We start from the raw sequence: 56,071 nt of genomic DNA on the forward strand, positions 1-56,071 counted from the left end.
GGCGGGTAGTCGTGATGGGGATGGGCAAATCCGGCCATATCGGGCGCAAGATCGCAGCCACGCTGGCCAGCACTGGCACGCCGGCATTTTTCGTTCACCCGGCCGAAGCCAGTCATGGCGACATGGGCATGATCACGCCCGACGATATCGTGCTGGCCCTGTCCAACTCGGGCACCACGGCAGAAATCCTCACCTTGTTGCCGTTGATCAAGCGGCTGGGCATTCGGCTGATCAGCCTCACGGGCAATCCGGAATCCACCCTGGCCCAGGCGGCCGAAGCGAGCCTGGACGCCAGGGTAGAACATGAAGCCTGCCCACTGAACCTGGCCCCCACCTCCTCCACCACCGCGGCGCTGGTGCTGGGGGATGCCCTGGCGGTCGCCCTGCTCGAAGCGCGAGGCTTCACGGCCGAGGATTTCGCGTTCTCCCACCCGGGAGGCGCGCTCGGGCGTCGCTTGTTGCTCAAGGTGGAACAACTGATGCACACCGGTGCGGCGCTGCCTACCGTGACGCGTGGCACTCCGCTGCGGGAAGCGCTGATGGAAATGACCCGAAAAGGCCTTGGCATGACGGTGGTGCTGGAGGAGGACGGCCGGCTTGCCGGCGTGTTCACCGACGGTGACCTGCGTCGCACCCTCGACCGCAACCTGGACGTACACGCTACGCCGATCGAGCAGATCATGACTGCCCATGGCAAGACGGTGACCGCCGACATGCTCGCCGCCCAGGCGCTGAAAATCATGGAGGACCACAAGATCGGCGCATTGGTGGTGGTAGATCACACTGATCGCCCTGTGGGCGCGGTCAACATGCATGACTTCCTCCGTGCGGGGGTCGTGTAATGGACCGCACACTGCTTGAGCGAGCTGGCCGGATCAAACTCGCCATTTTCGACGTAGATGGCGTGCTCACGGATGGCCGCCTCTACTTTCTTGAAGACGGCAGCGAAATGAAGGCGTTCAATACGCTGGACGGCCAGGGCATCAAAATGCTGATGGCCTCGGGCGTTACCACAGCCATCATCAGCGGCCGCACCAGCGCGGCCACCGAGCGCCGCGCCCGCAACCTGGGCATCCCCCATCTCTTTCAGGGCCGCGAGGACAAGCTCGTGGTGCTCGACGGCTTGCTGGAACAGCTGGGCTTGTCATACGAGCAGGTCGCGCACCTTGGCGACGACCTTCCCGACCTCCCGGTGATGCGCCGGGTAGGCCTGGGCATGGCGGTGGCAAACGCGGCCGATTTCGTTCGCCGGCATGCCCATGGGGTCACCCAGGCCCGGGGCGGCGAAGGCGCTGCCCGCGAATATTGCGAACTCATCCTGCGCGCCCAGGGAAACCTGGACGCCGCGCTGAACAAATACCTGTAGGTGCCCATGCAAAACCGAAAGTTGCTTGCGCTTGCCGTTGCGGTACCGGTGGTGGCGCTGCTCATCGCCATCGGCTACTGGAACGTCAGCCCCGAGCGGTTCCTCGACAACCCCCGGGCGAGCGTGGACGCCAGTACCATCGACTACTATGCGATCAACGCCCGCACCGTGCAGTACCTGCCCGACGGCAAGATGCAGTATGAAATGACCGCCGACAGGGTCGAACACCTCAAGGCCAGTGAAGTCACCCACGTGACCAAGCCGGTCATGGACGTCTACCGAGGCACCACCTTCCCCTGGCATGTGGTGAGCGAGCGTGCCGAGGTGAACCCGGACGGCACCCAGGTCGAACTCATCGACGCCGTGCGGCTCAACCGCACAGACCAGAAGAACCGCACAACCGTAATCACCACCTCGCGCGCCACGGTCTTCCCGCAGAAGCAATATGCGGAAACCGACCAAGACGTTAGAATCGACGGCGCCGGTGGCGTTACGACTGCCAAGGGAATGAAAGCGTATTTGAACGACAGCAAGATCCACTTGCTGTCCACTGTAAGAGGACAGTATGAGGCTCGTTAAAACCCTCCCCTTCCTGCTTGGCCTGGGCGCGGCACTGGGAAGCGTGAACGCCTTGGCGCTGCCGACCGACAGGGACCAACCGATCCACATCCAGTCCGACGACGCACAACTCGACGACAAGCAGGGTGTAGCGGTCTATACCGGCAGCGTGGTCATCACCCAGGGCTCCATGAAGATCACCGGCAACAAGGTGACCGTCACACGTGCGGCCAATGGTGATGTGGATGTATTCACCGCCGTCGGCAACCTGGCCTACTACGAGCAGAAGCCTGCCGTGGACAAGCCCATCGTGCAGGCCTACGGCGTGACCATCCAGTACTTCGCGTCCCAGGACCGGATCGTGCTGATCGACAAGGCCAAGGTCATCAACGACGGAAACACCTCCGAAGGCGAAAAAATCGTGTACGACACGGTTCGCCAGGTGGTAAATGCCGGTCGTGCCACGGGCACCAAGATCACCGCGCCACGCCCGCGCATCGACATGGTGATCCAGCCGAAGAAGAAAACCGACCAGCCGCAGAAGGCGCAGTAATGGCGACGTTGAAGGCCCAGCATCTGGCCAAGAGCTACAAAAGCCGGCAAGTGGTGAGAGACGTCAGCCTCTCCATCGAGAGCGGGCAGATCGTTGGCCTGCTTGGGCCGAACGGGGCCGGTAAAACCACGTGCTTCTACATGATCGTAGGGCTGGTGCAGGCCGATCAGGGCAGGGTGCTGATCGACGACCTCGACGTAAGCCACCAGCCCATGCACGGGCGCGCCAAGGCCGGTATAGGCTACCTGCCTCAGGAGGCCTCGATCTTCCGCAAGCTTTCGGTGGCGGACAACATCATGGCGATCCTCGAAACCCGCAAGGACCTCGACGCCAGCGGTCGGCGCAAGGCATTGGAAAGCCTGCTTCAGGAATTCCATATCACGCATATCCGTGACAACCGTGGCATGAGCCTGTCCGGTGGCGAGCGCCGCCGGGTGGAAATCGCCCGCGCCCTGGCCACCGCGCCCAAGTTCATCCTGCTCGATGAACCCTTTGCCGGCGTAGACCCGATCTCCGTGGGCGATATCAAACAGATCATCCACCACCTCAAGGCCAAGGGCATCGGTGTGCTTATTACCGATCACAACGTACGCGAAACCCTGGATATCTGTGAAATCGCCTATATTGTGAACGATGGCCAATTGATTGCAGAGGGCGATTCGGCCACTATCCTTGCCAATGACTTGGTGAAGGAAGTGTACCTGGGGCACGAGTTCCGGCTTTAAGGGCTCCAAGTGTAAAGACCCCTAGGCAAACATGGCAGTTTCGGGCATATAATTTGCTTAAGTTCAGGCGCTCCAATGGAGCGCCCGTTGTGGATGGCGCCTAGCGCCGGCAAACAGGGTGTCAAGCTCACGCCATGAAACCATCGCTTGTCCTTAAAATGGGCCAGCAACTGACGATGACACCGCAGTTGCAACAGGCCATCCGCCTTCTCCAGCTTTCCACCCTGGACCTCCAGCAGGAGATTCAGGAGGCGCTTGAGTCCAACCCCATGCTCGAACGCCAGGAAGACGGCGACGACTTCGATAACGTCGACCCGCTGGCCGACAAGGCCGAACATTCCGGGCCGGCCGAACCCCAGGAAACGCCTTTCCAGGAAACCAGCTTCCAGGAAACCTCCAGCGCGCCCGAGGGCGGCGAAGAGGCGGATTGGAGCGAGCGGATTCCCGATGAGCTGCCCGTGGACACGGCCTGGGAAGACATCTACCAGACCAGTGCCAGCAGCCTGCCGAGCGGGGATGACGACGACTGGGATTTCACTACCCGTACGTCCGTTGGAGAAAGCCTGCAGAGCCACTTGCTGTGGCAACTGAACCTGGCACCGATGTCCGACAATGACCGCCTGATCGCCGTCACCCTGATCGACTGCATCAACAACCAGGGCTACCTCGAAGAAACCCTCGAGGAAATCTGTGCGTCGTTCGACCCCGAACTGGACATCGAACTCGATGAAGTCGAAGCCGTGCTTCATCGCATCCAACAGTTCGAGCCTGCCGGGATCGCCGCGCGCAACCTGGGCGAATGCCTGGCGTTGCAACTGCGCCAGCTGCCTGCGAAAACCCCTTGGCTGGCCGAGGCCCAACGGCTGGTCACCGATTACATCGAGCTGCTGGGTAGCCGTGACTACAGCCAGCTGATGCGCAAGATGAAGCTCAAGGAAGATGAGCTTCGGCAGGTGATCGAGCTTATCCAGAGCCTGAACCCACGCCCCGGCTCGCAGATCGAGTCGAGCGAGCCCGAGTACGTGGTGCCGGACGTCATCGTGCGCAAGGACAGCGATCGCTGGCTGGTGGAGCTGAACCAGGAGTCGGTGCCGCGGCTGCGGGTAAACCCCCAGTACGCGGGTTTTGTGCGCCGGGCGGACAGCAGCGCGGATAACACCTTCATGCGCAATCAGTTGCAGGAAGCGCGCTGGTTCATTAAAAGCCTGCAAAGCCGCAACGAGACCCTCATGAAGGTGGCCACCCAGATCGTGGAACATCAGCGAGGCTTCCTCGACTACGGCGACGAGGCCATGAAACCGCTCGTACTGCATGACATCGCCGAGGCCGTGGGCATGCACGAATCGACGATTTCCCGGGTAACGACACAGAAGTACATGCACACCCCCCGCGGGATATATGAGCTGAAATACTTTTTCTCCAGCCACGTCAGTACCTCGGAAGGCGGTGAATGCTCGTCCACAGCCATCCGGGCGATCATCAAGAAACTGGTGGCGGCGGAAAATCAGAAAAAGCCGTTGAGTGACAGCAAGATCGCTGGTTTACTGGAGGCACAAGGCATTCAGGTAGCACGCCGCACTGTCGCCAAGTACCGCGAATCCCTCGGGATTGCGCCGTCCAGCGAACGCAAGCGGTTGATGTAGCCTGGTTCCGAAGCGCGCGTAGTCGCTGGCACAAGGCACGTAAGCCAGCGCCGCACCTCGGGATGCCACCAGCGTTTCAGTGGCAGGTTTCGCCTGCCTCTTTATGCACTGGCAATAAGGAGAAGCGGTATGCAAGTCAACATCAGTGGGCATCAACTGGATGTGACCGAAGCCATGCGTAGCTACATGACCGAAAAACTTGCCAAGCTTGAGCGGCACTGCGACAAGATCACCAATGTAGAGGTGATCATGGAAGTGGAAAAACAGAAACAGCGGGTTGAAGCGACCCTCCGGGTTCCAAAGTGCGACGTGGTAGCTCAGGCAGAACACGACGACATGTACGCCGCAATCGACCTTCTCACTGATAAACTCGATCGGCAATTGCTCAAGTATAAGGAAAAACAGCAGAGCCACCTGCAAGGTGCGGCCGCTCGCTGACCCCCCAATGATCCGACTAGAAAACATCCTGACCCCCGGCCGCTCCCTCGTGAGCGTGCCGGGCGGCAGTAAAAAACGCGTACTCGAACAGATCGCTGCCTTGATTCATAGGGACCTTCCCGAGGTTAGCCAGCAGGTTGTGTTCGAAGCCCTGATCGCCCGTGAAAAGCTTGGCTCCACCGGTTTCGGCAATGGGATTGCCATCCCGCATTGCCGACTCGCCAATTGTCAGGGCCCGATGAGTGCCTTGTTGCACCTGGACGCACCCGTGGACTTCGACGCGATCGACGGCGCCCCGGTAGATCTGATCTTCGTGCTGCTGGTCCCGGAAGCGGCCACCGATGCACACCTCGAATTACTCCGCCAGATAGCCAGCATGCTCGACCGCAAGGACGTGCGTGACCAGTTGCGTTCCGCCCCCGACAGCGAAGCGCTGTATCAGGTGGTGGTGCGCACCCAGAGCGGCGCGTGACCTGCGCATGCGCCTGATCATCGTCAGTGGTCGCTCCGGCTCCGGCAAGAGTACCGCCCTCGATGTGCTCGAAGACAATGGCTTCTACTGTATCGACAACCTCCCCGCCGGGCTGCTGCCCGAGCTGGCAGAGCGTGCGATCATCCATACCGAACTGGCTCAGCCATTGGTCGCCGTCTCCATAGACGCGCGTAACCTGCCGAGCCATCTCTCACGTTTTCCCGAACTGCTCGAAGAAGTGCGAGAGAAGCACATTCAGTGCGACGTGCTGTTTCTGGACGCTGATGAAGAAACGCTCCTCAAGCGCTTTTCGGAAACACGCAGGCGGCACCCACTCACCAGTGCGAACCGTTCACTGGCCGAGGCTATCCGGGTAGAAAGTGACCTGCTGGGGCCGATTTCAGATCTGGCCGACCTGAAAATCAACACTACCAATCTCAATCTCTATCAGCTGCGGGACACCCTCAAGGTGCGGCTGCTGAACAAGCCGGATGTGGGGACCGCCTTCCTGCTGGAGTCGTTCGGCTTCAAGCGCGGCATGCCGGTAGACGCAGACCTGGTGTTCGATGTGCGTTGCCTCCCCAACCCCTACTGGAAGCCCGAGCTGCGAGAGCATTCCGGTCTGGAACAGCCAGTTATCGACTACCTGGCCGCGCAACCGGACGTGGAGGAGATGTTCCAGGACATCTCAGCCTACCTGCTCAAATGGCTGCCTCGCTTCGCCGCGAGCAATCGGGCCTACGTGACAGTTGCCATCGGGTGCACAGGCGGGCACCATCGCTCGGTCTACCTTACCGAGCGCCTCGGCGCGCTATTGCAACGTACCCTGAAAAACGTGCAAGTGCGCCACCGGGACCTTACCTGAACCCAAGGACTTACCACGCAATGCCCGCACTCGACATCACCATCATCAACAAGCTGGGCTTGCACGCACGCGCCGCCGCCAAGTTCGTCGGCATTGCCGGCCGTTTCCCCTGCCAGGTTCGTGTAGGCCGCACCGAAGCCAGCCTGGTGGACGGCAAAAGCATCATGGCCGTCATGATGCTCGCTGCCGGCAAGGGCACCCAGATCCACCTCAGCACCGAGGGCGAGCAAGCACAGGAAGCCCTCGACGCGTTGGTTGGATTGATCAACGACAAGTTCGACGAGGGCGAGTAACGGTAGGAGTGGTCTGCCGGGAAGCAACTGTCTTAAGCTGTTTAAGCCCCTATTCGCGAGCTACGCCTCCGGCTGCGCCGGATGGCCGGCCCCCCAGCTCCCACAGGAGTTCGCCTCACCTGTGGGAAGCGGGCAAAGCTCGCGAAGAAAGACAAACCATTTGCGCGCTATCGCCGGATGACCAGCCACGCCGCTTCCCACCAGTCCGCGGTTCCTACAAAGCCAGGCGTTACACCGCGTTTACAGCGGCCTGGTAGCGTTTTTCGACTTCAGGCCAGTTGACCACGTTGAAGAACGCACCGATGTATTCAGGCCGGCGGTTCTGGTACTTCAGGTAATACGCGTGCTCCCACACATCCAGGCCCAGGATCGGCGTATTACCCTTCATCAGCGGGCTGTCCTGGTTGGCGGTGCTTTCAACCACCAGTTTTTTCTCCGGCGTTACGCTCAGCCAGGCCCAGCCACTGCCAAAGCGGGTCAGCGCAGCCTTGGTGAAGGCTTCCTTGAACGCATCGAAGCCACCCAACTCACTCTCGATCGCATCTTTCACGTTCCCGGAAGGCTGGCCACCGCTGGCGGGCGCCATTACGGTCCAGAACAGCGTGTGGTTCGCATGCCCACCGCCATTGTTGGCCACGGGGCCTTTCAGTTTTTCGTCAAGGGTTGCGTATTCAGCAAGCAGCTTCTCTACCGGCCACTCGGCGTACTCGGTCGACTCCAGGGCGGCGTTGAGGTTGTTGATGTAGGTCTGGTGGTGCTTGGTGTAGTGGATTTCCATGGTTTGCGCGTCGATATGCGGCTCAAGCGCGCTGTAGTCATAAGGCAGTGCAGGCAAGGTATGGGGCATGTCAGTGGACTCCGTATCGCGGATGGGCGCCGGTGTGGCGCGACTGTAGGCCCATGGCACCAGCGAGCAGGCTCGAGGTGCGGGGGTATTCGCCATGGACGGCGATGAACCCCAGCAGTTCCGTATAGGTGCGATTGCTGTGACGAAGCGCTGCTTCGCGCAGCGGTTGAGGCAAGTTCGATTGGCGGGCCGTGGAGAGCAGATGCTCGTGCGCGGCGCACAAGTATTCGGCGCTTTCTTCGGGTTGGTGCAGATGAAGGTGAAGGTCCGCCAGGTTATGGTGCGAGACCACAAAGGCCATCACGGCCTCATCGGCATTGCTCCAACGCTCGAAGAGGATCTGCGCCAGGGCCAGCGCCTGCAGATAATGCTCTCGCGCCTCTACCCACTGCCCCTGTTCGAAGAGGGCATTGGCACGCTGAATGGTTTGTTTCCAATGGTCCATGGCCGCTCCGCTCAATGGCTGACGTAGAGGCAAAGCGCCTCATGAGATTGACTATTAGTTGATAATCAATCTCATTTCAAGCGGAGCGGCCAGATATTTATGAAAAGCTCAGCTTCCTGCCACTGTCATACGCTCGATCAATACCGAGCCGGTGCGCACGTTGCTGCGCAGTTCAAGGTCATTACCCACGGCCACAATCTGGCGGAACATGTCCTTCATGTTCCCTGCGATAGTCACTTCCTGAACCGGGAACTGGATTTCGCCGTTCTCCACCCAATAGCCGGCGGCACCACGGGAATAGTCACCGGTGACCATGTTCAGCCCGCTGCCCATCAGTTCAGTCACCAGCAACCCGCGGCCCATCTTACGCAGCAATGCGGCCTGGTCGTCGTTGCCATGGGTCACGAAGAGGTTGTGCACGCCGCCGGAGTTGGCGGTGCTCGGCATGCCCAGCTTGCGGCCCGAATACGTGCTCAGCACGTAAGAAACCAGCCGCCCACCGTCGACAAAGGGCTTGGCGTAGGTTGCCAGGCCATCGCCGTCGAACCCGGCGCTGCCCAAGGCGCGAGGCATATGCGGCCGCTCATCGAGTGTCAGCCACTCGGGAAACAGCTGTTGGCCGAGCGTGCCTTCCAGGAAAGAAGACTTGCGGTAGAGGTTGCCCCCGGATACCGCCGACAGGAAGCTGCCGAACAGCCCTCCAGCCAGCTCGGCGGCGAACAACACTGGCACTTCGCAGGTAGGCACGGGGCGCGCACCCAGGCGGCTGGCAGCTCGCTCTGCGGCCTTGCGGCCGATGGCCTCCGGAGAAGCCAGCAAATGGCCTTCGCGGTTCACGTCGTACCAGTAGTCGCGCTGCATCTGGCCATCTTTCTCGGCGATCATCACGCAGCTGAGGCTGTGACGAGTCGACGCATAGCCGCCGATGAACCCATGGCTGTTTCCATATACCCGGCAACCCTGATGGGTCGAGACCTGGCTGCCGTCAGCGTTGCGGATAAGCGGGTTGGCGTCGAAAGCTGCCGCTTCACAAGCCAGTGCCAGTTCGATACTCGCTTCAGGGCTGATATCCCAAGGGTGATACAGGTCCAGGGCCGGAAGATCGCGGGCCATGAGAGCGGCATCCGCGAGCCCGGCGGCTTCGTCCTCCGACGTGTGCTTTGCAATGGCCAATGCTGCTGCCACGGTTTCCCGAATCGCGTCAGGGCCACTGGCCGAGGTGCTTGCCGAGCCCTTGCGCTGGCCCAGGTAGAGCGTTATGCCAAAGCCCTGATCACGGTTGAATTCAACCGTTTCCACCTCACGCTGGCGAATCGAGGTGGACAGCCCTTGTTCGAGGGACACCGCCACTTCGCAGGCGCTGGCACCCTGGCGACGGGCTTCGGCAATGATCTCTTCGACCTGTTGCTGCAGGAGCGGCAGGGCCTGAGGGCCAACGCTTTCGGCTGCTTTCATGGGATTCTCCACACTTCAAATACGGATCGCGGCAAGGGCCGATGCTGGCCGGGCCGGACAATCGGCCCCCGACTGGTTATCATGGCGGCGTTTATCAGCGGACGGCCCCCATGGTTGATTCATACGACGATTCCCTCGGCGAGGGAAAAAGCAAGACACAGGTCAAGCGTGAACTCCACGCATTGACCGAGCTCGGCGAGCGCTTGACCACGCTCAAGCCGGACCTGCTCGCCAAGTTGCCCCTCACGGAGCCGCTGCGCCGGGCCCTGGAAGAAGCACCGAAACATACCGCGAACGCAGCCCTCAAGCGGCACAGGCAGTTCATCGGCAAACTCATGCGCGACCAGGACACCGACGCGATCCTGGAACTGCTCGACCAGGTGGACGCGTCCACTCGCCAGTACAACGAGCGCTTCCATAACCTGGAGCGCTGGCGCGATCGGTTGATCGCCGGCGACGATACGGTGCTGGACAGCTTCGTGACCCAGTACCCTGAAACCGATCGCCAGCAACTGCGTTCGCTGGTGCGCCATGCGCAGCACGAAGCCACGCATAACCGCCCGCCTTCGGCGAGCCGCAAGATCTTCAAGTACATTCGCGAGATAGACGAGCAACAACGCGGCCTGCGATAGGCCGCGCCAGCTTGCCCATGGGCGCCCGGCTCACGCGCCGGTGCCGCCCACGGTAATTGCATCGATCTTCAGCGTGGGCTGGCCTACGCCCACAGGTACCGACTGCCCGTCCTTGCCACACGTCCCTACCCCACTGTCCAACGCCAGGTCGGTACCTACCATCGACACTCGGCTCATGCATTCGGGGCCGTTGCCGATCAGCGTAGCGCCCTTTACCGGGGCGGTAATCTTGCCATCCTCAATGAGGTAAGCCTCGCTGGTGGAGAACACGAACTTGCCGCTGGTGATATCCACCTGGCCACCGCCGAGGTTGGCGCAATACAGGCCTTTTTTCACCGACTTGATGATTTCCTCGGGGTCGTGCTCCCCGGCCAGCATGTAGGTGTTGGTCATGCGCGGCATGGGCAGGTGCGCGTAGGACTCACGCCGCCCGTTACCCGTGGCGGCAGCGCCCATCAGCCGGGCATTGAGCTTGTCCTGCATGTAGCCCTTGAGAATGCCTTTCTCGATCAAGGTGGTGCATTGGGTGCGGGTACCCTCGTCATCGACGCTCAGCGAGCCGCGGCGGCCTTGCAGGGTGCCATCATCGACGATGGTGCAGAGGCTGGAGGCCACCTGCTCGCCAACGCGGCCGCTGTAGGCAGAGCTGCCCTTGCGGTTGAAGTCCCCTTCCAGGCCATGGCCCACCGCCTCGTGCAACAGCACACCGGACCACCCGGAGCCGAGCACCACTGGCAAGGTACCCGCCGGTGCCGGCTTGGCGTCCAGGTTGACCAGCGCCTGGCGCAGTGCCTCCCGCGCATAACCCATGGCGCGCTCTTCGTCCAAGAAGTATTGATAGCTGGTACGGGCGCCGCCGCCATGGCCGCCACGCTCGCGACGGCCGTTCTGTTCCACGATCACGCTTACATTGAAACGCACCAGCGGGCGCACATCGGCCGCCAGGCTACCGTCCATGGCGGCCACGAGAATGCGCTCCCAAACGCCGGCCATGCTGACGGTGACCTGCTGAATGCGCGGGTCGAGGGTGCGGGTGTAGGCGTCGATGCGCTTGAGCAGTTCCACTTTCTCTGCGCGGGTCATCACGTCCAGCGGATTGTCAGGGGCGTAAAGCGCTTCGACAGTCGGCGCCTGGAACGCCTGCACACGCCCTTGCTGGCCGGCCCGTGAAATCGACCGCGCCGCCTGGGCAGCGAGGCCCAGCGCCTCGCGGGTAATGGTGTTGCTGTAGGCGAAGCCGGTTTTCTCGCCGGCCTGGGCGCGAACGCCGACGCCTTGATCAAAATTGAAGCTGCCTTCCTTGACGATGCCGTCTTCGAGGGCCCAGGACTCGGAAATTTGCGCCTGGAAGTACAGGTCTGCGGCGTCAATGCCAGGGCCCGCCAGCTCACTCAGCACACTGTTGAGGCTGTCGAGGTTCAAATCGCCAGGGGTCAGCAACTGCGCGCTGACCGTGGATAACATCTCGCTCATGTTCACTCCGCGAAAGAGGCAGGCCGCAAGGCGCCCTGCGAGGAAAACCGCCGGTGCGCCTGCACCGGCATACGCTCACGGATAGCCGCCTGTTCGGCGCTGTCGCGTGAGCTCAGCAATACCGCTTCGCCCGTGGCCTGCTGGGCTATCAGACGGCCCCAGGGGTCTACTATCGCCGCCTGGCCGTGGGTATGGCGGGGGCCGGGATGTTCGCCCCCTTGGGCGGCGGCCAATACATAACATTGGGTTTCTATTGCCCGCGCGCGAATCAGCACTTCCCAATGGGCCGCACCGGTGACGGCGGTGAAGGCCGAGGGCACGCTGATCAGTTCAGCGCCGGCCTCGCGCAGCTGGGTATATAACTCGGGAAAACGCAGGTCGTAGCACACGCTCAGCCCAAGACGGCCGACCGGGGTTTGCGCCACAACCACCCTTTGACCATAGGCATAGTCATCAGACTCCCGGTAACGGGCCCGGCTGTCCTGCACGTCCACATCGAACAGGTGGAGCTTGTCGTAACGGGCCACTGTTTCGCCCTGATCATCAATCAACAGCGAGCACGCGCAGGGCTTGCCATCGGGTTGCCCATCGGGCGGCAGCGGGACCGTCCCAGCCACCAGCCACAGGCCAAAATCCCGCGCACAGCGCCGAAGTGCCGGAAGGATCGGCCCCTCGCCCACTGCCTCCGCCCGCGCAATGGCCGCCGCATCGCGACGGCCCATGGCAGCGAAATTTTCTGGCAGAACCGCAAGCCGCGCACCCGCGTGGGCCGCCTGCTCCAGCAAATACCTGGCCCGCTCGAGGTTCGCCGCCAGGTCTGTCTGGCTCACCATCTGGATCACCGCCAGCTCCATTGGCTCCTCCAAGCTGTCGTGGAACGCGTTCCCTGCATCCTAACCCACTAGATCACGCCCGGCTAACTATCGGGTCGATCAACGGGATTTGTCGAAGGGCCGGTCGAGGCTCAGCTTCGGGTCCTTGAGGGGGCCTTCAACGCGATATTTGACGCTCATCAGGCGCGATACCCGATCGCCCAGCAGCTTGTCGGCCAGAAACAACGCACCGCCAATGGCAGGAGCGCCGACGATCAGCGCGGCGATCGGAAGGTTGGTGCTCACCGGCAGGGTCACCAGCAATTGGGCGTCTACCCGGTCGGCGGCCATGTCGAGGGTACCGTCCAGCTCCAGATTGCTCGAAGGGCCCGTCACGGTGATAGGAGCGCGGGTCACGTAAACACCGTCACTGGCGACCAGTTGGCCTTTGACCTTGTCATAGCCGAGCCCCCGGCCCAGCAGGTCGGAAAAGTCCAGCCGCAGCCGGCGGCCGATGGCATTGAAGTTCAGCAGCCCGAACACTCGCAACGCTTGGGCGCCGCCTTCCACTTCCACGAACTGGCCGTGGTTGAGGGTAGCGTCCAGGCTACCTGAATACCGCTTGGGGGCAGCCCAGGCCGGCGAGCCGGGCCAGCGACCATCCACCGCCAGCGCGAAATCATGGCTGGTTACCGAAGGCGCGAAGCGCCAGGCCTTGAGGATATCGGCCAGGTTGCCACCGCGTACGTTGCCCTTGAACCAGCTCACCGTGCTGCCGGGGGCGCCTTCCCAGCCACCGTTGCCCTGTAACTGCATCCCCTTCAGGCCCAGGTCAAGATCATTCAGGGCCAGCCCACGCTCGGAAGGTCGCAGCTTGAGGGACCAGGCGCCGACCAGGTCGTCACCCTGCCACAGCCGGGCAATCCGCACGTTCACTGGCGGCAGGCCGTGGGGGTCCACGTCCGCCAGCGGGTCGGGCGTATCCGGCGGCTCCTGCGCGGTGGCCTCTTGTACCGCCGGGGCGGGCAGATGGACATCCTGCAGGTCGATATCCAGCGGCACCGTCGAGCGGTCAGGCAGCGTTGCCTTACCGGTCAGCTGAGGGCTGTCCACCCGCACCATCCAGTTGCCCGGCCCGCGATCAAGGCGCACCCTGGCGTTTTCAAGCGATTGCCCGAATGCGCTGAGGTGCGCAATGGTTACGTCCGCGCTGCTCAAAGGCGCAGGGGTTGAAGAACTGTTCGCCGACGCTTGCTCCGCCGCCTTGGCTTGCGGCAGGTACCGATCCTTCACGGCTTGCCAGGCTTTCAGGTCCAGCGAATTTATTACGCCGCGCACCCGCAAACCTGTCGCATCGGGCAGGCTTGCCGTGCCCTCGCCTAACAGCAACTCGCCACGGCCAGCGCCTGGCGGGCTGGAGAACTGGCCGTTGGCGGGCTGATACACAACGCTTGCAAGGCTGGCGTAGGCCACGCGCATCAGCCGGTCGTTACCCTTCAGGCCCAGCTCGAAGCGCGTCGGACGGCTGTCCCCCGCTGCCTTGCCATAGGGTGCCGGAAGGTCCACGGCCGCCCCCGTGAGGTCCGAGTCGATACTTAGCCGGCTATCTGGCCCGAGGTCCAGCTGCAGGCGGTAAGGAAATTCCCCGCTGGCGGGCAGTGGCTGTTGATTGCCAAGCCAGCGGCTAAGGGAGGCCACGTCCATGCGGCCATTTACGTTCACTCGGGTCACCGGCGTGCCATTAGCGCCCACCGCTTCCAGGCTTCCCGTGAACGCCTTGCCGAGCGCCTGCCCGGCAACGCCCTGGGCAGACAACCCCTTGTCGAGGTCGAACCGGAAGGCGCCTTTAAGGTCGCTGAGTTCCAAGGCGGGCTCAGCGATTTTCAGGCGGGCGGCGGACGTATTGAAATCCACAACCACCTTGGGGGCCTGGCCATGGGCGAGCGGGATATCCAGGTTAACCGCGCCGCGAAGCGGACCTTCGCCCTGCCAACCCGCGAACAGCTCACCCGTGCCGATGGGAGCGGTCTGCAGTATCTTTACGCCGTCGCTCAGCGGCCCATCAAAGTCGCCCTGTACCGTGAGGTGAGGTACTTGCCCTTCCGGCGCATGAGGGACCCTCACCTGAACATTGCTTACAGCCGTATCCAGCAACTGCCCTCGGCTGGCTTCGATGCGCACATCCCCGTCCTGGATGTAGACGTTGCCGTCCACGCCGCTCACCGATGGCCAGCCCGGCTGGAACGCAAGCGTCGCATCGTGCACCTTGAAGAACAGGGTCAGGCTGCGGGCATGATCGGGCGCGGCATGGGCCAGCGAGCCCTGATACTGGAAATAGCCCTCATCCACAGCGCCCTTTTGCACCGCAGTGCGCAGCCAGTCAGCTACCTGAGGGCTTAGAACCTCCGGCAGGTATTTGGGCGTGTAGCGCCCGTCACCCTCGTGCAGCCCCACTCGCAGGTCCATGTAGGGTTCCAGGCCTTCACCGAACGGCAAGCGGATCATGAAATCCGCCGCGATCTTGCCTTCCTCGCCCAGCACCTGAATTACCGGTGCCACCAGGCTGAAGCCCTCGCTGTTCAGCCGCCAGCCCAGCCGGGCGTGGGCTTCCTTGTAGTGCCACGGCTGTTTGAAGATCGGCCACAGGTGCAACATGAAATCCTGGGTGGCCAGCCGCAACTCGCCCTGCCCGAGGTCGCCGGAGATGCTGCCGCTGACGTTCGCCGCGCCTGGCGCGTTGTGGTAGGGCTCAAAGGCGACCTGTTCCAGGTTGGCCGCGAACTCCAGGCGGCGATCACCGGTTTCCTGGGGCCTTATCGTAAGGGCGAGGTTGCGCAGGGCGCCGCGGGGCTTGAGGCTGTCCACCGCGAGCGCGGCTTTCTCCGGCCAGGGCGCATAGGCATCCAGCAAAGGCTGCAAGGGCCCCAGGTCTACCCGGTCAGCCTGTACCTGCCATTCATTGCCGGCTTGCACCGCCTTCAGGCGAGTATCCCAGCGCTGGCCGCTCACGCTCATGGACACAGGTTGGGCAATGGCGGTATAGCCGTTGTCGTTACGCTGGAGCCAGGCGCTCAACGCCACATCCTCTACCGCAGTGAGCGCCCGGCCATCAACGGCGCCCTCGATCCTCGGAGCATTGAGCCGCAGCACGGCGCTGCTCACATGCTGATCGGCCCAGTCCAGCCAAACCTCACCGCCGGCGCGCAGCGTCTGAAAGCGCCATTGTCCGGCAACGCCTGCAGGCAACCACTTCGCCCAATCACTTTGAGGCAGGCTCAGCCACGCCTGGCCAGAGGCGCCCTGCCAATGATCCTGCGGCACCCGCGCGCGCAACTGAGCCGCCACGGGCTTGCCGTCTGGCAAACTCAACCGCAGGTCGAGGCGCTGTTCCCCCAGTATCGAACGCAAGCTCGCACTGAGGTAGGTAAAGGCGAGCGGGTCGTGCTGCCATGGCCGAACGGTCAGCTGGCTATCAAGCACATTCAGCTCACCAAGCTGGCGCAGGCTTGCGAGGGCGCGGCCTGGATCGAAGGGCGTGTCATCCTGGTGCTTCGGCAGCCCTTGTAGCGCCCAGCGGCCGTCTTCGCCCTGCTCCAGGGTAAGCTGCAAGCCTTCCACTTGCAGGGTATCGACCTGCGGGCGCAGGCTCACCAGGCTGCGCCATAGCGATGGCACCACGCGTACCCGTTCCAGATGCAGGGCGCCCGGCCCGCTGCCTACTGACACATCGCCGGCCACCAGCACCGGCGCCAAGCCGCTCCAGGCCCCCTCCAACCGCCCGATGCCTACGGGCATACCCAGCGCCTGGCTGGCCTTGGCCACGAGTTCGGGGCGATAGTCCCCTATCAAGGGCAACAGCTGCCGCCCGAGGCTTACATAAAGTGCCAGCAGGATCAGGCACAGCGCGCAGGCGCCGAGGCTCCAGCGAACGAGCGCGCCAGCCACTTGAGTCAAACGCGCCATGGGGAGGGCCTTGTACGGTTACGCAAATGACTCAGAGCAGCACCACATCGTATTGTTCCTGGGAGTACATGCTCTCGACCTGGAAACGAATGGTACGGCCGATAAAGGTTTCGAGTTCGGCCACATTGCCCGATTCTTCGTCCAGCAGGCGGTCCACAACCTTCTGGTTGGCGAGCACACGATAGCCTTCAGCCTGGTAAGCCCGGGCTTCGCGCAGGATTTCCCGGAAAATCTCGTAACAGACGGTTTCCGGGGTTTTCAGCTTGCCGCGCCCCAGGCAGCACGCGCACGGTTCGCACAGTACTTGCTCGAGGCTTTCCCGGGTGCGCTTGCGCGTCATTTGCACCAGCCCCAGCTCGGTGATGCCGATGATGTTGGTTTTGGCGTGATCGCGTTCGAGCTGCTTTTCCAGCGTACGCAGCACCTGGCGCTGGTGGTCCTCGTCTTCCATGTCGATGAAGTCGATGATGATGATGCCACCGATATTGCGCAGGCGCAGTTGCCGCGCGATGGCGGTGGCGGCCTCGAGGTTGGTCTTGAAGATGGTTTCTTCGAGGTTGCGATGGCCCACGAACGCGCCGGTGTTCACGTCGATGGTGGTCATGGCTTCGGCTGGGTCCACCACCAGGTAACCGCCAGACTTGAGTGGCACCTTGCGCTCCAGCGCCCGCTGGATTTCGTCTTCCACGGCATAGAGGTCGAAGATCGGCCGCTCACCGGGGTAATGCTCCAGCCGGTCGGCGATTTCCGGCATGAGCTCGCCCACGAACTGGGTGGTTTTCTGGAAGGTTTCCCGCGAGTCGATACGGATCTTTTCAATCTTGGGGTTTACCAGGTCTCGCAACGTGCGCAAGGCCAGGCCCAGGTCTTCATAAATAACCGAGGGCGCACCGGCGGTCTTGATCTGCGTGGCAATCTGGTCCCAAAGCCGGCGAAGGTAGCGGATGTCCATGAGGATTTCTTCCGCCCTTGCGCCCTCAGCGGCGGTGCGCAGGATAAACCCACCGCTTTCCTGGATGCCCTCTTTCTCCACGCAATCGGTGACAATCTGCTTGAGGCGCTCGCGCTCGGCTTCTTCTTCGATCTTCAGCGAAATGCCCACATGGCTGGTGCGTGGCATGTACACCAGGTAACGCGATGGAATGGACAGCTGGGTGGTCAGCCGGGCGCCTTTGGAACCGATGGGGTCTTTGGTGACCTGCACCACCAGGCTTTGCCCTTCATGCACAAGGGCGCTGATGGTTTCCACGGCCGAGCCTTCGCGCAGAGAGATTTCCGACGCGTGAATGAAGGCGGCGCGCTCCAGGCCGATGTCGATGAACGCTGCCTGCATACCCGGCAGCACTCGAACCACCTTGCCCTTGTAGATATTCCCGACGATGCCGCGGCGCTGGGTGCGCTCCACGTGCACTTCCTGCAATACACCGTTTTCCACCACCGCCACCCGGGATTCCATCGGCGTGATGTTGATGAGGATCTCTTCGCTCATGACAGGCTCTCGTCAGGATGGTTGCCCCATGATGCCCGGACTGGCGGCGCGGCGCGACGCCAGCGTACGCTCACCGGGAAGTGCTCGGTTGCCAGCAGGCAATCCCGAAGCGTGCAAGCAGGGCAGCGGTTTCACACAGCGGCAGGCCAACCACCGCTGAATAGCTACCCTCTATCGCCTCCACGAATACCGCGCCCAAGCCCTGGATGGCGTAGCCCCCGGCCTTGTCTGCGGGCTCGCCGCTGGCCCAGTATGCGTGGATTTCCTGCGGGGTAATGTGTCGAAAGCGTACCCGAGTGCTCACGCAGCACACTTCGCGGCGCGACTCGCTGTGCAGCGCCACGGCGGTGAACACTTCGTGCACGCTTGCGCTCAGGGCCGTGAGCATGCGGGCTGCATCTTGCTCGCCCTGCGGCTTGCCAAGAATCTGCCCGTCCAGGATTACCGCAGTGTCGGCACCCAGCACCACGGCCCCGGCACTCGCATGGCCAAGCCCGGCGGCAGCCTTGGCGAGAGCCAGGCGCTGCACGTAGGCTTCGGGCGCTTCGTGGGGCAAGGTTGTTTCGTCGATATCCGCGGACACCTGCGTAAACGGCACGCCGATCTGCTGCAGCAGTTCACGCCGCCGGGGCGAGCCGGAGGCCAGTAACAGCGTTCTCATGGGAACAGCTCCTTGTCATTGTGCGCGTCAGTTGATATTGAAGCGCCGGCGCAAGCCCCGCAGGCCATAGCTCACCCACGGCCACAGCAACGCGCTGACCACCGCCGGCAACACCAGCGCCAGAGTAGGCTGGCGATTGCCGGTGAGTGCGCTCAGCCATAGCTGCACCAGCTGCATCACGCCAAGCACCACGAAGATCACCAGGCTTTGCTGCCACATGGGGAACATGCGCATGCGTTGCTGGAGAGACAGCACCAGGAAGGTAGTAAGGCTGAGGATAAGCGCGTTCTGGCCCAGCAGCGTGCCGTAGAGCACGTCTTCGGCCAGGCCCAGTACCCAGGCCGTGGTCATACCGACCCTTGCCGGGGTATTCAGGCACCAGAAGGCCAACAGCAGTGACAGCCAGAGCGGGCGCAACACTTCCATGAACTGCGGCAGCGGCGACACACTAAGCAGCAAGCCGATCAGGAAGGTTACCCAGATGATCCAGCCATGGTTGCGCCGGGTATTGACCATCAGTGGGCTCCTTGAGGCGCAGCCGGCACGGCCGGTGTGGCAGGTGCTGCCGGCGCGGTGCGAGCGGGATGGCTGGCCGGCGTGGCAGGCCGTGCCGGGGCCGTGGCGGCCGGGCGTGTGGCCGCCGGCGCTGCGGGGTGGCTACCTGACGCAGCCGGGTGCTGCTCATGGCTATTCGTGGTAGCCGGAGCCGCAGGGGTGGCAGGCGTGGCTGGCACTGTCGCAGGCGTGGCGGCAGGTGTGGTAGCCGGCGCGGTAGCCGGCGCAGTAGTCGGCCCCGTGCCGTCTTCAGCCTGGGCGGCATCGGCGGCGCGCTGCTCGGGCGTGCGGCTGTCAGAGAACACCAACAGCACGTAACGGCTGCGGTTCAGTGCGGCCGTGGGCACGGCGCGGACAATGGCGAAGGGCTGGCCGGAGTCGTGAATCACTTCCTTCACGGTGGCCACCGGGTAGCCGGCCGGGAAACGCTGGCCCAGGCCGGAGCTCACCAGCAGGTCCCCTTCCTTGATGTCCGCGGTATCGGCCACATGGCGAAGCTCAAGCCGCTCCGGGTTGCCGGTGCCGCTCGCGATGGCCCTCAAGCCATTGCGGTTGACCTGAACGGGAATGCTATGGGTACTGTCGGTGAGCAGAAGAACCCGTGAGGTGTACGGCATCAGCTCTACTACCTGGCCCATCAACCCGCGCGCATCGAGCACCGGCTGGCCCAGGGACACGCCATCGCGCTCGCCCTTGTTGATCAGGATACGGTGGGTGAACGGGTTGGGGTCCATGCCGATCAGCTCGGCCACTTCCACCTTTTCGTTCACGAGCGTTGACGAGTTGAGCAGCTCCCGCAGCCGGACGTTCTGCTCGGTCAGGGCCGCCAGCTTCTGCAGGCGCCCCTGCAGCAGCAAGGCTTCGGTCTTGAGTTTTTCGTTCTCGGCGATCAGTTCGGTACGGCTGCCGAACTGGCTCGCCACGCCCTGCCACAGGCGCTGGGGCAGGTCGGTGATCCAGTACGACTGCATCAGTACCAGCGACATCTGGCTGCGCACTGGCTTGAGCAGTGTAAAGCGGGCGTCGACCACCATCAGGGCGACCGATAGCACGGTCAGCACCAGCAGGCGCACACCGAGTGAGGGGGCCTTGGCGAACAGCGGTTTAATGAGCTGTTCCTCCTGGGCAAGAGGACGAAAGGTCTGTCATGGATCGGCGCCGCGGAAAAAACGGAGGAACACACAAACGCCCGGCTGTTACCGCAACCCCGCAAAGGGCTACTGTAAACTACCGGGCGCTACCCTGGCTCATTCGCTGGAGAGCAGGTCCATGGTGTGCTTGTCCATCATTTCCAGTGCCCGGCCACCGCCACGGGCCACGCAGGTGAGCGGGTCCTCGGCGACGATGACCGGCAGGCCGGTTTCCTGGGCCAGCAGTTTATCCAGGTCACGCAACAGCGCGCCGCCACCGGTCAGCACCAGGCCACGCTCGGCGATGTCGGAAGCCAGCTCCGGCGGCGACTGCTCAAGGGCGCTTTTGACCGCCTGAACGATGGTCGCCAGCGATTCCTGCAAGGCTTCGAGCACCTCGCTGGAGTTGAGCGTGAAGGCACGCGGCACGCCCTCGGCCAGGTTGCGGCCGCGCACGTCGACTTCACGTACTTCGCCGCCCGGGTAGGCCGTGCCGATTTCCTGCTTGATGCGCTCGGCGGTGGATTCGCCGATCAGGCTGCCGTAGTTGCGGCGCACGTAGGTCACGATGGCTTCGTCGAAGCGGTCACCGCCCACCCGCACGGATTCGGCATACACCACACCGTTGAGGGAGATCAGGGCGATTTCGGTGGTGCCGCCACCGATATCGACAACCATCGAGCCGCGGGCTTCCTCGACCGGCAAGCCGGCGCCGATCGCGGCCGCCATGGGCTCTTCGATCAGGAAGACTTCGCGGGCACCGGCACCAAGGGCCGATTCACGAATGGCACGGCGCTCCACCTGGGTGGATTTGCACGGAACGCAGATCAGCACTCGCGGGCTGGGCTGCAGGAAGCTGTTTTCGTGCACCTTGTTGATGAAGTACTGAAGCATTTTTTCGCAGACGCTGAAGTCAGCGATCACGCCGTCCTTCATCGGACGAATGGCTGCAATATTACCCGGGGTACGGCCGAGCATGCGCTTGGCTTCGGTGCCGACGGCCACAACGCTCTTCTGGTTGCCGTGAGTACGGATGGCAACCACCGAGGGCTCATTCAGGACGATACCGCGCTCACGCACGTAGATAAGGGTGTTGGCCGTTCCCAGGTCGATGGACAGATCGCTGGAAAACATGCCACGCAGTTTCTTGAACATGGAGAAGTGACCCTGGCAACGCGTGGGTAAAAAAGTGCGGCAAACTCTAACAACGGCGGGGATTTTGGGCAAGGCGCCAATATGTTAAATTGGCTGTTTTTCCGGGCACACGGCCCCACGATCGCGGCTCTGTGACCGCATTTTCGCGGCTGTGTTCCCCGCCGGGCGGACCGTTTCCGCCTGTCTTTCCCCTGGAGATCTCCCATGGCGCTCGAACGCTCCGACGTGGAAAAGATCGCCCACCTGGCCCGCCTCGGGCTGCGCGAGGCCGATCTTCCCAGCACCCTTGACGCTCTGAACAGCATTCTGAGCCTGGCAGACCAGATGCAGAACGTGGACACGCAAAACATCGCGCCCCTGGCCCACCCGCTGGAAGCCAGCCAGCGCCTGCGTCCCGACCAGGTTACCGAACACAACCAGCGCGAGGCCTATCAGGCTGTCGCACCGGCCGTCGACAGCGGCCTGTATCTGGTACCCAAAGTCATCGAGTAAGGGATAACCGCCTGCCATGCATCAACTTACCCTGGCCGAGATCGCCCGCGGCCTCGCCGCCAAGCAATTCTCCTCCGAAGAGCTGACCCGCGCCCTCCTCGCCCGCATCCAGGCCCTGGACCCGCGCCTGAACGCGTTCATCACCGTGACCGAGGCCCTGGCCCTGGAGCAGGCCCGCGCCGCCGATGCCCGCCGTGCGGCCGGTGAAAACAGCCCGTTGCTGGGCGCCCCCATCGCTCACAAAGACCTTTTCTGCACCCGTGGCATCCGTACCAGCTGCGGCTCACGCATGCTCGACAACTTCGAGGCCCCCTACGACGCCACCGTGGTCGAGAAACTGGCCGCTGCGGGCACCGTTACCCTCGGCAAGACCAACATGGACGAGTTCGCCATGGGTTCGGCCAACGAGAACAGCCACTACGGCCCGGTGAAAAACCCCTGGCAGCTGGACCACGTGCCAGGCGGCTCCTCAGGTGGCTCGGCAGCTGCAGTGGCGGCTCGCCTGCTGCCAGCCACCACCGGCACCGACACCGGCGGCTCGATTCGCCAGCCGGCGGCCTTCACCAACCTCACCGGGCTGAAGCCGACCTACGGTCGCATCTCGCGTTGGGGCATGATCGCCTACGCCTCCAGCCTGGATCAGGCCGGCCCGCTGGCGCGCACCGCCGAAGACTGCGCCCTGCTGCTGCAAGGCATGGCCGGTTTCGATCCGAAGGATTCCACCAGCATCGACGAAGCGGTACCCGATTACAGCGCCACGCTCAACGATTCCCTCGAAGGCCTGCGCATCGGCGTACCGAAGGAGTATTTCGGCGCCGGCCTGGACCCTCGTATTGGCGAGCGGGTACAGGCCAGCATTCGCGAGCTGGAGAAGCTGGGCGCGGTGATCAAGGAAATCAGCCTGCCGAACATGCAGCATGCCATCCCGGCCTACTACGTGATCGCGCCCGCTGAAGCCTCGTCCAACCTGTCCCGCTTCGACGGCGTGCGCTTCGGCTACCGCTGCGAGCACCCGGTGGACCTCACCGACCTGTACAAGCGCTCGCGCGGTGAGGGCTTTGGGCCGGAAGTGCAGCGTCGCATCATGGTGGGCACCTACGCGCTCTCCGCCGGTTATTACGACGCCTACTACCTGAAGGCTCAGCGTATCCGCCGGCTGATCAAGAACGACTTCATGGCCGCCTTCCAGGAGGTGGACGTGATCCTCGGGCCTACCACGCCCAACCCGGCCTGGAAGCTGGGCGCCAAGGGCAACGACCCGGTAGCCGCCTACCTCGAGGACGTTTACACCATCACCGCCAACCTGGCCGGCCTTCCGGGGCTGTCGATGCCGGCGGGCTTCGCCGATGGCCTGCCCGTGGGCACGCAACTGCTGGCGCCGTACTTCCAGGAAGGGCGGCTGCTCAACATCGCGCATCGCTACCAGCAGGTAACCGACTGGCATCTCCAGTCGCCAGAAGGGTTCTGAGGAGCAATACCATGCAATGGGAAGTCGTGATCGGGCTGGAGATTCATACCCAGCTCGCGACCCAATCGAAGATTTTCTCCGGCAGTGCCACCACGTTCGGCTCCGAACCGAACACCCAGGCCAGCCTGGTGGACCTCGGCATGCCTGGCGTGTTGCCGGTGCTGAACCAGGAAGCGGTACGCATGGCGGTGATGTTCGGCCTGGCCATCGACGCTGAAATCGGCCAGCAGAACGTGTTCGCCCGCAAGAACTACTTCTACCCGGACCTGCCCAAGGGCTACCAGATCAGCCAGATGGATTACCCCATCGTTGGCAAGGGCCACCTGGACATCACGCTCGAGGACGGCACCGTCAAGCGCATTGGCGTGACGCGCGCGCACCTTGAAGAAGACGCCGGCAAAAGCCTGCACGAGGATTTCCAGGGCTTTTCAGGCATCGACCTGAACCGCGCCGGCACCCCGCTGCTGGAGATCGTGTCCGAGCCGGACATGCGCAGCGCGAAAGAAGCCGTGGCCTATGTGAAGGCCATGCACGCGCTGGTGCGCTACCTGGGCATCTGTGACGGCAACATGGCCGAGGGCTCCCTGCGCTGCGACTGCAACGTGTCGATCCGCCCCAAGGGCCAGGCCGAGTTCGGCACCCGCTGCGAGATCAAGAACGTCAACTCGTTCCGGTTCATCGAACGGGCGATCAACAGCGAAATCCAGCGCCAGATCGAGCTGATCGAGGACGGCGGCAAGGTTATCCAGGAAACTCGCCTGTACGACCCCAACAAGGACGAAACCCGCTCCATGCGCAGCAAGGAAGAAGCGAACGACTACCGCTACTTCCCCGACCCGGACCTGCTGCCCGTGGTGATCGAGGACGCCTTTGTGGCCAGCGTGCGCGCTTCGCTGCCCGAGCTGCCGCCGCAGAAGCGCGAGCGCTTCCAGAGCCAGTACGGCCTTTCCGCCTATGACGCCACGGTGCTGGCTTCCAGCCGCGAGCAAGCGGACTACTTCGAGCAGGTGGCGGCCCTGTGCGGCGATGCCAAGCTGGCGGCGAACTGGGTGATGGTCGAGCTGGGCAGCCTGCTCAACAAGCAGGGCCTGGACATCGAGCAGTCCCCGGTGAGCGCCGAATTGCTGGGTGGCATGCTGCAGCGCATCCGCGACAACACCATCTCCGGCAAGATCGCCAAGGCGGTGTTCGAAGCCATGGCCAATGGCGAAGGCACCGCCGACGCAATCATCGAAGCCCGGGGCCTGAAACAGGTAACCGACAGCGGTGCCATCGAAAAAGTACTGGAGGACGTGCTGGCCGCCAACGCCGAGCAGGTCGAACAGTACCGCGCCGCCGATGAAGCCAAGCGTGGAAAGATGTTCGGCTTCTTCGTAGGCCAGGCGATGAAAGCGTCGAAGGGCAAGGCGAACCCGCAACAGGTGAACGAACTGCTCAAGCGCAAGCTCGAAGGCTGAGATTTCAGCCGCCTGGCGGCCTCATCGGCTGCCAGGCCACCTTCGCCACAAGGATCAACCATGCGGTGCCTGTTGTTGTTGCCTGCTTTAAGCCTGTTGTTACTGGCCGGTTGCGCCGGCCAGCGTAATGCGCTGGAACCCGGCCAGGCGGAGGAAGGCATGGCGTCGTATTACGGTGCGCGGCATCACGGCTTGCGCACCGCCAGCGGGGAACGGTTCGACCAGAACAGCCTGACCGCCGCCCATCGTACCCTGCCCTTCGGCAGCGAGGTGCGCGTTACCAACCTGGCCAATGACCGCACCGTGATCGTGCGCGTCAATGATCGGGGGCCACGCGCGCGCAGCCGGATCATCGACCTGTCCCGTGGCGCAGCCCAACGGCTGGGCATGACCGACGACGGCATCGCCCGCGTCCGTATCGAACGCCTGGACTGACGGAGGCCGGTATCGCCGAGCTCGCTTCACTGCCACCCCTGAGCCTGCTTCAGTTCGCCGCCGGCGTACTGATGCTGCTGCTGGGCGCCGAACTGATGGTGCGTAATGCTTTGCGCCTGGCACTGCGCGCGCGGGTTCGCCCGCTGGTCGTAGGGCTGCTGCTGATGGCACTGGGGAGCAGCGCGCCGCAATTGGCGATCAGCCTGGGCGCCGTGGATGCAGGGGCGCCTGACGTGGCCATCGGTAGTTTGATCGGAGGCACGCTGTTCAACCTGTTGGTGACGCTGGGCCTGTGTGCGATGGTGGTGCCGCTACGGGTGTCCCTCCCGGTGGTGAAGCTGGACGTGCCTATGGTGGTGATTGCCGCAGCGCTGTTGTATGCGCTGGCCTGGGACCAACACCTCGGTACGTGGGAAGCCGCACTGCTGCTTGTATGCGGCGCGGCCTACCTGGCTGTCGCAGGCTGGCAGTTTCGCCATGCCGGCCGGCCTGTTCCCAGCGCTCCCGTCAGGCAACGGTCCGTTTTGGCTACGCTCGCCCGGCTGGCTGCCGGCATTACCTTGCTGACCGTTGGCGGCCAATGGCTGCTCACCGCAGCGGTAACGTTCGCCAACGAACTGGGTTTATCGGAGCGGGTTATCGGGCTCACCGTGGTGGCAGTCTGCGCCTCGCTGCCCCAGCTACTGATGGCGCTGTTCGCCGTTTGGCGGGGGGAGCGGGAGCTGGCCGTGGGCAGCGTTATCGGCGGCAGCGTTTACACCCTCACCGGCGTAGTCGCCGCGACCGTGCTCGCCAGCCCCGGCGGCCTGTCCATTTCCCCGAACGGGTTGGCGTATGAGCTACCGGCGCTGCTGGGCGCTGCCGTGCTGTCGTGGCCCTTGTTCCGCCTGGGCTACAGGATTACCCGGCTGGAAGGGCTGTTGCTACTGGCCCTGTACAGCGTGTTCGCCCTGCACTTGATCGGCTTCAGTACAGGCATGCCTATTGCGATACGGCTGGAACGGCTGGCGCTGCACTATGCCCTGCCACTTCTGGCGATGCTGGTACTGCTGGCGGCGTGGCGCCATCGGCGGCGCGCTTGAGTTGATCAAAGTCGGTTCACATTTTCATCAGGTAGCTACCAAACCTTGACCTGACCGGTGACACCGTCGCGCTTTCCGATGGGCAAGGGGCATCTCTGCCAGTAAAATGCGACGCCGGTTCCGCCACGCTTATCAGGGACGAGCAGTGAGCCGAAACAAGTAGTGAAGGACTCATGCATGTCGCGTTTTAAGGCACCGCCGCCACAGGCGATACCGGTCGAATTTGACCATCACGAAGACTTCAACATCGCTCATCCGACCACAGGCCTGTCATGCTGGGGACTGGTGAAGGTTACCAGTAAGCTACTAGAGCAGCCGGGCGGTAAAATATACCTTCGAGCAGGCAAGCATATCGGCCCCCACAAGGGCTTCGGTGTACGCCACATATGGGCAGAGCGCGGTCATGACCTCTGCAAATGGGGCTACGCAACATTCTATGACGTTCCCAGATTTGTAGCAGACATCATCGTCCACGGCACAACTATCGTTTGTGAGTTCGATTCGATGAAGGGTCACGAGCGGTTGATCGTGCTGCGAGGCCGCAAGGGGTGCGCCGTCCTCGCGGCATGGCCAATCGCAGCAGATCAGGTGTACTACAGCGTGGTCACGGCTTACCGCAACCGCACACCGAATGGCAAAGCGGTGGCTGTAATCGAAGGTTTGCAACCCTGAGACGCCAAAGGCGCCCCTGAGGGCGCCTTTGAACGAAGATATTGCGGGACGGTAGTCGCAGCGCTTGCTTAGCTAGCCGGAAGGCTGGGTCACATGCCACCAAACTGAAGCCTGGTGCCGCTACCACACAAAGGGCGCCTCTGTGCAATCCACACTCCAGATCCAATTACGCCTGATGATCTCGGAGCCCTGCTCTTATTTTCCCGCAGGCCTAATATAACCCTAGGAGTATCAGTTCACAAGGTGGACGCACTTGTGAAAAACCAGGAATGGGCCGATCTATGATAAAGCAATAGCCAAGGCCAACGGTTGGGTTGAGGTGATCCTTACTCAAATCCACCCACCCCAATGCAACAGGAATATCCCGGCATTGGTGGTCACGATCGCGGCGATGGTGGTGACCACCACGATGGTGGCGGCCAAACGATAGTTGCCATTGGCGGCACGGGCCATCACGTAGCTGACCGAGGCAGTGGGCGCGCCGAAATAGAGAAACAGGATACCCAGGTCTGCGCCTCGGAACCCGCACAGCCACGCGCCGGCTGTGGCGACCAGCGGCAGTACGACCATCTTCACCAGGCTGGCGCTGATGGCCATCCGGCTGCCAGCGCGCAGGGCAGACAGCGACAGCGTGCCGCCAATGCAGATCAACGCCAGCGGCAACGTCATGTGCGCCAGGTATTGGGCGGACTGGTCAAGCCAGCCCGGCAACGGAATACGCCAGGCGGCAAAAGGGACCGCAGCCAGCACGCCAAGGATAAGCGGGTTGCGGATAACCCCCAGCGCCAGGCTGAGCGGGTCGGATTTCATCGTTGGGCTGTAATAGGCCAGCACCACGGAGGAGAGGCTGTTGTAGAGCACGATCAGCACGGCGGCCAGGATCGAGCCCACCGCGATCCCGTAGTCACCGTACATGCTGGCCGCCAGGGCCAGGCCAATGATCCCGTTATTGCCCCGGAAGGCGCCTTGTACATAAATCCCGCGGTCTTCCACCGGGCAATGCCAGCGCGCCCATAGCCAGATCAACGCGAAGCTTACAACGGTGGCAACCGCGAAATAGGCCATTACCCCCAGCTGCAGCGCCTCATTGAGGTTGGCATGGATGATCCCGAGAAACAGCAGGCAGGGCATGGTCACGTTGAACACCAGTTCGGACGCGACCTTGATAAAACCGTCGTCGATCCAGTGAACGCGCTTGAGCAGCAAGCCCATGAACAGCATGGCGAACACCGGTGCGGTGATGTTCAGGGTTTCGAGGAAAATGCCGAGCATGCGGGGGGCAGTCCGTTATCGGTTGTCTGTACTGCATCATAATTCACCGAAACGAAAAAGCGCGCCGCAAGGGCGCGCTTTTCAGGCGTACAAAGCCGGTGTTACTGCGGCCCGAGCTTGTCCATCAGCGCGGCGAGCATTTCGTACTCTTCGCCAGTGAGGTCGGTGAGCGGGGTGCGCACCGGGCCTGCATCGTAGCCCGCGATCTTCGCGCCGGCCTTGACGATGCTCACGGCATAGCCAGCCTTGCGGTTGCGGATGTCCAGGTAAGGCAGGAAGAAGTCATCGATCATCTTGCCAACGGCTACATGGTCGTCCGCGGCAATGGCGTGGTAGAAGTCCATGGCCAGCTTGGGCACGAAGTTGAACACGGCCGAGGAGTAAACCGGCACGCCCAGGGCTTTGTAGGCTGCTGCGTAAACTTCAGCGGTAGGCAGGCCGCCCAGGTAGCTGAAACGGTCGCCCAGACGGCGGCGGATGCTGACCATCAATTCGATGTCGCCCAGGCCATCCTTGTAACCGATCAGGTTAGGGCAGCGCTCGGCGAGTTGTTCCAGCAGCGGCGCGTTGAGGCGGCACACGTTGCGGTTGTAGACGATCACACCGATGTTGACCGACTTGCACACGGCTTCAACGTGGGCGGCAACACCGTCCTGGGAGGCTTCGGTCAGGTAGTGCGGCAGCAGCAGCAGGCCCTTGGCACCCAGGCGCTCGGCTTCTTGTGCGTATTCGATGGCCTGGCGGGTGGCACCGCCTACGCCAGCGAGGATTGGCACGCTGGTAGCGCAGGTATCAACGGCGGTCTTGATGACCTCGGAGTACTCGCTGGCAGCCAGGGAGAAGAATTCACCGGTGCCGCCGGCAGCGAACAGTGCGCTGGCGCCGTAAGGGGCGAGCCATTCCAGGCGCTTGATGTAGCCAGCGCGATTGAAATCGCCCTTGGCATCGAAGTCGGTAACCGGGAAAGACAGCAGGCCGGCGGAAAGGATGGACTTGAGTTCTTGTGGAGTCATTGTTGTGAACACCCTGGTGCGCTGTAGGACGAAAACCGGCGAGTGCCGATGTTGTAAGTCATCGTACAACCAGATCCAGAACACGACAAGGGGGGCGAGCGAAAGATTCCGGATTTCATGTTCGCCACAGGATCAGCGGGGCCTGCGCATATTCGCAGGCCCTTGCCGTTACACCGGGTTGGCAGCCGCTTCTTCGTGGGCCTGGCGCAGGCGCTCGCGGCTGTTGGTGAGGTGCAAGCGCATGGCGGCGCGGGCGGCGTCGGCGTCCTGGCGGGCAATAGCGTCGAAAATTTCTTCGTGCTCGCGGCTCAGCCGGTTCATGTAATGCTGCTGGTCGTCATGGGCCAGGCGGGCGGAATTGAGCCGTGTACGCGGAATGATGCTGGTGCCCAGGTGGGTCATGATGTCGGTGAAGTACCGATTCCCCGTGGCCAGCGCGATGCGCAGGTGGAACTGGAAATCCGAGGCGACTGCGTCAGTGGCGTGAGCCGCACTTTCGTTTAGCGCATCGAGGGCTTCACGCATGGCGAGCAGTTGCTCGTCGCTGCGCCGGTGGGCCGCCAGGCCTGCCGATTCCACTTCCAAGCTGATACGCAGCTCCAGCACCGCCAGCACATCACGCAAGGTGACGATGGTGGCGGGGTCGATGCGGAACCCGCTCGGGCTGGGGGTATCGAGCACGAAGGTGCCGATACCATGACGGGTTTCGACCTGACCGGCGGCCTGCAAGCGGGAAATGGCTTCACGCACCACGGTGCGGCTCACCCCCTGCTCTTCCATGATGGCGGACTCGGTAGGAAGCTTGTCGCCACGCTTGAGTTCGCCGTTACGGATGCGCTCGCTCAGGATAGCTACCAGCTCCTGAGCGAGGCTGCGGGGTTTCTTGCGGGCGCGTGGTATGGCGCTCTGATTGTCCATAGATAAAGCCGGTCTCGGGGTTGATCACGCCCCATCATAGCGCAAAGGTGCTTGTACGATCACCTTAGACTGCGCTAGGCACGCCCTCCCCTTGCGGCTGCAAATGGCCGCCCTCGATACGCACCAACCGGGGGTGGAAGCGACGCAGGCTGCTGCGATGGCCAACGCTGATAATGCTCAAGCCCGGCAGCCGATCGATAAGGCTTTGGTAGAGCACCGCTTCGTCTTCCTCGTCCATGGCTGAGGTGGCTTCGTCGAGGAACAGCCATTGAGGTTTGTAAAGCAAGGCACGGGCGAACGACAGGCGCTGTTGCTCGCCCGGCGAAAGCAGGCGCTGCCAGTGGTTACTCTCATCGAGGCGGCTTTCAAGGTGCGGTAGCCGGCAGCTTTGCAGGGCCTCGCGATAACGGTCATCTGAATAAGTGTCGCCGGGCAACGGGTAGCTCAGCGCCTCACGCAGGGTGCCGATGGGCAGGTAAGGTTTTTGCGGCAGGAACAGTGAGCGCTCTACCGGCATGTGAACCTCGCCACCACCTCGGGGCCACAGCCCACCCAATGCGCGCAGCAAGGTACTTTTACCACTGCCCGAGCGGCCGCTGAGCATCACCCGCTCCGTGGGGGCGACATCCAGGTTGGCGCCGCTCAGGAGGGTGCGGCCGTCGGCCAGCCCCAGCGCCAGGCCGGCGATATGCAGCATATGGCCCTGCTCGCGAACGTCGATAGCCTCGGGCCGTGCTTCGTTTTCATCCATGGCCTGGCGGAAACTGAGCAAACGGTCGCAGGTGGCGCGCCATTCGGCCAGGGAAGCATAGGCGTCGACGAACCAGCTGAGGTTTTCCTGCACATTGCCGAACGCCGAGTTGATCTGCATCAGCTCGCCGAGCTGGATCTTGCCGGCGAAATAACGCGGCGCCGCCACCACGAACGGGAAAATGATCGCGATCTGGCTGTAGCCAGCGGTGAAGAATGTGAGGCGCTTTTGCACCTTCATCAGCGACCAGAAGTTACCCCATACCCGCCCGAAGCGATCCACCAGCCGCGCTTGCTCGTTCACTTCGCCGTTATACAGAGCGATGCTCTCAGCGTTCTCCCGTACCCGCACAAGGGAGAAACGCAGGTCCGCCTCGTAGCGTTGCTGGCGGTTGTTCAGCGGGATCAAGTTGCGCCCGATCAGGTGCGTCAGCCAGCTACCGACCACGGCATAGATCAGCGCCGCCCAGAACATATAGCCCGGCACGGTGATGCCAAACACTTCAATGCTGCCGGACACACCCCACAGGATGATCGAGAAAGACACCAGGCTCACCACCGTGCGGATCAACCCCAGCCCCAGTGACAGCGTGGAACTGGTGAAATTATTGATGTCCTCGCTGATGCGCTGGTCCGGGTTATCGGTGTAGGCACCGGTCTCCAGGTGGTAGTAATTCTTGCGCCCCAGCCAGCGAGCGAAGTGCTGATGGGTGAGCCACCGGCGCCAGCGGATGGTCAGCATCTGGGTGAGGTAGAGGCGATAGACCGCCCCCAGGATCGCTATCGCGGCGATGCCTGCGAAATACAGAATCAGGTGGCTGAACGCCGCGGTGTCTTTTTCCTGAAGTGCGTTGTAGAAGTCCCGGTACCAGTTATTCAACAGCACTGATATCGCCACGCTGAACAACGACAGCCCGATCACCGCAATCAGCAGCAGCCAGGCCTTGCCTTTTTCTTCACTGCGCCAGTACGGCGTGACCATTCCCCAGACGCGCCGGAAAAAGTGCCCGCGTACAGCGTCGTTCACTGCAGAGTATTCAGCGTTATCCGTCATAATTCGCTCAAGGCTTCCAGACGCCCGCCTGGCATGGCGGGCAGAGAACAAAAGGTCGGCGGCTCGAGGTAAGGGCTAGCGCCTTACAGGCCGCTTCTGCAGCTTGCGTTGCAAGGTCCGCCGGTGCATCCCCAGCGCTCGCGCGGTGGCCGAGATGTTGCCTTCGTGTTCGGCCAGCACCCGCTGGATATGCTCCCACTGCAGCCGGTCCACCGACATAGGGTTGTCCGGCACCAGGCTGTCCAGATCCGCATGCTCGGACAGCAGCGCTGCAAGTACGTCATCGGCGTCGGCGGGCTTGCAAAGATAGTTACAGGCCCCCCGCTTGATGGCTTCCACGGCGGTGGCGATGCTGGAATAGCCGGTGAGGATCACCACGCGCATTTCCGGGTCCAGCTCGAGCATTTTCGGCAACAGCACCAGCCCCGAGTCACCTTCCATTTTCAAGTCCAGCACGGCGTAGTCAGGCAGGTCCTGCTGGGCGAGTGCCAGGCCTTCCTCGGCCGAACCGGCGGTGCTCACCCGAAAGCCGCGCCGGCTCATGGCGCGGGCCATCACGCGGGTAAAGGTCGCGTCATCGTCTACCAGCAGCAGGTGCGGCAGTTCTTCGCCGTCGGGTACCTGGGTTTCGTCAGTCATCTGTATCTCCTCGGGCGTCGCGGGGCAGGCGCAGCTCGGTGAGCGTGCCGCCGTCCTCGTGACTATAGAGTCTTACCGAGCCACCAGCGCGGGTAACGCTGGCCTTGCTCAGGAACAGGCCCAGGCCGAAGCCCTTGCCCTTTGTAGTAAAGAAAGGTTTACCGATTTGCTCGGCGATGGCCAGAGGCACACCCGGCCCGTGGTCGCGAATCCTGATGAAGATGTTTTCATCGTCCCAGTCCAGGTGTACTTCCAGGTCATTCGGGCACGCGTCCGCGGCGTTGTTCAGCAGGTTGAGCAGGGCCTGGGTGAGGTCGGCCGGTGGTGCAAGCCGCGGCGGCACCCCTTGTGCCAACCGCTGCAAGCGGTAGTTCGCCTCCGGCCGCATGAGGTGCCAGCGGTTGAGCGCCTCGTCGAGCCAGGCCGTGACGTCCAGCTCGATCACATCCTGGCGCCGGTTCGCTTCGGCGGCGCGCACCAGCTGCTGCAATGTCTGCTTGCAAAGCTGTACCTGATCCTGCAGCACCTGCAGGTCCTCCTGCAGGGCTGGGTCGGCGTGGTCCTGGCGCATTTCCTTGATCAACACGCTCATGGTTGCCAAGGGCGTACCCAGTTCATGCGCGGCACCGGCAGCCTGGGTGGCCACGGCCAGCAACTGCTGATCGCGCAGGCCTTCTTCGCGGCGTTGCGCGCGCCACTCATGCTGGCGGCGCAACTCCTCGGCCATGCGCGCGGCGAAGAACGTGATTACCGCCGCCGCCAGGGCGAAGCTGAGCCACATGCCGTAGATCTGCATGTTTTCCCGTGCGACGGGGAAGGTTTCGAGTGGGTAGAAGCGCACCAGCAGCAACGTGTAGCTGGCGAGCGCCAGGCCAGAGAGCATCAGCGAATAACGCCACGGCAAGGTCACCGCGGCAATGGTCAACGGCACCAGATAGTACGAAACGAACGGGTTGGTACTGCCGCCCGAGTAGTACAGCAGGGCGCTGTGAATCAGCAGGTCGCAGGCCAGCTGCACGGCGTATTCCACTTCGGTTACCGGCAGGCTGGTGCGCAGGCGCAGCGCCGTGAGGGCACACAAGATGGCCGAGAAGCACAGGGTAACGCTCAATTGCCACCAAGGGAGCGGCAGCAAATGGGTAAGGTAGGCGAAGCCCACGGAACCGGCCTGGGCAGCCAGTACGAGAATACGCACAAAGGTCAGCCGCCAGAGGTTCTGGCGGCTGGCGGATAACGGCGGGGCAGCGAGCATGGTTCTCCAGCGTGCATTCAGAACAATGGCCGCAGTATAACGACCTTCCCCTACCCTCGGCAGCGCTGCGTCAAACCACCACAGCCGGGTATCGCCGGAACCGCCTTTGATGATCTCAGTCCCAAAGACACACCGAACAAGGAATTACCCATGACCCCACGCCTTCGCCATTCTGCCCTCGCCCTTTGCATGGCGCTGCTCGCTGCGCCTGCGCTTGCCGATGAGGCCCGCTACAACCAGGTAACACTGCACGCCGAGGCCTCCCGCGAAGTGGCGCGGGACCTGATGAGCGTGACCCTCTACAGCGAAGCCCAGGACACCGACCCCGCCCGGCTTGCCGAAACCGTGACAAAAAGCCTGAACGAGGCGCTTGCCAAGGCTCGCCAGGCCAAGGGTGTAACCATTCGCCAGGGCAGCCGCAACAGCAGCCCGGTGTATGACGACAAGGGCCAGAACATCGTAGCGTGGCGCGAGCGGGCGGAACTGCGCCTGGAAAGCCAGGATTTCGCGGCGCTGGCAGGCCTTACCGGCGAGTTGCAGCAAAGCCTCAAGCTGGGCGGGATGGACTTCAGCATTGCCACCGCGACCCGGCAGCAGAGCGAGAACGCACTCATAAAGGATGCGATCGAGGCCTTCAAGGCCAGGGCGGAAATCGCCCGCCAGGCCATGGGCGCGCAGGGCTACAAGATCGTGAACCTGAGCCTGAACAGCAGCGGCGTGCCGCAGCCTTATATCCGCCCCGCAATGATGATGAAGGCGGCCAGGGCTGAAGCGGTAGCACCTGACGTGGAGGCAGGTACCACCGAGGTAACGATGAGCGCCGACGGCACCATCGAATTGCAGCTTCAGTAGCGCAACCCTCATGCGCGACGCACCAAAGAGGTGCGCCGCGGCGAAAACTCGCCCACGCTAACGGCGAAACGGCGGTGAAAATGACCAACCAACTGGTTAATTCATCTCAAATTTATATCCATGCGACATTAGAGTACGTTCGTACCGCATTTTCAGACCTGTCTTACCCTTTGGCATTGCATTCGGTATGGCCCCTGCATAAGTATCCGCAGGAAGGCTCACAAGGCCGTCCTCTTTTCGAAAAAAAGACAACAATGAGGCCCCCATGCTCAAACACGCAGTCATTCCGTTCCTGGTTGGCGCAGGCTTGCTCGCCGTTACCCCGCTGAGCCAAGCTGCTTCGAACCTGGTGTTTTGCTCGGAAGGGAGCCCGGCAGGCTTCGACCCAGGCCAATACACCACCGGCACGGACTTCGACGCCTCCGCCGAAACCATGTTCAACCGCCTCACGCAGTTCCAGCGTGGCGGTACCCAGGTCGAGCCAGGGCTGGCCACCAGCTGGGACGTTTCGCCGGACAACCTGACTTACACCTTCCACCTGCGCCAGGGCGTGAAGTTCCATACCACCGACTACTTCAAGCCCACCCGTGATTTCAACGCGGACGACGTGCTGTTCACCTTCAACCGCATGCTCGACAAAGACATGCCGTTCCGCAAGGCGTACCCCACCGAGTTCCCGTACTTCACCGACATGGGCATGGACGCGAACATCACCAAGGTAGAGAAGCTGGACGACGCTACCGTTCGCTTCACCCTCAAGGATGTGGACGCCGCGTTCATCCAGAACCTGGCCATGAGCTTCGCTTCGATCCAATCCGCCGAGTACGCCGACAAGTTGCTCAAGGAAGGCAAGCCGGAGAACATCAACCAGCAGCCGATTGGCACCGGCCCGTTCGTGTTCAGCCGCTACCAGAAAGACGCCCAGATCCGCTACAAGGGCAACAAGGACTACTGGAAGCCTGAGGACGTGAAGGTCGACAACCTGATCTTCGCCATCACCACCGACGCTTCCGTGCGCATGCAGAAGCTGAAGAAGAACGAGTGCCAGATCACCGCTTACCCACGCCCGGCTGACATCAAGCCGCTGGAAGCGGACAAGAACCTGCAGATGCCGAACCAGGCTGGCTTCAACCTGGGCTACATCTCGTACAACGTGACCCACAAGCCGCTGGATAACATCAAGGTTCGCCAGGCGCTGGACATGGCCGTTAACAAGCAGGCCATCCTCACTGCGGTGTACCAGGGCGCTGGGCAGCTGGCCGTGAACGCCATGCCGCCAACCCAGTGGTCCTACGACACCACTATCAAGGATGCCGGCTACAACCCGGAAAAAGCCAAAGAGCTGCTCAAGGAAGCCGGCGTTGCCGAAGGCACCGAGATCCAGCTGTGGGCCATGCCGGTACAGCGCCCCTACAACCCCAACGCCAAGCTGATGGCCGAACTGCTTCAGCAGGATTGGGCCAAGGTGGGCATCAAGGCCAAGATCGTCAGCTACGAGTGGGGCGAATACATCAAGCGCGCCAAGAACGGTGAAACCGACGCCATGCTGATCGGCTGGAGCGGTGACAACGGTGACCCCGACAACTGGCTGGGCACCCTGTTCAGCTGCGACGCGGTCAATGGCAACAACTTCGGCAAGTTCTGCAACCCGGACTACGAAAAGCTGATCAAGGCGGCCAAGGCTACCCCGGATCAGAGCAAACGCACCGAGCTGTACAAGCAGGCGCAACAACTGCTCAAGCAGCAAGTGCCGATGACCCCCATCGCGCACTCCACGGTGTACCAGCCGATGCGTGCCAGCGTGCAGGATTTCAAGATCAGCCCGTTCGGCCTCAACTCCTTCTATGGGGTTGGCATCAAGGACTGACCCCAAGTAAGCCCATATCGCTCGATCACCGTGGCCAGGACGGCCACGGTGCGAGAGGTGGCTGCGTCGCTGTTTGACGCAGCAGGCCGAACATTCCCACAACACTCTCGGATATTTCGCATTCCCCTGTTCAACGACCGAACGTAGTTTCGGCCGTTCGCCAACCTGTTCGTGCAGAACGGGGCGGCAACGCCATGCCCGAACGCCGCACAGCGCCGGGTTTCGCTTCACCGTAATCACAAAAGAAATACCCGGAGCTTTGGCTACCGGGGAAAAAAGCAGTCAGGAGCTACCACTTAATGAAAACCACACAACGCACTTTGCTGGCCATTGCCATCGGCAGCCTCAGCACCTATGCCCTCGCCGAACCCGCCAGCCAGGAGTTCGTGCCGCTTACCGTGAAGAGCACCAGCGCGCAAAGCGAAGCCACTGGCTTCGTTGAAGGCCAGTCGTTGTCGGGTACTACCCGTAACTTCTTCGCCCAGGAAAAATTCAAGAACACCAACGGTGGTCAGTTCACGGTTCCGAAAAACAACGGCGTGGTCGAAAAGACCAATGACCGCAAGACCTGGACCCAAGGCACTATCGTCAACTACACCTCGGGCTTCACCCAAGGCACCGTGGGCTTTGCGGTAGAAGGCGCCCTTTATAACGAAGTCGCCCTTGAGCAAGGCAAGGGGCAAATTGTCGGTGGTAGCAACCGCACGCTGGCCGAAAACAACGGCGAGGCCGTGGACCAGTGGAGCAAGCTGGGCCTGGGCAACCTCAAGGCGCGTTACTCCAACACCACCCTTACCGCCGGCCGCCAGAGCATGAACACGCCCATGGTCGCGACCATCGGCAACCGTGCCCTGCCTTCGAGCTTCGAAGGGATCAGCCTGCATAGCGCAGAGTTCGACAACCTGGCCATCGACGCTGGCACCTTCGACCGCGTATCGCCACGGACCGAACAAAGCCTCACCAAGTTCGTGAGCGAATACGGCGACCGTTCCGTCAGCGCCGACCACGTGAACACCTTTGGTGCCGTGTACAAGCCGTTCAAGAGCGTAGAAGCCAGCCTGTACGCCACCCAGGCCAAAGACCTGTGGAACCAGTACTACCTGGGCCTGACCCACGAGCTGGGTGATGCCGACGTATTTGCACTTACCACTGGCCTGAACTACTACAAAACCAAGGACGAAGGCTCCAGCAAGCTGGGCAGCATCGACAACGACACCTACAGCCTGAGCTTCACCGGCACCCACGGGGCCCACAGCCTGACCCTGGCCTACCAGGAAGTGAACGGCAACGAGTACTTCGATTACCTGCACGAAACCAACGGCATCTTCCTGGCCAACTCCCTGCTGTCGGACTTCAACGCCCCGAACGAGAAATCCTTCCAGATCGCCTACGGCGTGGACATGGCCAAGTACGGCGTGCCTGGCTTGAAATTCAGTGCATACAGCGCTCGCGGCTGGGGCATCGACGGTACCCACTATCGCAGCACCGGTTACGGCGACCTGAGCTACATGGACGGCGAACACCACCAGGAATATGGCGTGGGTACGTCCTATGCCGTGCAAAGCGGCCCGCTTAAAGCGACCACCGTGCGTGCCACCTACACCATCCACCGTGGCAGCAAGGACGATTCCAACAAAACCTTCCAGCCCGACGGCAGCTTGAACGAGCTGCGCATCGTAACCACCGTTCCATTCAACATCCTGTAAACCCGGCAACCGGGGCGGCGGGTTCGACGAATCCGCTGCCCCGGCTACGCTGCCATTGATAGCGAGAGGTCTTCCATGAAAAGCCATTCCTTGCGCGTTGCCATCGGCGCCGCCTTGTTCGGCCTGGCCGCGATGGCCAGCGCCAAACCATTGGTGGTGTGCACCGAGGCCAGCCCCGAAGGGTTCGACATCGTGCAATACACTGCGGCCACCACGGCTGACGCGTCGTCGGAAACGGTATTCAACCGCCTGGTGGACTTCACCCCTGGCAGCACGGACATCGAGCCCGGCCTGGCGGAACGTTGGGATATCTCCGAAGACGGCAAGACCTACACCTTCCACCTGCGCCAAGGCGTGAAATTCCACACCACCGATTACTTCAAGCCCAGCCGTGAATTCAACGCCGACGACGTGGTGTGGAGCTTCCAGCGCCAGCTGGACCCCAAGCACCCGTGGCATGAAAAATCCTCGATGGGCTTCCCGTATTTCGAAGCCATGGGCTTCAAGGACCTGCTCAAAAACGTGAGCAAGGTCGACGACCATACCGTGACGTTCGAGCTCAACCATCCCGAGGCGCCGTTCCTGCGGGACCTGGCCATGGGCTTTGCGTCGATTTACTCGGCCGAATATGCCGACCAATTGCTCAAGGCCGGCAAAACCGACGACCTGAACACCAAGCCGATCGGCACCGGACCGTTCATCCTTGCGCGCTACAACAAGGACGCGCAAATCCGGTATAAGGCCAACCCGGACTACTACAAGGGCAAGCCGCCAGCAGACCCACTGGTGTTCGCGATTACCGTGGACAGCAACGTTCGCCTGCAAAAGCTCAAGGCCAATGAATGCCAGGTAGCGCTGTACCCCAAGCCCGATGACGTGAAGGGCCTTAAAGCCGATCCGAACGTGCGTGTGGATGAGCTGGAGGCACTGGTGGTCAGCTACCTGGCCATGAACACCTCGCACAAATACCTCAGCGATGTACGGGTGCGCGAGGCGATTGGCCTGGCGTTGGACAAGAACAACCTGGTCAAAACGTTGTTCGGCGAGGGCAACGCAACGGTCGGTACCGGGCCTTACCCATCGACGTTGCTCGGTTTCAACTCTAGAATCGCCGACCGCCCGCACGACCTTGAAAAGGCACGGGCCTTGCTGAAGGAAGCTGGCGTGCCTGAAGGCACCCGTTTCACGGTGTTCACGCGCAACGGCGGTGGGGTGACCAACCCCAACCCGGCGCTGGCCGCGCAGTTGCTGCAGGCGGACATGGCCAAGGTAGGCCTGAACGCGGATATCCGCATTCTTGAGTGGGGCGAGCTGGTCAAGCGCATCAAGCTTGGCGAGCACGATCTAGCTTTCTATGGCTGGGCCGGCGACAACGGCGACCCGGACAATTTCGTTACCCCCAACCTCAGCTGCGATGCAGCCAAGAGCGGGGAAAACGCCGCGCGCTGGTGCAACGAGGCGTTCGACAGCCTGCTTTCGCAGGCACGGGCCGAGACGGAACCGGCCAAACGGGCGGCGCTCTATGAGCAAGCCCAGGAGATCTTCCACAAGGACCAACCGTGGATCAGCCTGGCCTACCCCAAGCTGTTCGTGGCGATGCGTAAAACTGTCGAGGGCTTCCATATCAGCCCGATGACCAATAACAACTTCGCCACCACCCAGGTGAAGTAAAACCGACCTGCCGCGGCCCCATCCAGGCCAGCGGCGGGCTCCGAGGCGGGCAGGGACATCCTTTGCCCGCCTCGGCCGTACTGGCCGACGAGGTATGACCCTGAAATGCTGAGTTTTATTGCCCGCCGAGTGGGATTGTTGATCCCTACCTTCTTCGGCATCACCCTACTGACGTTCGCGTTGATACGCCTCATCCCCGGAGACCCGGTGGAAGTGATGATGGGAGAACGGCGGGTCGACCCCGAAATGCACGCCCAGGCCATGGAACGCCTGGGGCTGAACAAGCCGTTGTACGTGCAGTACGGCAACTACATCGCCCAGCTCGCCCACGGTGACCTAGGCCAGTCCTTGCGTACCAGGGAAAGCGTGTGGAGCGAATTCACTTCGCTGTTCCCCGCCACCCTGGAGCTGTCCATCGCCGCGCTGATCTTCGCCGGCGTGCTCGGCCTGCTGGCCGGTGTGATCGCGGCGCTGCGACGAGGCTCCTTGTTCGACCATGGTGTGATGGGTATTTCCCTGGCCGGCTATTCGATGCCCATCTTCTGGTGGGGTTTGATCCTGATCATGTTCTTCTCGGTCACGCTGGGCTGGACGCCAGTGTCGGGGCGTATCGACCTGCTCTACGACATTCCGCCGAAAACCGGCTTCATGCTGATCGACACCCTGTTCACCGATGACGAAGGCGCGTGGATGGATGCCCTTCGGCACCTGATTCTGCCGGCGATCGTACTGGGCACCATTCCGCTGGCGGTGATCGCCCGCATGACCCGCTCCTCGATGCTTGAAGTACTGCGCGAGGATTACATTCGCACCGCACGTGCCAAGGGTCTCTCGCCCACGCGCGTGGTGTTCGTGCACGGCCTGCGCAACGCCTTGATCCCGGTACTCACGGTGTTCGGGCTGCAAGTGGGCACGCTGCTGGCGGGCGCGGTACTGACCGAAACCATCTTTTCCTGGCCGGGCGTCGGCAAGTGGCTGATCGAAGCCATTGGCGCCCGTGACTACCCCGTGGTGCAGAACGGCATTCTGTTGATTGCCTGCCTGATCATCCTGGTCAACTTCGTAGTGGATATCCTCTACGGCCTGGCCAACCCACGCATCCGTCACCAGCGCTGAGATCACTACCATGACAACCCAAGCTCAACCCGTGGCAGCTGACCAAAGCCTGCTCTACCCTTCTCCGCTCAAGGAGTTCTGGAAGGCCTTCGCCCGTAACAAGGGTGCGGTCGCCGGCCTTCTGTTCATGATTGTAGTGGTGTTCTGCGCCCTGTTCGCGCCCTGGGTCGCCCCGTTCGACCCCAGCGAGCAGTTCCGCGACGCGCTGCTCACGCCGCCGTCCTGGTCCGAGGGTGGCCAGATGCAATACCTGCTGGGCACCGATGAGCTGGGCCGCGACCTGCTGTCCCGGTTGATCCACGGCGCACGGCTGTCGTTGCTGATCGGCCTGTCTTCGGTGGTGATGTCGCTGATCCCGGGCATTCTCATGGGGCTGGTAGCCGGGTTCTTCCCGCGCATCCTCGGGCCTTCGATCATGCGCCTGATGGACATCATGCTGGCCCTGCCGTCGCTGCTGCTGGCAGTGGCCATCGTGGCCATCCTGGGTGCTGGCCTGATCAACACCGTGATTGCCATCGCGGTGGTCTCGCTGCCGTCTTACGTGCGCCTTACCCGCGCCGCCGTGATGGGCGAGCTCAACCGTGACTACGTCACCGCAGCGAAGCTGGCCGGCGCCAGCCTGCCTCGGCTGATGTTCGTCACTGTGCTGCCCAACTGCCTGGCGCCGCTGATCGTGCAGGCTACCTTGAGCTTCTCCTCCGCCATTCTCGACGCTGCCGCGCTGGGCTTCCTGGGCCTGGGCGTTCAGCCACCTACCCCGGAGTGGGGCACCATGCTGGCCTCGGCGCGGGACTACATCGAGCGCGCCTGGTGGGTAGTGAGCCTGCCTGGCCTGACCATTCTGCTCAGTGTGCTGGCGATCAACCTGATGGGCGACGGCCTGCGCGATGCGCTGGACCCGAAACTCAAGAACGCGATTTGAGGACGCCTACATGTCACTGCTCGAAATCAAGAACCTGAGCGTGCGCTTCGGCGACGCCAATGCAGTACCTGTGGTCGATGGCCTGGACCTGGCCGTGGACCGTGGTGAAGTACTGGCCATCGTGGGCGAGTCCGGCTCCGGCAAGTCCGTCACCATGATGGCCCTGATGGGCCTGGTAGAGGCGCCCGGTATCGTCAGCGCCGATGCACTGCGCTTCGATGGCCATGACATGCTCAAGCTGAGCAAGCGCCAGCGCCGGCAAGTGGTGGGCAAAGACCTGGCGATGATCTTCCAGGACCCGATGACTGCCCTGAACCCCAGCTACACCGTGGGCTTCCAGATTGAGGAAGTGCTGCGCGCGCACCTTGGCCTGTCGGGCCGTGCTGCCCGCGCCCGCGCACTGGAGCTGCTGCAAAAGGTAGAGATCCCCGCAGCCGCCAGCCGCCTTGACGCGTATCCGCACCAGCTCTCGGGCGGCATGAGCCAGCGCGTTGCGATCGCCATGGCCATCGCCGCCGAGCCCAAGCTGTTGATCGCAGATGAACCCACTACCGCGCTGGACGTGACCATTCAGGCGCAGATCATGGAACTGCTGCTGGCCCTGCAGAAGGACCAGGACATGGGCTTGATCCTGATCACCCACGACCTGGCCGTGGTGGCTGAAACCGCCCAGCGCGTGTGCGTGATGTACGCCGGCCAGGCAGTGGAAGTGGGCCATGTGCCGCAGCTGTTCGACGCACCCGCGCACCCTTACAGCGAAGCACTGCTGGCGGCGATTCCAGAGCACAGCGAAGGCGCCGAGCGGCTGTCCACGCTGCCGGGTATCGTGCCGGGCCGCTACGACCGTCCACACGGTTGCCTGCTGTCGCCCCGCTGCCCCTATGTTCAGGAAAACTGCCGTCAGCAGCGCCCTGCTCTGGACCAGAAAGCCCAGAGCCTGGCCCGCTGCTTCTACCCGCGTAACCAGGAGGTGGCGTAATGAGCGTCGTACTTACCGCCCGCGAGCTCACTCGCCACTATGACGTTTCCCAGGGGGTGTTCAAGCCTCACGCGACCGTGCAAGCGCTCAATGGCGTGTCGTTCGAACTGGAAGCCGGGAAAACCCTGGCCGTGGTTGGCGAATCCGGGTGCGGCAAGTCCACCCTGGCCCGCCAGCTTACCCTGATCGAAGAACCGAGCTCCGGTTCGCTGAAGATCGCCGGCCAGGAAGTGGCGGGTGCCAGCAAGGAACAGCGCAAGCAATTGCGCCGTGACGTGCAGATGGTGTTCCAGAGCCCTTATGCCTCGCTCAACCCGCGGCAGAAGATCGGCGACCAGCTGGCCGAACCCCTGCTGATCAACACCAACCTGTCGCGCACCGAGCGCCGCGAAAAAGTGCAGGCGATGATGCAGCAGGTGGGCCTGCGCCCTGAGCACTATCAGCGCTACCCGCATATGTTCTCGGGCGGCCAGCGCCAGCGCATCGCCCTCGCCCGGGCCATGATGTTGCAACCCAAGGTACTGGTGGCGGACGAACCGACCTCGGCGCTGGACGTCTCCATCCAGGCGCAGGTGCTGAACCTGTTCATGGACCTGCAGCAGCAGTACCAGACCGCCTACGTGTTCATCTCTCACAACCTGGCGGTAGTGCGCCACGTGGCGGATGACGTGCTGGTGATGTACCTGGGCCGGCCAGCGGAAATGGGCCCCAAGGAAGACCTGTACCATAACCCGCTGCACCCCTACACCCAGGCGCTGCTGTCGGCCACCCCGACCATCAAGCCCAACCCGGACAAGCCCCGGATCAAGATCGCTGGCGAGCTGCCCAACCCACTCAACCCGCCATCGGGCTGCGCTTTCCACAAACGCTGCCCGTATGCCACGGAAAAATGCGTAACCGACGTGCCTGCCTTCCGCCCGGTGGGTACCCGCCAAGTGGCTTGCCACTATGCGGAGCAGTTTCTGAAAGCCTGAGGGCGCCAGCCCGCGAAAATTGCCCCCAATTCGCGAGCTGCCGCCGGAGGGCCGGCCCCGCCGCTTCCCACAGACTGAACTGAATCCTGTAGGAGACGGGCGGAGCTCGCGAATAAGGGCTTAGAAAAACTGCGCAAGACAGTTCCCACAAGGATTAAAGGTCTCCTAGAGGCTCCGCTTATCGCCCTAAGGGATCGCACCGTCGCCCCGCACAGTCGCTGCTGTATAGCCCTGTGCGGAGGTCCCTATGCGCGTTCATCACCTTAACTGCGGCTGCATGTGCCCCCTCGGCGGGGCGTTGTTCGATGGCTTCAGCCGTGGCCTTACGGCACGGCTGGTGTGCCATTGCCTGTTGATCGAAACCGACACCGACGGCCTGGTGCTGGTCGATACCGGCTTCGGTACCACCGACGTCGCTCGTCCCGAGGCGCGTCTGAGCACCTTTTTCCGATACTTCAACAACATCCGTTTCGAGCACCGGTACACCGCGCTGGAACAGGTGCGCCAACTGGGCTTCGATCCCCAGGATGTGCGACATATCGTGCTGACACACCTGGATTTCGACCACGCCGGTGGCCTTGAAGACTTCCCCAATGCCCGGGTGCACGTGATGCAAACGGAAATGGACGCGGCGCGTTCGGCGGCAGGCTGGCGCGACACCCGCAGGTTTCGCGAAAAGCAGTGGAACGGCGTGACCGATTGGGCCTTTTATCAGCCCCAAGGTGAACGCTGGAATGGTTTCGACGCGGTGCGCACCCTGATAGGCGCCAACAGCCACGATATCTTGTTGGTACCGCTGGCAGGCCACACCCCAGGGCACGCAGGCGTGGCCGTACGCACCGGGGACGGTTGGCTGCTGCATGCTGGCGATGCGTACTTTTACCGGGGCGAAATCGGCAACCATCGGCGGGAATGCACGCCCGGGCTGCGCTTCTATCAGCGCATGATGGAGTACGACCACAAACAGCGGGTTGATAACCAGAACCGCTTGCGGGCGCTGTCCCTGGCTGCCGACCAGCAGGTGCGCATGTTCTGCAGCCATGACGCGCTGGAACTCGAGCGCGCGCAAGCGGCGAACCCCAGGCGCTTATAACCTGCGCAAACGCAAACGCCGCAATCGAGGATTGCGGCGTTCTTTGTCAGCGCATTTGCGTCAATGGACGAACAGCGCAATCAGAATGATGATCGGGATCGGGATGCCCAGGAACCACAGCAGTAGGGAGCGCATGATGTTTCTCCTTCGTTGGTCGGTCCGTTGGCTTAGCGAACGGGAACGGTGGTGGTTTGGGTAGCGTGGCGGTCTTCAATCCAGCGGGCCTGATCGCGTTGACGGCCACCGAACAGTGCCGCCAGGCTGGCAGCGAAGGCACCACACAGCAGGGTGATGAAGGTCCACAGGGAAGCCCAGGCAGCGGCCTTGGCAGCAGCATCGGCAGCTTGCTGAGCCTTGAGCTTGGCGTCGTCTGCCGCTTTGCGTACCTGCGCATACACCTGGTCAACACGGGCTTCGGCTTCCGGTTGGCTCAAGCGGGTGCGCTGGGCCACCAGTTGCGCCAGGTAGGTACGGTCATCGGCGTTCAGTGTGCCGTCACCCGACAGCGCCTTGGAGAAGATCCGCCCAGCCACACCATTGGCGGCATCATCACTCACAGAAGCAGGCCCGTTGCTACGGAACAGGGTGTCGGTGAAATAATCCATCGGGTTGCCACCGTTCGCATTGGCGGCCGCGCCGCCGGCGGCGCTTCCTACCATGCTCGCTGCGCCGGATGCCACACTGGCACCGGCCTGCGCGCCCGCTCCAGCGATATTACCCGCGGTGCCTACGATCATTGCCGTGGTCACCAGCGTGGCAACGGCCCAGGACAGGAAACCATGGGCGGTATCACGGAAATACACTTCGTCCCCATGCAGGTTGGCCCACTTCACACGCAACCGGCCGGCCAGGTAGCCACCTAGCCCAGAAGCGAGGATGGCCGTCACCAGCAGCCACAGAATGCTGGAAATACCCAGTGTTTTCGCGCTGGCCCCCTCGTTCGCCCACGGCGATGTTGCGGCGAAGCCTAACCCCGCGCCCGCGACTACCAGAATCAATGTCAACGCTGCGGCACCTGCGGCGCCTGCGAAGATGGCTGCCCAGGAGACTCCTGAGCGATTGGGGCCGTCAGAAACGGCAGATGGATATTCGGCAGAAGTGATCATTTAGTGAGGCCTTTTTTAGTTAGCAATAAGTCCGTCACTCAAGGCGAATGCAGTGGGCGTGCCAGCGATGGAAAATCCTTGCCCCTCGCAAAATCAGGTGTTTAAGCAGCGGCGGCGCGCGCCAGATCATGCAAAATGCGGGATCCCTCACTTTTTCCATGGTGTTATGCAACATGGCAAAAAGCCGGTTCGGCATGGCTTTTCGCACAATCTGCGGTCATAACGATGGAAGAACGCTTTAGAGGCGGCCAGGGTATAGCCGCCTGTCGACGGGGTACGTTCAACTGAACAACTCGACCCAACCGAGCCGGTCAGGATGCATAGCCCCCGTCATGAGAGATCAAACCCATGTCCTTGCGTGCCTGGCCCCTGTTGCTCGCCCTCCCGGCTGCCGCCCTTGTGCTTTCCGGCCGTACCACCCGCCCACCCCGGCCTGCTGACAAAGCCAGGCTCGCCGACAGAACATTTGTCGTCACCGGGGCTTCCAGCGGCGTAGGCCGCGGCGCTGCGCTGGAGCTTGGCCGAAGCGGCGCGAATGTGGTGCTTGCCGCGCGCCGGCTGGACGCGTTGACGAGCCTGGCGGCCGAGATCCAGCGTGCAGGCGGAACAGCCTTGGCTGTGGCAACCGATGTCAGCGATACCGCACAGATGAAGCACCTGGCCGAGCGCGCTATAGGCCGGTTCGGGAATATCGACGGCTGGATCAACAACGCAGGCGTCGTCACCGTAGGGCGCTTTGAAGACATCCCTCTGGAAGACCATCTGCGTTTGCTGGACATCAACCTCAAGGGCCAAGTGATCGGCAGCTACCTTGCGATGAAACACTTTCGCGCTCAGGGGCATGGCACCTTGATCAACGTTGGCTCGGTGGACAGTGAAATCCCCCATGCGTACCAAGGTGCCTATTCGCCCTCCAAGGCCGGTGTGCTGATGCTGGGCCGGGTACTTAATGAAGAGCTGCGGCTCACTCAGGGCCGCGACATTCATGTATGCACCGTGATGCCTTGGGCGCTGGATACCCCCTTGTGGGAGCATGCCGGCAACTACACCGGCCATGAGGCTCGAATGCCAACCATGGATGGCCCAGAGAAAGTAGTGAACGCGATCATTCGTGCCTGCCTCGAACCCATCAAAGAGATCCGGGTGGGATACAAGGCAAAGCTGGCGTACTGGGGGCACCGCGTGGCGCCGAGTATCAACGAGCGGCTCACCGGGATCTTTACGGAAAAAGGCGAGATCGAAATGCATCCGCCGGCGCCAGCGACTTCAGGTAGCGTGCATGAGCCGGTAACAGCTGGCCAGGGCATACAGGGCAGCTGCGGTTAACCCCACCCCCACGGCGTGTGGCTGGGTGCTCGGGGCCGCGCCAGCATCGTGGATGTTCCTGATGCTGGGCAGCTTCATTGTCGCGGGAGGGGTGGCCTATCGCACCGGGGCCAGGCTTATGCCCCCCGGGTGTCCACCAACACTTCACTCACCTGCGTCACCGGGGTGATGTTGGTGAAGTTGGGCACGTCGGCGTTCAGCTCGCCGCCATGGGCGCCCATCACCGTGGCCAGGCTGGCCATGGATTCGAAATACAGGTTGCATTGGGTCACGTACAACGGCGGGGTGCCAGCTTCGTCACCCACCACGCCCTTGTCCACGCTGTACGAGAGCAGGCTGGGGCCGAGGCGTTCGCTCACCAGGGCCATGTGCTTGTTCAGGTAGTAATCGTGATCGAACGTGGCGCCGTTGGCGTTGGGGTAGAGAACGGAAACCTTGATCATGCGAGGGCCCTTCGTCATTGAGAAAGGCCCAAGCATAAGCGCTATTGGTGATGAATCAATGGTGCTCGCGGGTGGCGCGGAATTTCACATCCGGCCAGCGCTCTTCCATCACCGACAGGTTCACCCGCGTAGGGGCCAGGTAAGTCAGGTGACCGCCGCCGTCGATGGCCAGGTTTTCCATGGCCTTGACCTCGAATTCCTCGAGCTTCTTCTTGTCGTCGCAGGAGATCCAGCGGGCCGACCACACGGTGATCGGCTCGTAGGCGCATTCCACCTTGTATTCTTCCTTGAGGCGGCTGGCAACTACGTCGAACTGCAGCACACCCACCGCGCCGAGGATGATGTCGTTACTGCGCTGAGGGAAGAACACCTGGGTGGCGCCCTCCTCGGCCAATTGCTGCAGGCCTTGGCGTAGCTGCTTGGATTTGAGCGGGTCCTTCAGGCGCACGCGGCGGAACAGCTCCGGAGCGAAGTGCGGAATACCGGTAAAGCCAAGGCTTTCGCCTTCGGTGAAGGTGTCGCCGATCTGGATGGTGCCGTGGTTGTGCAACCCGATAATGTCGCCCGCGAAGGCCTCTACCAGTTGCTCACGCTCGGAGGAGAAGAACGTAAGCGCGTCGCCGATGCGCATGTCCTTGCCGGTGCGCACGTGGCGCATCTTCATGCCCTGGTCGTAGCGGCCCGAGCAGATGCGCATGAAGGCGATACGGTCGCGGTGTTTGGGGTCCATGTTCGCCTGGATCTTGAACACGAAGCCGGTGAATTTCTCTTCGACAGGCTCCACGGTGCGCTCGTGCGCCACGCGGGCCAGTGGGCGCGGGGCCCAGTTCACTACCGCGTCCAACACGTGGTCCACACCGAAGTTGCCCAGGGCGGTGCCGAAGAAGACCGGCGTGAGCTGGCCATTCATGAACTCGTCCTGGTCGAACGGATGGCAGGCGCCCTGTACCAGCTCCAACTGCTCGATGAACCGCTCGTATTCGTCACCGAGGTGGGCGCGGGCTTCGTCCGAATCCAGCTTCTCGATGATTTTCACTTCGGTACGCTCATGGCCGTGGCCAGGGGTGTAGACGATGATGTAATCGCCTTCGAGGTGATACACGCCCTTGAAATCCCGATAGCAGCCAATCGGCCAGGTGATGGGCGCGGCCTTGATCTTCAATACCGCCTCGATCTCGTCCAGCAGCTCTATCGGGTCACGTATGTCGCGGTCCAGCTTGTTGATAAAGCTCACGATGGGCGTGTCACGCAGGCGACATACGTCCATCAGGGCGATGGTGCGCGGCTCTACCCCTTTACCGCCGTCGAGCACCATCAGCGCCGAGTCCACCGCGGTAAGGGTGCGGTAAGTGTCTTCGGAGAAGTCTTCGTGGCCCGGGGTGTCGAGCAGGTTGATCATGTGATCGCGGTAGGGGAACTGCATCACGGACGTGGTGATGGAGATGCCGCGCTGCTTCTCCATTTCCATCCAGTCGGACGTGGCGTGGCGGTCCGATTTGCGCGACTTGACCGTACCGGCCACCGCAATTGCCTTGCCCATCAGCAACAGCTTTTCAGTGATGGTGGTTTTACCGGCGTCGGGGTGGGAAATGATTGCAAACGTGCGTCTGCTATTAACTTCGTTGACAATTTTGCTGTCGGACATCGCGAAAATCTCGATTGTGCACGCTGGTATGTACACAGCTGAAAAGGCGCCTTTGGCTGGTTCAACAGGCCGCGCGGGAAACCGCGCATTCTATCAAAGGGCAGCCTCTATTGTCCGATACGTTGGCGTCGCCTCGTCTGGGGCCGTTTCGAGTGCAAATGCCCAAGCGCTTTTGTCCAGCAATAGCCAGGTCAGTGCGGCTTTTTGAAGCCTCTAATTGCTATCAGCCTTCAAGTCACGAAAACCTTCCAGCCTTACTGGCTCGCGGCCGGGCAACCGGGCGACCAATTCCAGCGTTCCGCCCATCGCCTCCACGTAACCTCGCAGTGTAGAAATCAGCATATCGGTGCGCTTTTCTACTTTGGAAACATTTGCCTGCTTCATATCCAGAAGCCCAGCCACCGCCTCTTGAGTGAGGTTCAGCTCTTTGCGGAGCGCTTGCAGAGTCAATTGCTCTTGAATGAGTTCATGACCACGCTGCTCCACCTTCTGCCTACGTGAAGCCGACAAGGTGCTCATTACTTGATCAAGGGACCTAGCCATTGCCGTTCTCCTTCTTCAAAGAGGCTAGATGCCGACGAAATCGGTCATCCGCGCTCTTGATCAGAACTTTATAAAATCTTTTTTCGCTGCTGCCCGACTTGTCGCCCGCTATCAGAACGACCGCTTTTCTTTGCGGGTCAAAAGCAAAAGCCACACGCCAGACTCCGTCGTCGGCCTTAAACCGGAGTTCTTTCATGTTGGCATGTCTCGAGCCGTTCAGGGTGTCGACGTAGGGCCGTCCCAGCTCAGGTCCAAACCGTTCCAGCACCCTGAGCTGTGCTAGTAACTCTTCCTGAACCCCTGCCGCCATGGCCTCGAACTCAATGTCAAACTCATCACAAAACTCGATAAGCCACTTCACTGTATATACCTTTAAATGACTATTCCGTCAAACGAATAGTCTGGGAGCATCCTGCTCGTGTTGGCTGCCGTCAAAGCGCTACCGCTTGAGCTATACGGCTTGCAAATCAGTACCTTGAAGTCTACCCCATTCCTGCGCCGGAACCCCATGCTCGGAAGTCCGGCAAACCCACCCAACCCCAATAGGCGCTGGCCAACTGCTCCTGAACTATGGGAACCTTTAAAACACTGGAGCCGTCCATTGCCCCGTAACCGCTTCGCTTGCGCGGCAGCAATATTGGCAATTCGCGACCTGACGGGGTCGTGCTCAGGGTTCGCCAGGCGCTTGCCGCCCAGGCCCGAACCGCACTTCGCGCCAACACCCGAACGCATCCCTCCCAGGGCATCGCCGAGCGTGTTGGCGCAGACCGATAAACAGGAGTTTCTATGGCCACACGCTATGGAACGGGCCTGGTAGGGTGCGCCGCTGTGCTCGCCGTCCTGGCCCTGCTGATCCACTGGATCGGCGTTGAAACCGTGCTGCATTACCAGCAAGACCTGCTGTTCTACCTGCAAGCCCACCTGGTGCTTGTGCTGGTGTCCATGTTCGCCGCTCTGTTGATCGGCATTCCCGCGGGTGTACTGCTCAGCCGGCCGGCCATGGCCAGGCACGCCGAACGCTTCATGCAAGTGTTCAACATCGGTAATACCGTCCCGCCTCTCGCTGTGCTCGCCATTGCCCTTGGCATTCTCGGCATTGGCAGCGGCCCGGCCATTCTGGCGCTGTTCCTTGCCTCGCTGCTGCCCATCGTGCGCAACACCTATGAAGGCCTGAAGAACGTTCCCGGCTCGCTGAAGGAAGCCGCCACCGGTATCGGTATGACCCCGCGCCAGGTGCTGTGGCAAGTGGAGCTGCCCAACGCCGTGCCGATCATCATCGGTGGGGTACGGGTGGCGCTGGCGCTCAATGTGGGCACCGCGCCGTTGTCGTTCCTGATCGGCGCCAACAGCCTCGGCAGCCTGATATTCCCTGGCATTGCGCTGAACAATCAGCCTCAGCTGGTGCTGGGCGCGGCCTGTACCGCGTTGTTGGCACTGATGCTCGATGGCCTGGTGCTGGTGATCAGCCGTACCTGGCTGGAACGCGGCCTCGCCCCTGCCCGCTGACACAAGGACACGCACATGAACAAATCAGGCTGGCTGCTGGCGGCAGCCCTGCTGTTCTCGGGCATTGCCCAGGCGGCAGACGAACAACCCTTGCTGCGCATCGGCGCGCGGGTATTTACCGAGCAGACCGTACTGGCCACGCTCACCTCGAAGTACCTGGCGACCAAGGGCTTCCGTACTGAAATCACCGGCGGCCTGGGCAGCAATATCGCCCGCAGCGCCCAGGAAAGCGGGCAACTGGACCTGCTGTGGGAATACACCGGGGTGTCGCTGGTTTCCTATAACCACGTCAACGAAAAGCTCGACAGCAACGCTACCTATGCACGAGTGAAAGCATTGGACGCGCAAAAGGGCCTGGTGTGGCTGGCGCCCTCGAAGTTCAACAACACCTACGCCCTGGCGTTCCCCGACAAGGTCGCCCAGCGCTACCCCGAGGTGAACACCATCAGCCAGCTGAACGAGCTGGTGAAGCGCGAGAAGGACGAGGACCACGTGCTTGCACTGGACACCGAGTTCGCCAACCGCCCGGACGGGCTGGTAGGCCTTACCCAAGCCTACGGCCTGGCGTTCGATCGCCGTGACATTCGCCAGATGGACGCCGGCCTGGTGTACACCGCCCTGCGCAACGGCCAGGTGTTCACCGGCCTGGTGTACACCACCGATGGCCGGCTGGATGCCTTCAAGCTGAAAGTGCTGGAAGACGACCGCCATTACTTCCCCGACTACACCGCAGCGCCCGTGGTGCGCAAGGCCGTGCTGGACCAGTACCCGCAACTGGCAACGCTGCTCAAGCCCCTGGCCGAACTGCTGGACAACGCCACCATGCGCCAGTTGAACGCGCGCGTGGACGTGGACCATGAAAACCCCGGCGCGGTGGCCGATGCGTTCCTCGCCCAGCACCCTGAACTGAAGGAGGCGAAATGAACATGCTCGCGACCTTCCAGCACATCGACTGGCAGCAGGTGCTGCACCTCACCGGCCAGCACGTGATGCTTGTAGGCATTGCCGTAAGCCTGGCCATCCTGATCGGCGTACCGCTGGGTATCGTGATGACGCGCTTCCCCGTGCTGGCTGGCCCATTACAGGCGGCCGCCACGGTGTTGCTGACCATCCCGTCCATCGCCCTCTTCGGCCTGCTGTTGCCGTTTTATTCGAAGTTCGGCCAAGGCCTCGGCCCGCTGCCGGCGATCACTGCGGTGTTCCTTTATTCACTGCTGCCCATCCTGCGCAATACCTACCTGGCGCTTACCAGCGTGGAGCCTGGCATCCGTGAAGCGGCCAAGGGCATCGGCATGACCTTCGGCCAGCGTTTGCGCATGGTGGAACTGCCAATTGCGGTACCGGTCATCCTGGCCGGGGTGCGCACTGCCGTAGTGATGAACATCGGCGTAATGACCATCGCCGCCACCATCGGGGCCGGCGGCCTCGGGGTACTTATCCTGACTTCCATCAGCCGCAGCGACATGTCGATGCTGGTGGTGGGCGCGGTATTGGTGAGCCTGCTCGCCATCGTCGCCGACCTCTTCCTGCAATGGCTGCAACGCTCGCTGACACCAAAAGGATTGCTCAAATGATCGAACTCCAGAACCTGACCAAGACGTTCAACAGCAACGGCAAGGACGTTCGCGCCGTGGACGCCGTGAGCCTGACCGTGAACGAGGGCGAGATCTGCGTATTCCTGGGCCCCTCCGGTTGCGGCAAAAGCACCACCTTGAAGATGATCAACCGGCTGATCGAGCCCACTTCCGGGAAGGTACTGATCAATGGCGAGGACACCAGCTCGCTGGACGAAGTGACGCTACGCCGCAAGATCGGCTATGTAATTCAGCAGATCGGACTGTTCCCGAACATGACCATCGAAGAGAACATTACCGTGGTGCCGCGCCTGCTGGGCTGGGACAAAGACCGCTGCCGCGAGCGAGCCCGGGAGCTGATGAGCATGATCAAGCTCGAGCCCAAACAGTACTTGAGCCGCTACCCGCGCGAACTGTCGGGCGGCCAGCAGCAGCGCATCGGGGTGATTCGTGCCTTGGCGGCGGATGCGCCATTGCTGCTGATGGATGAGCCTTTCGGCGCCGTGGACCCGATCAACCGCGAGATGATCCAGAACGAATTCTTCGAGATGCAGCGGGCACTGAACAAGACCGTGATCATGGTCAGCCACGACATCGACGAAGCGTTGAAGCTGGGCGACAAGATCGCGATATTCCGCGCGGGCAAGCTGTTGCAGCTGGACCACCCCGACACCCTGCTCGCCCACCCGGTGGACGATTTCGTCAGCAACTTCGTGGGCCAGGACAGCACCCTCAAGCGCTTGCTGCTGGTAAAGGCCGAAGAAGCGGCCGACAACGCGCCGTCCGTGAGCCCGGACACGCCGGTGGCCGACGCCGTGGAGCTGATGGACGAACACGATCGGCGCTACGTGGTAGTCACCGACGCACAGAACCGCGGCCTGGGTTACGTGCGCCGCCGCGACTTGCACCGCCAGGAAGGCCAGTGCGAAAGCTTCCTGCGCCCGTTCACGGCCACGGCGGCCTCGCAGGAAAACTGTCGGATCCTGCTGTCGCGCATGTACGAGTTCAACCGCTCGTGGTTGCCGGTAATGAACGCCGAGCAAGTGTTCCAGGGCGAGGTCACACAAGAGTCCATTGCCGCCTACCTCAGCTCCGGGCGTTCGCGCGGGATGAAGACTTCCATCGTGTCGCCGGCCGAGCAGGCGGTAGGGTGAGGCTGTGAGGTCGCCCGGGCTGGCCGGGCGACCCTGGTTGAGCGCGCTAGTGATCGTCGATCGGTTCCTCACCCACCAGCACCACATCCAGGGTCAAGTCCATCGGCACGCCGCTGTCATCGACCACATAGCTTAGCCAATGGTCACCTACCGCAACACAGCCATGAGCGCCGAGCATTCGTTTGCGCGGCGAGCGCAGGTGCATGCCAGAAATGGGCCCAAGCGCCGGCACCTGATCGAAGCCGTGGCCGTCGGCATCAAACAGTTTCCACAGTGCGCCAACTTCAGAGGACGCCGGGTAAAGCCCCACATAGTTGTTGACGCTCAGGCCGAACTTGACACCCAGGGATGCGAAGCCCCTTCCATGCAGGAAATCCCAGGACAGCACCTCGTAACCCCATTTGCCGGTGTCCGGGTCCCGGTAATAGTCGAAACGAAACTTGGCCGGCTCGGCTCCCGGGGCATCCAGCACGGTGAGCCAGGGAACTGCCGTATAGGCGACCTTCTCGCCGACGATCTGCACATCGCGGCAATCCCACCAGCCAGGGTTGCCCAAGGCTTGCGTGGCAACAGTGGCAATGAATGAACGGCTCGGGTCTTTGATAAACACAGGAAAACGTCCTTGTATGTGAGGAGCCGCAAAATCTGCACGCCGCCGCGTCACTGTTCGAAGACTGGTAAGCCACCCCTGAGTGTAGGAAAGGGCGCTGGGGTCGGATACCAAGAACACCCTCTTGTGATCGCAGTCGTAACAACAAAGCCTCAGAGCTGTTTAATTTATTTAAATGCGACGTTGAATTTATTTAAACGCGACATTTTTAGTTGATCTCACTCCCCTTACGCCCTACAGTGCGCGCCGAACGTCCATGCTGGAAACGATCCATCCGGCTCAAGTACTGACGACGAGACAGCAAGGTCACTTCCTTATTTCGGAAGCCGGCGAGCGCAGGCCACACAAGGCCAAGCTCAGCCGCTTCCAGGGGTGACCTTTTTGCTTTCGGCGAACAGCCTTGGGAAGTAGGCGAACCAAAGTGGGGATACGGAGGGCGTTCAGTACAGCCACTTTCATTCACGCTTCCCCCGAGGAGTCTCCATGTCGATCAACGTTGAAGATTACTACCCTCGCGAAACCTTCCAGAAAATGAAGGCCTTCGCCGACACTCAGGAAACCCCGTTCGTACTGATCGATACCCAGATCATCAGCCAGGCTTACGACGACCTGCGCGCGGGTTTCGAATTCGCCAAGGTGTATTACGCGGTCAAGGCCAACCCGGCCGTGGAGATCATCGACCTGCTGCGCGACAAGGGCTCGAGCTTCGACATCGCCTCGATCTACGAGCTGGACAAGGTGATGGGCCGCGGCGTTGGCCCAGAGCGCATCAGCTACGGCAACACCATCAAGAAAGCCAAGGACATTCGCTACTTCTACGAGAAGGGCGTGCGCCTGTATGCCACCGACTCTGAAGCCGACCTGCGCAATATCGCCAAGGCCGCGCCGGGCTCGAAAGTGTACGTACGCATCCTGACCGAGGGCTCCACCACGGCGGACTGGCCACTGTC

The 56,071-nt window shown here is 62.1% G+C and carries 55 protein-coding genes (2 of these 55 cut by a window edge); 32 read left to right on the forward strand and 23 right to left on the reverse strand.

What is annotated here, in order from left to right; genetic code table 11:
* The 10 genes from G7016_RS14490 to G7016_RS14535 all read left to right on the forward strand — a co-directional run.
* Positions 1–842: the 3' portion of a KpsF/GutQ family sugar-phosphate isomerase gene (locus G7016_RS14490; RefSeq protein WP_181115442.1), read on the forward strand. Its footprint begins 133 nt before the window's first position; 842 of the gene's 975 nt are visible here — the last part of the coding sequence; its start codon lies off the left edge, out of view; the stop codon is at positions 840–842.
* Positions 842–1,366: a KdsC family phosphatase gene (locus G7016_RS14495; protein ID WP_181115444.1), complete on the forward strand. Its 525-nt coding sequence runs from the start codon at positions 842–844 to the stop codon at positions 1,364–1,366. The genes G7016_RS14490 and G7016_RS14495 overlap by 1 nt, the downstream gene beginning before the upstream one ends.
* Positions 1,367–1,372: 6 nt before the next feature.
* The gene (gene lptC / locus G7016_RS14500) at positions 1,373–1,945 is read left to right on the forward strand and encodes an LPS export ABC transporter periplasmic protein LptC (protein WP_181115445.1); all 573 of its coding nucleotides are present in this window, start codon (positions 1,373–1,375) and stop codon (positions 1,943–1,945) included.
* Positions 1,932–2,477 (forward strand): lipopolysaccharide transport periplasmic protein LptA, encoded by a 546-nt coding sequence (gene lptA, locus G7016_RS14505; protein ID WP_181115447.1) that lies wholly within the window; start codon positions 1,932–1,934, stop codon positions 2,475–2,477. Before lptC ends, lptA begins: the two co-directional genes overlap by 14 nt.
* The gene (lptB, locus tag G7016_RS14510; RefSeq protein ID WP_181115449.1) at positions 2,477–3,202 is read left to right on the forward strand and encodes an LPS export ABC transporter ATP-binding protein; all 726 of its coding nucleotides are present in this window, start codon (positions 2,477–2,479) and stop codon (positions 3,200–3,202) included. The genes lptA and lptB overlap by 1 nt, the downstream gene beginning before the upstream one ends.
* Positions 3,203–3,336: 134 nt before the next feature.
* On the forward strand, positions 3,337–4,845 hold the full coding sequence (locus G7016_RS14515) for an RNA polymerase factor sigma-54 (RefSeq protein WP_181115451.1): 1,509 nt from the start codon (positions 3,337–3,339) through the stop codon (positions 4,843–4,845).
* 129 nt (positions 4,846–4,974) lie between these two features.
* On the forward strand, positions 4,975–5,283 hold the full coding sequence (gene hpf, locus G7016_RS14520) for a ribosome hibernation-promoting factor, HPF/YfiA family (RefSeq protein WP_181115453.1): 309 nt from the start codon (positions 4,975–4,977) through the stop codon (positions 5,281–5,283).
* Positions 5,284–5,290: 7 nt separating this feature from the next.
* Entirely contained in the window at positions 5,291–5,755 is a 465-nt protein-coding gene (gene ptsN / locus G7016_RS14525; RefSeq protein WP_181115455.1) for a PTS IIA-like nitrogen regulatory protein PtsN, read from the forward strand.
* A gap of 7 nt (positions 5,756–5,762) precedes the next feature.
* Positions 5,763–6,620, forward strand: a complete 858-nt coding sequence (gene rapZ / locus G7016_RS14530) for an RNase adapter RapZ (RefSeq protein ID WP_181115457.1) — start codon at positions 5,763–5,765, stop codon at positions 6,618–6,620.
* A gap of 20 nt (positions 6,621–6,640) precedes the next feature.
* Positions 6,641–6,913, forward strand: a complete 273-nt coding sequence (locus G7016_RS14535) for an HPr family phosphocarrier protein (RefSeq protein ID WP_181115460.1) — start codon at positions 6,641–6,643, stop codon at positions 6,911–6,913.
* A 229-nt stretch (positions 6,914–7,142) separates the two neighbouring features.
* Here G7016_RS14535 and G7016_RS14540 read toward each other — a convergent pair whose 3' ends face one another.
* The 3 genes from G7016_RS14540 to pmbA form a co-directional block, all read right to left on the reverse strand.
* Positions 7,143–7,760 (reverse strand): superoxide dismutase, encoded by a 618-nt coding sequence (locus tag G7016_RS14540; RefSeq protein WP_181115462.1) that lies wholly within the window; start codon positions 7,758–7,760, stop codon positions 7,143–7,145.
* Between the two features lies 1 nt (position 7,761).
* On the reverse strand, positions 7,762–8,205 hold the full coding sequence (locus G7016_RS14545) for a tetratricopeptide repeat protein (RefSeq protein WP_181115465.1): 444 nt from the start codon (positions 8,203–8,205) through the stop codon (positions 7,762–7,764).
* Positions 8,206–8,313: 108 nt separating this feature from the next.
* On the reverse strand, positions 8,314–9,660 hold the full coding sequence (gene pmbA / locus G7016_RS14550; RefSeq protein ID WP_181115467.1) for a metalloprotease PmbA: 1,347 nt from the start codon (positions 9,658–9,660) through the stop codon (positions 8,314–8,316).
* A 110-nt stretch (positions 9,661–9,770) separates the two neighbouring features.
* Between pmbA and yjgA the strand changes: the two genes are divergently transcribed.
* Positions 9,771–10,292 carry a ribosome biogenesis factor YjgA gene (yjgA, locus tag G7016_RS14555; protein WP_181115470.1) on the forward strand — a complete coding sequence of 174 codons (522 nt, stop codon included), beginning with the start codon at positions 9,771–9,773 and terminating at the stop codon, positions 10,290–10,292.
* A gap of 30 nt (positions 10,293–10,322) precedes the next feature.
* Here the strand turns inward: yjgA and tldD are convergent, their stop codons facing one another.
* The 8 genes from tldD to mreB all read right to left on the reverse strand — a co-directional run bounded on the left by tldD (position 10,323) and on the right by mreB (position 21,530).
* Entirely contained in the window at positions 10,323–11,765 is a 1,443-nt protein-coding gene (gene tldD / locus G7016_RS14560) for a metalloprotease TldD (protein ID WP_181115473.1), read from the reverse strand.
* Between the two features lie 2 nt (positions 11,766–11,767).
* Positions 11,768–12,619: a carbon-nitrogen hydrolase family protein gene (locus tag G7016_RS14565; RefSeq protein WP_181115476.1), complete on the reverse strand. Its 852-nt coding sequence runs from the start codon at positions 12,617–12,619 to the stop codon at positions 11,768–11,770.
* A 78-nt stretch (positions 12,620–12,697) separates the two neighbouring features.
* Complete coding sequence (locus tag G7016_RS14570) at positions 12,698–16,540, reverse strand: YhdP family protein (RefSeq protein WP_181115479.1); 3,843 nt, start codon at positions 16,538–16,540, stop codon at positions 12,698–12,700.
* Positions 16,541–16,571: 31 nt separating this feature from the next.
* Entirely contained in the window at positions 16,572–18,029 is a 1,458-nt protein-coding gene (rng, locus tag G7016_RS14575) for a ribonuclease G (protein ID WP_181115481.1), read from the reverse strand.
* A 70-nt stretch (positions 18,030–18,099) separates the two neighbouring features.
* Positions 18,100–18,690 carry a Maf family protein gene (locus tag G7016_RS14580; protein WP_181115484.1) on the reverse strand — a complete coding sequence of 197 codons (591 nt, stop codon included), beginning with the start codon at positions 18,688–18,690 and terminating at the stop codon, positions 18,100–18,102.
* A gap of 27 nt (positions 18,691–18,717) precedes the next feature.
* Positions 18,718–19,206 (reverse strand): rod shape-determining protein MreD, encoded by a 489-nt coding sequence (mreD, locus tag G7016_RS14585; RefSeq protein WP_181115486.1) that lies wholly within the window; start codon positions 19,204–19,206, stop codon positions 18,718–18,720.
* Positions 19,206–20,318, reverse strand: a complete 1,113-nt coding sequence (gene mreC / locus G7016_RS14590; protein WP_375139695.1) for a rod shape-determining protein MreC — start codon at positions 20,316–20,318, stop codon at positions 19,206–19,208. The genes mreD and mreC overlap by 1 nt, the downstream gene beginning before the upstream one ends.
* 174 nt (positions 20,319–20,492) lie before the next feature.
* Positions 20,493–21,530: a rod shape-determining protein MreB gene (gene mreB, locus G7016_RS14595; RefSeq protein WP_168083969.1), complete on the reverse strand. Its 1,038-nt coding sequence runs from the start codon at positions 21,528–21,530 to the stop codon at positions 20,493–20,495.
* Positions 21,531–21,734: 204 nt separating this feature from the next.
* Here mreB and gatC point away from each other — a divergent pair, with 204 nt between their 5' ends.
* The 6 genes from gatC (at position 21,735) to G7016_RS14625 (ending at position 27,136) form a co-directional block, all read left to right on the forward strand.
* Positions 21,735–22,022, forward strand: coding sequence for an Asp-tRNA(Asn)/Glu-tRNA(Gln) amidotransferase subunit GatC (gene gatC / locus G7016_RS14600; RefSeq protein WP_181115488.1), 288 nt, complete (start codon positions 21,735–21,737; stop codon positions 22,020–22,022).
* Positions 22,023–22,038: 16 nt separating this feature from the next.
* Positions 22,039–23,490 carry an Asp-tRNA(Asn)/Glu-tRNA(Gln) amidotransferase subunit GatA gene (gatA, locus tag G7016_RS14605; protein ID WP_181115490.1) on the forward strand — a complete coding sequence of 484 codons (1,452 nt, stop codon included), beginning with the start codon at positions 22,039–22,041 and terminating at the stop codon, positions 23,488–23,490.
* Positions 23,491–23,501: 11 nt separating this feature from the next.
* Positions 23,502–24,947, forward strand: coding sequence for an Asp-tRNA(Asn)/Glu-tRNA(Gln) amidotransferase subunit GatB (gatB, locus tag G7016_RS14610; protein ID WP_181115492.1), 1,446 nt, complete (start codon positions 23,502–23,504; stop codon positions 24,945–24,947).
* A 60-nt stretch (positions 24,948–25,007) separates the two neighbouring features.
* Positions 25,008–25,382, forward strand: a complete 375-nt coding sequence (locus G7016_RS14615) for a septal ring lytic transglycosylase RlpA family protein (protein ID WP_181115494.1) — start codon at positions 25,008–25,010, stop codon at positions 25,380–25,382.
* A 44-nt stretch (positions 25,383–25,426) separates the two neighbouring features.
* Entirely contained in the window at positions 25,427–26,464 is a 1,038-nt protein-coding gene (locus G7016_RS14620) for a sodium:calcium antiporter (protein WP_181115755.1), read from the forward strand.
* Positions 26,465–26,641: 177 nt separating this feature from the next.
* Positions 26,642–27,136 carry a hypothetical protein gene (locus G7016_RS14625; RefSeq protein ID WP_258195195.1) on the forward strand — a complete coding sequence of 165 codons (495 nt, stop codon included), beginning with the start codon at positions 26,642–26,644 and terminating at the stop codon, positions 27,134–27,136.
* A 330-nt stretch (positions 27,137–27,466) separates the two neighbouring features.
* On the opposite strand, the gene G7016_RS14630 is transcribed toward G7016_RS14625, so the two are convergent.
* From G7016_RS14630 to G7016_RS14655, 6 genes are all read right to left on the reverse strand, one after another.
* On the reverse strand, positions 27,467–28,408 hold the full coding sequence (locus G7016_RS14630; protein ID WP_181115496.1) for an AEC family transporter: 942 nt from the start codon (positions 28,406–28,408) through the stop codon (positions 27,467–27,469).
* 101 nt (positions 28,409–28,509) lie between these two features.
* Entirely contained in the window at positions 28,510–29,421 is a 912-nt protein-coding gene (gene kdgD, locus G7016_RS14635; protein ID WP_181115498.1) for a 5-dehydro-4-deoxyglucarate dehydratase, read from the reverse strand.
* Between the two features lie 168 nt (positions 29,422–29,589).
* The gene (locus tag G7016_RS14640; RefSeq protein ID WP_181115500.1) at positions 29,590–30,339 is read right to left on the reverse strand and encodes a FadR/GntR family transcriptional regulator; all 750 of its coding nucleotides are present in this window, start codon (positions 30,337–30,339) and stop codon (positions 29,590–29,592) included.
* Between the two features lie 64 nt (positions 30,340–30,403).
* Entirely contained in the window at positions 30,404–32,143 is a 1,740-nt protein-coding gene (locus G7016_RS14645) for an ABC transporter ATP-binding protein/permease (protein WP_181115502.1), read from the reverse strand.
* A gap of 75 nt (positions 32,144–32,218) precedes the next feature.
* Positions 32,219–32,782: a response regulator transcription factor gene (locus tag G7016_RS14650; RefSeq protein ID WP_181115504.1), complete on the reverse strand. Its 564-nt coding sequence runs from the start codon at positions 32,780–32,782 to the stop codon at positions 32,219–32,221.
* Positions 32,775–34,034, reverse strand: coding sequence for an ATP-binding protein (locus G7016_RS14655; RefSeq protein ID WP_181115506.1), 1,260 nt, complete (start codon positions 34,032–34,034; stop codon positions 32,775–32,777). Before G7016_RS14655 ends, G7016_RS14650 begins: the two co-directional genes overlap by 8 nt.
* A gap of 150 nt (positions 34,035–34,184) precedes the next feature.
* Between G7016_RS14655 and G7016_RS14660 the strand changes: the two genes are divergently transcribed.
* From G7016_RS14660 to G7016_RS14700, 9 genes are all read left to right on the forward strand, one after another.
* Positions 34,185–34,886, forward strand: a complete 702-nt coding sequence (locus G7016_RS14660; protein ID WP_181115508.1) for an SIMPL domain-containing protein — start codon at positions 34,185–34,187, stop codon at positions 34,884–34,886.
* A 265-nt stretch (positions 34,887–35,151) separates the two neighbouring features.
* The gene (locus G7016_RS14665) at positions 35,152–36,753 is read left to right on the forward strand and encodes an ABC transporter substrate-binding protein (protein WP_181115510.1); all 1,602 of its coding nucleotides are present in this window, start codon (positions 35,152–35,154) and stop codon (positions 36,751–36,753) included.
* 299 nt (positions 36,754–37,052) lie between these two features.
* Positions 37,053–38,459, forward strand: coding sequence for an OprD family porin (locus G7016_RS14670; protein ID WP_181115512.1), 1,407 nt, complete (start codon positions 37,053–37,055; stop codon positions 38,457–38,459).
* A gap of 75 nt (positions 38,460–38,534) precedes the next feature.
* A complete protein-coding gene (locus G7016_RS14675; RefSeq protein ID WP_181115513.1) occupies positions 38,535–40,130 on the forward strand; it encodes an ABC transporter substrate-binding protein in 1,596 nt (531 codons plus the stop codon).
* A 105-nt stretch (positions 40,131–40,235) separates the two neighbouring features.
* A complete protein-coding gene (locus G7016_RS14680) occupies positions 40,236–41,246 on the forward strand; it encodes an ABC transporter permease subunit (RefSeq protein ID WP_181115515.1) in 1,011 nt (336 codons plus the stop codon).
* 10 nt (positions 41,247–41,256) lie between these two features.
* Positions 41,257–42,168, forward strand: coding sequence for an ABC transporter permease subunit (locus tag G7016_RS14685; protein ID WP_181115517.1), 912 nt, complete (start codon positions 41,257–41,259; stop codon positions 42,166–42,168).
* 10 nt (positions 42,169–42,178) lie between these two features.
* Positions 42,179–43,147 carry an ABC transporter ATP-binding protein gene (locus tag G7016_RS14690; RefSeq protein WP_181115519.1) on the forward strand — a complete coding sequence of 323 codons (969 nt, stop codon included), beginning with the start codon at positions 42,179–42,181 and terminating at the stop codon, positions 43,145–43,147.
* On the forward strand, positions 43,147–44,121 hold the full coding sequence (locus G7016_RS14695) for a peptide ABC transporter ATP-binding protein (protein WP_181115521.1): 975 nt from the start codon (positions 43,147–43,149) through the stop codon (positions 44,119–44,121). The genes G7016_RS14690 and G7016_RS14695 overlap by 1 nt, the downstream gene beginning before the upstream one ends.
* 247 nt (positions 44,122–44,368) lie before the next feature.
* Entirely contained in the window at positions 44,369–45,214 is an 846-nt protein-coding gene (locus G7016_RS14700; RefSeq protein WP_181115523.1) for an MBL fold metallo-hydrolase, read from the forward strand.
* Positions 45,215–45,381: 167 nt separating this feature from the next.
* On the opposite strand, the gene G7016_RS14705 is transcribed toward G7016_RS14700, so the two are convergent.
* Positions 45,382–46,320: a hypothetical protein gene (locus G7016_RS14705; protein WP_181115525.1), complete on the reverse strand. Its 939-nt coding sequence runs from the start codon at positions 46,318–46,320 to the stop codon at positions 45,382–45,384.
* A gap of 348 nt (positions 46,321–46,668) precedes the next feature.
* Here G7016_RS14705 and G7016_RS14710 point away from each other — a divergent pair, with 348 nt between their 5' ends.
* Positions 46,669–47,646, forward strand: a complete 978-nt coding sequence (locus tag G7016_RS14710) for an SDR family NAD(P)-dependent oxidoreductase (protein WP_258195197.1) — start codon at positions 46,669–46,671, stop codon at positions 47,644–47,646.
* Between the two features lie 116 nt (positions 47,647–47,762).
* Here G7016_RS14710 and G7016_RS14715 read toward each other — a convergent pair whose 3' ends face one another.
* The 4 genes from G7016_RS14715 to G7016_RS14730 form a co-directional block, all read right to left on the reverse strand.
* Entirely contained in the window at positions 47,763–48,089 is a 327-nt protein-coding gene (locus G7016_RS14715) for an EthD family reductase (RefSeq protein ID WP_181115527.1), read from the reverse strand.
* A 55-nt stretch (positions 48,090–48,144) separates the two neighbouring features.
* Complete coding sequence (locus G7016_RS14720) at positions 48,145–49,734, reverse strand: peptide chain release factor 3 (RefSeq protein ID WP_181115529.1); 1,590 nt, start codon at positions 49,732–49,734, stop codon at positions 48,145–48,147.
* 213 nt (positions 49,735–49,947) lie between these two features.
* Positions 49,948–50,277 (reverse strand): XRE family transcriptional regulator, encoded by a 330-nt coding sequence (locus G7016_RS14725; protein WP_181115531.1) that lies wholly within the window; start codon positions 50,275–50,277, stop codon positions 49,948–49,950.
* Positions 50,270–50,638 carry a type II toxin-antitoxin system RelE/ParE family toxin gene (locus tag G7016_RS14730; RefSeq protein ID WP_181115533.1) on the reverse strand — a complete coding sequence of 123 codons (369 nt, stop codon included), beginning with the start codon at positions 50,636–50,638 and terminating at the stop codon, positions 50,270–50,272. The genes G7016_RS14725 and G7016_RS14730 overlap by 8 nt, the downstream gene beginning before the upstream one ends.
* 425 nt (positions 50,639–51,063) lie before the next feature.
* Between G7016_RS14730 and G7016_RS14735 the strand changes: the two genes are divergently transcribed.
* From G7016_RS14735 to G7016_RS14750, 4 genes are read left to right on the forward strand one after another with little or no spacing between them, the layout of a single operon-like run.
* Positions 51,064–51,783: an ABC transporter permease gene (locus G7016_RS14735; RefSeq protein WP_181115535.1), complete on the forward strand. Its 720-nt coding sequence runs from the start codon at positions 51,064–51,066 to the stop codon at positions 51,781–51,783.
* A 15-nt stretch (positions 51,784–51,798) separates the two neighbouring features.
* The gene (locus G7016_RS14740; protein WP_181115539.1) at positions 51,799–52,707 is read left to right on the forward strand and encodes a glycine betaine ABC transporter substrate-binding protein; all 909 of its coding nucleotides are present in this window, start codon (positions 51,799–51,801) and stop codon (positions 52,705–52,707) included.
* On the forward strand, positions 52,704–53,357 hold the full coding sequence (locus G7016_RS14745; RefSeq protein WP_181115541.1) for an ABC transporter permease: 654 nt from the start codon (positions 52,704–52,706) through the stop codon (positions 53,355–53,357). The genes G7016_RS14740 and G7016_RS14745 overlap by 4 nt, the downstream gene beginning before the upstream one ends.
* Positions 53,354–54,511, forward strand: a complete 1,158-nt coding sequence (locus tag G7016_RS14750) for an osmoprotectant ABC transporter ATP-binding protein OsmV (protein ID WP_181115545.1) — start codon at positions 53,354–53,356, stop codon at positions 54,509–54,511. Before G7016_RS14745 ends, G7016_RS14750 begins: the two co-directional genes overlap by 4 nt.
* A 46-nt stretch (positions 54,512–54,557) precedes the next feature.
* Here G7016_RS14750 and G7016_RS14755 read toward each other — a convergent pair whose 3' ends face one another.
* Positions 54,558–55,121, reverse strand: a complete 564-nt coding sequence (locus tag G7016_RS14755) for a hypothetical protein (RefSeq protein ID WP_181115548.1) — start codon at positions 55,119–55,121, stop codon at positions 54,558–54,560.
* A gap of 483 nt (positions 55,122–55,604) precedes the next feature.
* On the opposite strand from G7016_RS14755, the gene G7016_RS14760 reads away from it, so the two are divergent.
* Positions 55,605–56,071, forward strand: partial view of a type III PLP-dependent enzyme gene (locus tag G7016_RS14760; protein WP_181115551.1) — the beginning only. 697 nt of this gene lie beyond the right edge of the window; 467 of the gene's 1,164 nt are visible here — the first part of the coding sequence; its start codon is at positions 55,605–55,607; its stop codon lies beyond the right edge, outside the window.

This window comes from Pseudomonas japonica (assembly GCF_013522925.1).
GTDB lineage: Bacteria > Pseudomonadota > Gammaproteobacteria > Pseudomonadales > Pseudomonadaceae > Aquipseudomonas > Aquipseudomonas japonica_A.

Excerpts from the sequence above, each read along its gene's own strand:
- G7016_RS14630 (WP_181115496.1), bottom strand. The coding sequence starts at position 28,408 with ATGCTCGGCATTTTCCTCGAAACCCTGAACATCACCGCACCGGTGTTC.
- mreD (WP_181115486.1), bottom strand. The coding sequence starts at position 19,206 with ATGGTCAATACCCGGCGCAACCATGGCTGGATCATCTGGGTAACCTTC.
- G7016_RS14565 (WP_181115476.1), bottom strand. The coding sequence starts at position 12,619 with ATGGAGCTGGCGGTGATCCAGATGGTGAGCCAGACAGACCTGGCGGCG.
- G7016_RS14720 (WP_181115529.1), bottom strand. The coding sequence starts at position 49,734 with ATGTCCGACAGCAAAATTGTCAACGAAGTTAATAGCAGACGCACGTTT.
- lptC (WP_181115445.1), top strand. The coding sequence starts at position 1,373 with ATGCAAAACCGAAAGTTGCTTGCGCTTGCCGTTGCGGTACCGGTGGTG.
- G7016_RS14580 (WP_181115484.1), bottom strand. The coding sequence starts at position 18,690 with ATGAGAACGCTGTTACTGGCCTCCGGCTCGCCCCGGCGGCGTGAACTG.
- G7016_RS14685 (WP_181115517.1), top strand. The coding sequence starts at position 41,257 with ATGACAACCCAAGCTCAACCCGTGGCAGCTGACCAAAGCCTGCTCTAC.
- gatA (WP_181115490.1), top strand. The coding sequence starts at position 22,039 with ATGCATCAACTTACCCTGGCCGAGATCGCCCGCGGCCTCGCCGCCAAG.
- G7016_RS14495 (WP_181115444.1), top strand. The coding sequence starts at position 842 with ATGGACCGCACACTGCTTGAGCGAGCTGGCCGGATCAAACTCGCCATT.
- mreB (WP_168083969.1), bottom strand. The coding sequence starts at position 21,530 with ATGTTCAAGAAACTGCGTGGCATGTTTTCCAGCGATCTGTCCATCGAC.
- G7016_RS14665 (WP_181115510.1), top strand. The coding sequence starts at position 35,152 with ATGCTCAAACACGCAGTCATTCCGTTCCTGGTTGGCGCAGGCTTGCTC.
- G7016_RS14675 (WP_181115513.1), top strand. The coding sequence starts at position 38,535 with ATGAAAAGCCATTCCTTGCGCGTTGCCATCGGCGCCGCCTTGTTCGGC.
- G7016_RS14690 (WP_181115519.1), top strand. The coding sequence starts at position 42,179 with ATGTCACTGCTCGAAATCAAGAACCTGAGCGTGCGCTTCGGCGACGCC.
- G7016_RS14700 (WP_181115523.1), top strand. The coding sequence starts at position 44,369 with ATGCGCGTTCATCACCTTAACTGCGGCTGCATGTGCCCCCTCGGCGGG.
- yjgA (WP_181115470.1), top strand. The coding sequence starts at position 9,771 with ATGGTTGATTCATACGACGATTCCCTCGGCGAGGGAAAAAGCAAGACA.
- G7016_RS14535 (WP_181115460.1), top strand. The coding sequence starts at position 6,641 with ATGCCCGCACTCGACATCACCATCATCAACAAGCTGGGCTTGCACGCA.
- G7016_RS14705 (WP_181115525.1), bottom strand. The coding sequence starts at position 46,320 with ATGATCACTTCTGCCGAATATCCATCTGCCGTTTCTGACGGCCCCAAT.
- G7016_RS14680 (WP_181115515.1), top strand. The coding sequence starts at position 40,236 with ATGCTGAGTTTTATTGCCCGCCGAGTGGGATTGTTGATCCCTACCTTC.
- G7016_RS14740 (WP_181115539.1), top strand. The coding sequence starts at position 51,799 with ATGAACAAATCAGGCTGGCTGCTGGCGGCAGCCCTGCTGTTCTCGGGC.
- G7016_RS14710 (WP_258195197.1), top strand. The coding sequence starts at position 46,669 with ATGTCCTTGCGTGCCTGGCCCCTGTTGCTCGCCCTCCCGGCTGCCGCC.
- G7016_RS14660 (WP_181115508.1), top strand. The coding sequence starts at position 34,185 with ATGACCCCACGCCTTCGCCATTCTGCCCTCGCCCTTTGCATGGCGCTG.
- G7016_RS14650 (WP_181115504.1), bottom strand. The coding sequence starts at position 32,782 with ATGACTGACGAAACCCAGGTACCCGACGGCGAAGAACTGCCGCACCTG.
- G7016_RS14695 (WP_181115521.1), top strand. The coding sequence starts at position 43,147 with ATGAGCGTCGTACTTACCGCCCGCGAGCTCACTCGCCACTATGACGTT.
- G7016_RS14615 (WP_181115494.1), top strand. The coding sequence starts at position 25,008 with ATGCGGTGCCTGTTGTTGTTGCCTGCTTTAAGCCTGTTGTTACTGGCC.
- G7016_RS14640 (WP_181115500.1), bottom strand. The coding sequence starts at position 30,339 with ATGGACAATCAGAGCGCCATACCACGCGCCCGCAAGAAACCCCGCAGC.
- G7016_RS14515 (WP_181115451.1), top strand. The coding sequence starts at position 3,337 with ATGAAACCATCGCTTGTCCTTAAAATGGGCCAGCAACTGACGATGACA.
- G7016_RS14750 (WP_181115545.1), top strand. The coding sequence starts at position 53,354 with ATGATCGAACTCCAGAACCTGACCAAGACGTTCAACAGCAACGGCAAG.
- G7016_RS14655 (WP_181115506.1), bottom strand. The coding sequence starts at position 34,034 with ATGCTCGCTGCCCCGCCGTTATCCGCCAGCCGCCAGAACCTCTGGCGG.
- G7016_RS14545 (WP_181115465.1), bottom strand. The coding sequence starts at position 8,205 with ATGGACCATTGGAAACAAACCATTCAGCGTGCCAATGCCCTCTTCGAA.
- tldD (WP_181115473.1), bottom strand. The coding sequence starts at position 11,765 with ATGAGCGAGATGTTATCCACGGTCAGCGCGCAGTTGCTGACCCCTGGC.
- lptB (WP_181115449.1), top strand. The coding sequence starts at position 2,477 with ATGGCGACGTTGAAGGCCCAGCATCTGGCCAAGAGCTACAAAAGCCGG.
- G7016_RS14540 (WP_181115462.1), bottom strand. The coding sequence starts at position 7,760 with ATGCCCCATACCTTGCCTGCACTGCCTTATGACTACAGCGCGCTTGAG.
- ptsN (WP_181115455.1), top strand. The coding sequence starts at position 5,291 with ATGATCCGACTAGAAAACATCCTGACCCCCGGCCGCTCCCTCGTGAGC.
- rng (WP_181115481.1), bottom strand. The coding sequence starts at position 18,029 with ATGAGCGAAGAGATCCTCATCAACATCACGCCGATGGAATCCCGGGTG.
- G7016_RS14735 (WP_181115535.1), top strand. The coding sequence starts at position 51,064 with ATGGCCACACGCTATGGAACGGGCCTGGTAGGGTGCGCCGCTGTGCTC.
- gatB (WP_181115492.1), top strand. The coding sequence starts at position 23,502 with ATGCAATGGGAAGTCGTGATCGGGCTGGAGATTCATACCCAGCTCGCG.
- hpf (WP_181115453.1), top strand. The coding sequence starts at position 4,975 with ATGCAAGTCAACATCAGTGGGCATCAACTGGATGTGACCGAAGCCATG.
- G7016_RS14645 (WP_181115502.1), bottom strand. The coding sequence starts at position 32,143 with ATGACGGATAACGCTGAATACTCTGCAGTGAACGACGCTGTACGCGGG.
- G7016_RS14570 (WP_181115479.1), bottom strand. The coding sequence starts at position 16,540 with ATGGCGCGTTTGACTCAAGTGGCTGGCGCGCTCGTTCGCTGGAGCCTC.
- lptA (WP_181115447.1), top strand. The coding sequence starts at position 1,932 with ATGAGGCTCGTTAAAACCCTCCCCTTCCTGCTTGGCCTGGGCGCGGCA.
- rapZ (WP_181115457.1), top strand. The coding sequence starts at position 5,763 with ATGCGCCTGATCATCGTCAGTGGTCGCTCCGGCTCCGGCAAGAGTACC.
- G7016_RS14715 (WP_181115527.1), bottom strand. The coding sequence starts at position 48,089 with ATGATCAAGGTTTCCGTTCTCTACCCCAACGCCAACGGCGCCACGTTC.
- G7016_RS14745 (WP_181115541.1), top strand. The coding sequence starts at position 52,704 with ATGAACATGCTCGCGACCTTCCAGCACATCGACTGGCAGCAGGTGCTG.
- G7016_RS14725 (WP_181115531.1), bottom strand. The coding sequence starts at position 50,277 with ATGGCTAGGTCCCTTGATCAAGTAATGAGCACCTTGTCGGCTTCACGT.
- G7016_RS14625 (WP_258195195.1), top strand. The coding sequence starts at position 26,642 with ATGTCGCGTTTTAAGGCACCGCCGCCACAGGCGATACCGGTCGAATTT.
- pmbA (WP_181115467.1), bottom strand. The coding sequence starts at position 9,660 with ATGAAAGCAGCCGAAAGCGTTGGCCCTCAGGCCCTGCCGCTCCTGCAG.
- G7016_RS14670 (WP_181115512.1), top strand. The coding sequence starts at position 37,053 with ATGAAAACCACACAACGCACTTTGCTGGCCATTGCCATCGGCAGCCTC.
- gatC (WP_181115488.1), top strand. The coding sequence starts at position 21,735 with ATGGCGCTCGAACGCTCCGACGTGGAAAAGATCGCCCACCTGGCCCGC.
- kdgD (WP_181115498.1), bottom strand. The coding sequence starts at position 29,421 with ATGACTCCACAAGAACTCAAGTCCATCCTTTCCGCCGGCCTGCTGTCT.